Source organism: Paenarthrobacter sp. NCHU4564 (genome assembly GCF_052156435.1).
Taxonomy (GTDB): Bacteria; Actinomycetota; Actinomycetes; order Actinomycetales; family Micrococcaceae; genus Arthrobacter.
The window spans coordinates 1-57671 of record NZ_JBQLIS010000002.1; the positions used below are offsets into that span (position 1 = coordinate 1).

Consider the following 57671-nt stretch of genomic DNA (forward strand, 5'->3'; position numbering starts at 1 on the left):
TGTCCTGGGTGATTCGGCGGCTACGAGTGGTGGTTCTTCAGCCGGTGCGGCTGGTGGTGGTTCCACTGCCGGTTCGGGCACTGATGGGTCTGATGGCGTTGCTTCGGGGACGCAGGTTGTTGCTCCGGTGACGGCTCCGGTGACTGTTGGTTCGACGGCGGTTGGTGTCCTGGGTGATTCGGCGGCTACGAGTGGTGGTTCTTCAGCCGGTGCGGCTGGTGGTGGTTCCACTGCCGGTTCGGATACTGATGGGTCTGATGGCGTTGCTTCGGGGACGCAGGTTGTTGCTCCGGTGACGGCTCCGGTGACTGTCGGTTCGACAGCGGTTGGTGTCCTGGGTGATTCGGCGGCTACGAGTGGTGGTTCTTCAGCCGGGACGGCTGGTGGTGGTTCCACTGCCGGTTCCAGTACTGATGGGTCTGACGGCGTCGCTTCCGGGACGCAGGTTGTTGCTCCAGTGACGGCTCCTGTCACTGTCGGTTCTGTTTCCGCTGGATTGTTAGGTGAATCCGTTGCCACCGCGCCAGGTACTTCGACGGGGACCGGCACCAACGGAACCTCTGCCGGTGGCACCACGACCGGCGAAGGTGGGGTCCTTTCCGGCACTCAACTCATTGTCCCCATCACGGCTCCCGTGACTGTCGGTTCAACCTCTCTGGGTATCGGCGGCGGCTCCGTAGGTACGGTGAACCCGCCGGTCGTGAATCCGCCAGTAGTGAATCCTCCGGTCGTTGAACCGCCAGTGGTGAACCCGCCAGTTGTGAATCCTCCGGTCGTTGAACCGCCAGTGGTCAACCCGCCAGTGGTGAACCCTCCGACCAGCGGCGGACCCAGCACGGGTGGCGTCGATGCCGGGGTCAGTACCCCGGGAATGGGCGCCGGCAACACAGGCATCTCCGCCGGGACAGGAGCGGCTCAGACGGCCTCCATGGACGCAGCCGTCAGCGGCACCCGGGCCGCATCTGCCGCTGGGGCGGGTGCCGCCGTCGGAAGTTCCGCATCCCTGGCCAGTACGGGCCTCAACCAGAGTTTCCCTCTCTGGGCGGCCGCACTGCTCCTGATGGGCGTGGCTCTGGCAGTTGGCAGTCGCCGGGAGGCTGCTGCCACCCGGCAATAACCGGTCGGGCCACTCGTTTGTTGTTGCGGTTCCGGCCTCCGGAACCGCAACAACAAACGAGGTAAACGCGCCGTCAGTCCTAGGATGAAGGGGATGACGCCTCCCAAAACAGTCCAAAACTTCAGCCTTCGCAGCATAGCTATCCCGGCTTTCGGACCGGCGCTCTTGTTCTGTATGGGCGAGGGGGCCGTGCTCCCGGTCATTGCCTTGTCTGCACGTGACCTTGGCGCATCTGTCGCAGTCTCAGCGTTGATTGTGACCCTGATCGGCCTGGGTTCGTGGCTGTTCAACATTCCGGCGTCGATCATCACCATCAGGTTTGGCGAACGATGGGCAATAGTCGGGGCCGGTGCTGCGGGTGCTTTGGCCCTGGGGGCAGCGGCCTTTGCTCCCCGCCTGGATCAAGGGATTTGGTTATTGGCCGCCGCGATGACCGTGGTGGGCATGAGTTCGAGCGTCTTCAACCTGGCCCGGCAGAAGTACCTCACCGAGGCAGTTCCAGTGATGTTCAGGGCCCGTGCCCTCTCAACCTTGGGCGGCGTCACCAGGATCGGTATCTTCATTGGACCGTTCATCGGTGCAGGTGTGATGCAGTTTGCAGGTATCAGCGGCGCCTATTGGGTTGGCTTCGCGGGGATGATGGCTGCTGCGGCGTTGTCCCTCACCATCCCGGACTTGAAGGCACCGGAAAGGTCCGACGGCGGTGCGGTGCCTCCTGCTTCGACGCTCCGGGAGGTGGCTGCCTCCCACGCGGGAGTGTTCCTCTCCGTGGGATTCGGGATCCTGCTGCTCAGCGCTCTTCGGGCATCACGACAAGTGGTGATCCCGCTTTGGGCCGACCATTTGGGGATGGACGCAACGCAGGCTTCCCTGATCTATGGTCTCTCCGGCGGCGTTGACATGTTGGTGTTCTATCCGGCAGGCAAACTGATGGACCGAAAGGGACGGCAGTGGGTGGCCGTGCCATCCACTGTGATCATGAGCCTGGCCTTGGTGGTCATCCCGTTCACCGGTGGTTTCGCGCCCCTGCTCTTGGCAGCACTGCTGATTGGCTTCGGCAACGGCATCAGTTCGGGCCTGATCATGACCTTGGGCGCCGATTTCTCGCCCGACAATGGCCGAAGCCATTTCCTGGGGATTTGGCGCTTCATCGCCGACTCGGGCGCCACCGGGGGACCGGTTCTGCTGTCGGGGTTGACCGCTGCCGTTTCCCTCGCTGCCGGGGTTTGGGCAACGGCTGCGTTGGGGTTCGCGGCCGCACTGGTCTTTGCCATTTCCATTCCGCGGTTGAAGCACCGGCGGAATTACTAGCGGACCCAGAGGTGTCACAGAGTTCGAGAAGGCCTGACAGCCGCGGCTAGACTACCGGGGTGCCAGAAAACCCAACTGCTGAAACCGCCGAGCCTTCAACCTACGCGGATCTTCGTGAGTTCCTGAACGCAGGCAGCATTCCCACGGGGTTGATTGAGATCCAGCACCACGGCCTGCCGCTTGAGATCCTGAACCTTCCCGCTGACTCTGACATCACCTTGGTCTGCTTCCACGGAGCCGCTGAAGCTGACGTTCGGCTCCCGTGGTTCCTGGGGCAGGGTGTAACTGCCGGGTTGCCCGTCAACAGGATTTTCATCTCCGACCCGAGTCTTCGGATCTCGCACGACTTCAACCTGGCGTGGTACGCGGGATCAAGGGTTCAGCCAGACCTGCAGGAGACCTTGGCGGTAGTTGTCAGGCGCATTGTCGAAGAAACCGGAGGGCATAAGGTGATCTTCTTCGGCAGCTCGGCCGGAGGTTATGCCAGCCTTGCGCTGTCCCGTTTCTTTCCGACCTCCCTTGCGCTGGCCGTCAACCCACAAATCTCGATTTCCCGGTTCTACTCTGGCGCGGTGGAACGCTACCTCACCCATGCCTGGGGTGTGGAGGGCAAGGAGATGGACGGACTGCCAGCCAGCGTGACGCATGACCTGGTTCCTGCCTATTCTGCGGGGTTCGACCACACAGTGGCACTGATCCAGAACGCGAAAGACTGGTTCCATATCCAGAATCATCAGCTGCCGTTCGTAGACGCAGTAGGGGAGTCCGACAGTCTGTTCATGCTCATGGACCGCTGGGGTCCCGACTCCGGCGATGGGCACATTCCCCCGCCGAAGGAACTGCTGCGGGCCTGCTTCGAAGTCCTGGCAACCTGCAATGGCGACTGGAGCAAGGCACTGGTTGAGTTCGGCTTCCAAGCTGAAACGACACGACGCCACGTCAAGCAGCGCGTTATGGACACCGCGCCAGCCAAGCAGCCTACGTAACTCCGTCTGACGGCCCCCGCTTGAACATGGGCATTTTTCTGCGCTGGGGGATATAACGACTGGGATATTCTTTTTTCATGGCGTCCCCCTTCTACAGTGAACTCACCTATGCCCGTGGGTATCTTTTTTCCAAAAGCCCGCAGGCCCTACCCCGCGAGGGCTGGCATCAGGTCACATTTGCTGACTGGGTCCTGAGCCATGACCCGGCAGTGCCGGTAGCAACGGAGTTCGAGGGCGCCGACGGTGTTGTCCTGATCGGGAACGCTATCGAACCGGGTCTTTCATATGCCCCGGATAACAAGGCGATCGCGCAGCAGATCCTCGAAGCGGCCCGGACATCCCGGGAGAAGTTCCAGCAAAAGTTGGATCACTTGGTGGGGCGCTTCATTGTGATCACCAAGATCGGCGAATCTTTCACTGTGCAGCAGGATGCCACGAGCCTGCGGGCTGTTTACTACACAGATCATCAGTACGGCCCAGTGATTGGTTCACACGTACATCTGGTTGCCGAGACCGTTGGTGCAAGACGAAATTACTATGGCAACCCGCAGTACCTCAAAGAGAACCACACCAAGGTTTATCCCGGCGTCGCGACCGCATATCTCGGGGTCAACAGGCTCACTCCCAACACCGAACTCAACATCCCGCACAGGGGGGTTGAGCGCGTGTGGCCGGTTAGGCCCTTGGAATCATCCACGGTGCACGACGCAGCCATGACGGTCATCCGTACGGTCGACGCGCAACTCGATGCCTTCAGGAAGCGGGGCACGCCGCTCATGTGCTCTTTGAGCGCAGGCATGGATAGCCGCGTGTCGTTGGCATTGCTCAGGCCCTATGTGGACAGCGTGCTCTTCTTTACCTACGACATTGGTTACAAGGCCGCCGTCAGGGCCAACCGTTGGGACCGTGACGGCGCGCTTGAACTGGTTCGCAAGTACGGGTTGAAACACCAGTTGCTTCATATCCCTGAACAGGTGACCGATAAGGCTTTCTTGAATGTGATGCGGCGGAATTCTGCTCAGACGCATCAGCGCTCCCTGGCGAAGGCGTATCTGGAAAACCTGCCCGGCGACCACTTGCATATCCGCTCAAACGTCTACGAGGTGGGTCGGAACTATTACCGTCAAGCCGGGTTCACCATGGATCGTCTGGACGGCGAAGGCATGCTGAATGTCGTCAGCAATAATAAAAGCCAAGACCTTCCGAGCATTGACAGCTTCGAACACTATCGAAACCTCACTCGCTTTGACGAGGCGGTCGAACGCGGATATGACGCGTTGGATCTTTTCTACTGGGAAAACCGCATGGGCGTTTGGATGGCGCCAATTCTTCACGAGAGCGATATCGCCCACGACACCCACATACTGCTGAACTCGCGCCGAGTTCTTGAGACCCTTCTGGGCGTGGACAGCAGCGAACGCGAAGCGAATGCTGTGTTCCTGGAAATCATCAGAATCCGATGGCCCGAACTCCTTGAGGTCCCGATCAACGGCGTCTCCTACGCCCACCTGGTGGAGCAAGGACGTGCTGCAGACCAGGACCTCCGGACATAGGGCCGGACTTCTGTCAATTAAAGGCAGCGCATTCCGCGGGATGGACGAATCCGAGGGATTCCAACGCTTCGTCCCACGGGCGGGCTGACACAGCGCTGATAGCCTCAGCGAAAAGTTCCTTGGACGGGGGGAAGTGTCCGGGCCCCCAGTCGCCCGGCAAGATAACCAGCGGGTTGTCAGGGTGCAGCGATTGCAGCAACGGTTTCATGTGCCGGGCGATGTGCGACTCGTCATTGATGTTCTGCATGTAGGCAATTCGAGTGCCCAGGGGCTTTGCGTATGTCCCGGTGACGTCCTTGACGATGTGGGCCGGGAGATCCTCAATGCCCTTCCCGTCGCCAAAGCAGATCTCCATGAATCGTTTGACGGCGGTTGCGTTGTAGTTGGCAATGATGGTCTGCGGGTTGGAAACGAGGGCCAGCGAGCCAGGAAAGCGGCTGGCATAGTGCAGCGAGGCGTAGCCACCACCCGCGGAGCCGAAGAAAACAAGGCGCTGATCGCCCCAGGAATTGACGATGTGGCGAAGCGCTTCCTCGATGACCGACTGAAGTTCCGGCTGGTGCTCGTTTCCCAAAAACCATGAGAGGTTCAGTGAACCTGAAAGCGCCAGGCTGGGGTCGGAAACGAAAATCCGGTTTGCCTGTGCAGCCGCTGAGATTCCGCCGCCCGTCATGACAGGGTACGAGTGTTTTGCGGAGATAGCGGCGTGGAAGAAGATGACTGTGGTTTTGTAGCCGCGGTTTTGAACCCGGAGATCGACGGGTAGGCCGTTGTAACCGATGCTGTGGTACCCGTTCCCGGGCTGAGTGCCCAGGAAGTCGATGAGGTCGCCGTGGTCGTATTTGGGAATATCGTCCCCAAGGAATTTACGGGTTCTTGCAGTCTCGGAAGGGCGGGTAGTCACCGCAGAACCCTACCATCGGGCCACTTCTCCCTGGGAATCAATGCAGGAAGCCGCGTGCCTGCCCCGTTCAAGGGGTGACCGGGCTCCGACGCCTGCAGCCCCCGGCCGGCCGGTCCTCCCGGGAGTCGAACCTGAAGTCTCAGTCCAACTCCCGAAAAGGAGCCTGCACCGGCCGGGGCTGTTTTCCGCCTACCCGCGTGAGGGCGTCGGACGCTACCGAACTGCCTGATGACCCTTGAATTCGAGGTTCAGGTTGCCGGAGCCGGAGCCCTTGGCGGTGCCGTTGACTGCGGACTGGGTCATGGCGAACGTCAGCGTGGCGTGGGCTATCGCATCGGCCATCTGTTCAAGGACCGCCGCATCGATGTTGTCGATGTCGTCGCAGGCCTGGTGGTAGCAGGGGTCGTACGCAACGCCGGCCATGCCTCCATAAATGGCTGCCTGCTCAGCGGTCTTGATGTCCTCGGCGCCGGTGAAAAGGCCACCCGCCGGAATGCCGTTCTCAATGAAGCCGAAGTAGTCCGAACGCCCGTCGAATTCCGTAGGCTCCGTGGCCAGGCCCTGCGAAGCGAAGTAGTCCAGGAAGACCTTTTCGATCTGGCCTGAACCGTTGGGGCCGGAGGTGCCCAGTTGCTTGCCGTCGCCGTCGTACACGAAGCGCACGGGGTTAGGGGAGGCCACCATGTCAAAGTTCAGGTTCAGGGCGTGGTTCTTGAGTTCCGACTTGCTCAGTTGGGCCACATAGTAGTCGGAGCCGATCAGGCCGTCCTCCTCGCCGCTCCACCAAGCAAAGCGAACGCGGTTCTCCGGAGTGACACCCAACTCGGCCATTTGCAGTGCTGTCTCCAGGATGGCAGCGGAGCCTGATCCATTGTCATTGATGCCTGGACCTTCGGCCACGGAATCCAGGTGTGCGCCCACCACAACGGTCCTGTCAGCCCGGCCAGCGGTGTCTGCCAAGACATTGAACGTCTCGATGGGCTGCGTGTTGCCCTGGACGTCAATGCGGACAGTGGCCCCCGGGAGTCCTGCGAGTTCTTCGCCTACGGCGAAGCTGGCACCAACGGTAGGAATGGTGACCTCTGGATTGTCGGCGGCAGGAGCACCGAGAGTGCCATCCACCCGGGCAAGCCGGTCATCGCCGTCGCCCTGGTTGAAGATGATGACGCCAACGGCACCGGCGGCCTCGGCGTTGACGGCCTTGGTGTTGAACGGACACGTTCCGCGTTGGATCAAAGCGATGGTACCGGCAGGGAATCCGGTGAAGTCGGTGGCCTCGCAGCCGCTGGTGGAAGCACGGTCTCCCAGGAGGTTTATATCCACGGGGGTCACGGCAGCGGTGACTTCCCCAAACCCGGAATACGTCATGGCCGCAAAATCATCGGCTGTATAGGTGAGCGGCGTCGGCGTGAGGCGTTGGAAAGCTTCACTCTCAAGGTTGAACTTCAGGTACTCAAAATACTGGCGCTCCGGTGTGTAGCCGGCTGCCTTCAGTTGGTTCTCGATGTATACGGCGGAAGCTACGTGGCCGGATGTTCCGGCTGAGCGGGTGCCGCCGTTGGCATCTGCGATCGCCTGAAGTTCCTCGAGGTGGTCAATGATGGCTCCTGCGGTGACAGCGTCGCGCAGTGCTTGCGTGTCCGTCCCCTTGTCGGCGACGGCGGGCGGGGTGAAAGCAAATGCGAGAACAGCCATGGTGGCTACTCCCGCAGCAAGGGCAGAGGTTGGTTTTCCTGATTGCGGTTTGTGCTTGGTATGCATGTGGTGCATCTCCCTGATACGGACCCGGCATCTGGTTGGCCGGGCGCGGTAGCGAGAAATTTACTCCACAGTAGCCTTCCGGAGAAGCCTTGAATTTTGGCGGCCGTTGACCAAGACAACGGCGAGGACCAGCAGAATCAATCCCCAGGTCGCATTCCAGGCGTCCAGTGCAGTCCGCATCACCACGAACGGCGGAATAACTGCCAGTGCTGTAGCCGTCAGGACGCTCCACAGGCCAGGGCGGGATGCGCCGGGTGCCAAAGCTGTGCCGGCGAGTTCCAGACGGACCAGAGGGGTGGATGCCAGCAAGACCAAAGCCCAGGCTGTGACGTAGAACAACGGCCTTGTCAGCCACCATTCGGCGCTCGCCGGTTCCGGGAAAGGCAGGCGCAGGACCAAGGCAATGCCGAACAGCGCAATGATCAGCGGCAGGTGCCACAAATAGATGGTCATGGCGCGGCTGCCCACCACGAACATGACCTTCCGGACCCATTCCAACCTCACAAACCGCTGCAACCAGGGGTAGGCAGCCTTCACCAGCAGGACATGGGCCAGTCCCACCAGCACCAGTGGGAACATGGGTGGGTTCTGGCTGGTCAGCATGTCCACTGGATAGGGCCCTGCATCGGTCAGGGACACCATGAGCAGGTAGCAAGCGACGGCAGCGATCACCAGCTTCCATCGCGCAAACCTGTCGAAGATACCGTCCGCATAAAAGAAGCCCAGCTGCTGCAGGAGTCCCCAAACAAACACCATGTTCAGCAGCCCGATCGGGTTGGAGTCGAAGCCCCACGGATTGCGCTCCAAGCCCAAGCGAAGAACATCGACGACGGCGGCGCCCGCGGCCAGCGCGGCCACAGTCCGGTAAGGAGCTGCTTCGTGGAACCGTGCCATCACGGGCACCATGGTCTGGCAGATCAGGTAAGCGGCAAGGAACCACAGCTGGACTCCGGCGCCGGCAGCGATGACCGACAGCAGGTCGCCCGGGACACCAGCCGCCGTCGCACTCCACAACGCAATCGTGAGGAATGCATAGAGGGCAACCGTGGGCCTGACGAGCCGCAGCACCCTGTTGCGCAGGTAGTCCGCCGCGTTGCCTCCTTTGCGCTGGAGGCTGCGCCACGATGTCAGGGAAGCGAAGCCGCCCACCACAAAGAACAAAGGCATGACTTGACCGAACCACGTGCCTTGGGCGAACCAGGACAGGGAGGTCAAGGGGTTCTCCACGCCTATGCCTCCCGGACCAACGCTGATTCCCATCATGAGCAGGTGAACTGCCACAACGGCGAACATGCAGGCTACCCGGATGAGGTCGACCACCAGGTCACGTGAGTCCGCAGTTCCGGATGTGTTGAACGCAGGACGTACGCGTGAGGTTGAAGGCATGGTCCGCTCCCAAGTTATTTCCAACGAATGGATTAATACTAAGGCTGGCCACTACCAGTACGCCAGCCGTTCTGGCCCCTTGGGGTGACGGAGTCTTCAGGTGGGTGGTCTGAAAGGCCCTGTTGTAGGGTCGAATGCGGTAATAGCCCACTTCCATCCTTCTCTTGAGGAGACCCCAGCCAGTCATGAGACGTGTCCTTGCTGCTTCCCTGATCCTCCTGATGCTTGCTGGCTGCTCCAGCACCGAGCCTTCCTCGAAGCCATCCGCAGCGGAGAGTAAGCCTGCAGTGCCGAAGGTAACCGAAGAGCAGAGCGCAGACCTGATGAAGCGCATTTCGCCTGTGGTGCCAAAATTAACCCAAGAGGAAATCGCGGCTTACTCTCGATATGTTTGCGCAGCGATTCTGCAAGGCGGCAGCGACAAAGCCTTGGTCGCAACTGTGGTGAAGCATTTCAACCGCGCTGACGATCCGATTGCGGACGCTGAAGCCGCCGGCGTCGTGGAAGCAATTCGCGCCAACGGGTTCTGTGTGGAAAAGGATGCCGCGTCCTGACCGTGGTTTGATGAGGCCACGCAGTTCAGCTCCGGTAGTGTGACTTTGGACTTTCCGGCGCAACAATGGGGGATGGCATGGCCGAGGCGGCAGCGTACGTAACCAACGAGCATGAGGTTGGTTTGCCTCCACTGCGCATGGAGCGAAAGTCCGTTTGGGATTACTTCCGGCTGGAGTTCCTGCCGAATGGATATCCCGGCCGACGTACGAACGGGACGCTGTTCGCGCACCCGATTTACGGGCCGTATGTCATCACTGACTACCTGACCCAGTACCGGCGCACGCCGGATCCGGTCCTGCTGGAGGCGGCCGCAAAGGTTGCTGACGCTGCCATCGACCAGATGGAGACCTTCCAGGACTCTTTGGTCTTCATGTATAGCGAGGAAAAAGCAAAGGTCTCCAGTAAGAAGGGAACCTGGTACAGCGGGCTGACCCAGGCCCGATATATCGATGTGTTCATCAAACTCCTCGAAAAGCCAGGCAATGAGAGATTTCGTGAACCTCTGGAGAGAATCCTGCGGAGCCTTACGATTCCCGTCGAAAAGGGTGGCGTAGCGCGCTATACGCCAAACGGGGGCATGATCATCGAAGAGTATCCTGCCTTGTTGCCTGACTGCACCCTTAATGGGTGGACTACTGCGACCTGCATTATCAGGGACCTCGCGGTTGCAACCAACGACGAAAAAGTTTGGGATATCTTCGCCCGGTCCGTTCGCGGCATCGAAAACGTGGTTCCCCTCTATGACGTTCCTGAGTTGGCGACCTCCCGCTACAAGCTTGAGGGGCAAGCGGCATTCCGCATATCGGCCGACGGTGCTGACGTCTCCGTCCTGGATTGCCAGGTGGTCATTCCTGGCAGCGGGACTTTTTCGGCCAGTTACGAGGACGATCCGGCCGGAGAAGTCCTCAAAGCTGGACCCCTCGGCATCCGTGATGGCCGCTCAGTAACTCTGAAAGTTGCACTCAGCAGGTACTCCTGGCCGGCTCCCAACAAGATCCTGATCAAGATCTCCGCCCAGGGGGATGCGCTGGTGGGCGTTTCCATCGGCGACGCCGTATATAACCCGCTGGCGACCATACCCCGCACGGGAGAATACCGACTGCTGCATCAGTCTGGCGTCACCGAAGGCGAAACGGTTCTGGAAGTGGAAGTCCCTTGGACGGAGGCGGAGATGATCGCCCATCCCACAAACTTCGCCAAGAAGATCGCGGGCAGGCAGGTCAACCAGTATCACTTCATCCACATAGATACGCTTGCCAAGATCGCGGATGAAACCGGAAGTGACATCCTCCGCTACTACCACGACAAGTGGAAGCAGTACCCTTCCCGATGGCCCAGCCTCCCGGCCTATCAGGACGAACGGCTCACCCTCGAGAGATTCGATGTCCGCAAGCATAAATAGCTGCCGTACGGGGCGTGCGCGCACTCATGCTTGACCGGAAGACCAAGCCGCCACCCGCCGTCGTGCGTTAGCGCTTCCTTGCCGCCAGCCCGAACAGCCACGTACCGCCCAAGGCGGAGAGGTATCCGGCGATGACTATGAAGGCGGTGCCTGCCCAGAAGTAGTCCACGGTGCTGTCGGTGCTCAGGCCAGGCATGACCTGCAGCACCGAGTAGCCTGCAACTGCCGAGGCGACCAGCAGGGCGAGGACGGTGAGCCACACCCAAAGGCGCGAGGCCGCCCAGTGCTCGCCATAACCGCGCCACACGTTCCAGCCGCCACCGGTCCGGACAATCAGCCATCCGGCCGGCAGCATCACTGCGCCAACTACAAGGAATGCGGCTACGACGTCGGCGGGACGGTGCCACTGGTTGATCAGGGTCGAAATTCCCGTGGCCACCGCGAAGGTGCTGCCCAGGAAGCCGGCCAAGGGGCGCCAGCGGGGGGACACCATCAGGAACACGGCTGCTGCGGCAGAGGCTGCCAGGGTGGTGTGACCGGAGGGGAGCGAGTTCAGTTCCAGGGTCTGCACGCCGCGGTCGGGGCGGTCCGGGATGAGGAACTTGAGGACCTGGGTAGCCAGGTTGGCCGCAACACATGCGGCGATGGCGATGCCGGCGGCCTTCCAGCGGCGCCGCGCGACCGTCACAAAGAGCACCACCACGGTAGCGATTGCCAGGGAAATCATGGGCAATGCATCCAGGAACCTGGTGGAAGCCTTGCCTGCCGTGCCGCTCAGTTCTGTGGCCTCAACCAGCGCTGATTCGTCGATGAACTGGCCCGTGGTGGTGCGGACAAAGAAGTAGTACGTGGCCGCCACCCCCACCAGGCTCGCAATGGTGGCCAGGCAGAAAAGAAGGGCGACGCCTGCGTTTGCAGCGGGCTCCTGTGACGGCCGTTTGCTCGACCTCCCGCTGACGCGGAACTGCTGGGAACTCATTTTCTCTACACTGCCACAATTCGCTGGACGCCTCGTGTGAACACTCCAGACGTCGGAAGCCTGTGGTGAGACCTGCGCAACATTCTTGTGACGCTTGACACGTGTTAGGTGACAGGAATAGGCTTCCTCACACGTGTTAGGGAAGGAAGTCTACATGCCGGGAACCAATGGGGTTTTGCGACAATTCACACGCAGAACCGCCCTCACCGCCCTCGGCGCCGGAATCGTGGGAGCAACAGCGGCGTCGTGGCCGCGGCTCACAGGTGCGGACATTCCGGGCCGGGGAGACAACAGCCTCAGCATCGCCATCATGGGTACGGCAACAGACGCTGCCGCCCGCCAGAAAGTCATCGACGCATTCGTCAAAGTCCACCCGGACATCAAGGTCAAGGTCCAGGCCATCCAGGCTGTGGACTGGAAGGACTTCTTCACCAAGATCCTCACCATGGTGGCTGCCGGGACTCCGCCGGATGTTGTGTACGTGGCTACCGAAGGCGCGCAGCTCTTTGCCGAGAAACTCGCGCACCCTCTGGATGATTACCTGCGCCGCGACGCCGCAGACATGAAGGAGTACTTCCAGGACGTCCACCCCAGCCTGGTGGAAGCCTTCATGTATAAGGGCAGCCTGTTCCAGCTCCCCATCGACTGGAACGCGGCCAACATGTACTACAACACTGCGTCCCTCCGTGCAGCAGGCCTGGACCGTCCTGCTGACGACTGGACGCACACGGACTTCCGGGCCACGCTGGCGGCGATGAAAAAGGCCAAACCCACCGATTTCACCCCCTATTACTGGACCAACAGGCTCTTTGGCGGTGTGGTCCCGTGGCTCTACGCCAACGAGACCAGCTTCCTGAAGGAGACCAAGTCCGGCGGCGGCGAATGGCTGTGGGACAGCTTCTACGCCGATGATCCCTCGCGCGGCCTCCGCTCCGGTGGCTACCAATGGCTGGAGCCCAATGCCGACGATCCCCGCGTCTTTGAGTCCTTCGACTACCTCCGCGGACTCGTGAAGGACGGCTTGGGCGTCCGCCCCGAAGAAGGCGGCGGCAGCTCACTGATCGGCCTCTTCGCCTCCAACCGGATAGGTACGACGCCGGCAGGCGGCTATTGGGTACAAGGCCTCCACGACGCGGGGATGACGGAGGACGGGTTCGACGTCCAGTTCTTCCCCAAATGGCGGTCCCAGCGCCACCAGTTCGGCACGGCCGGCTACGCGATCATGAAAACCGCCAAGGACAAGGACGCCGCCTGGGAATGGGTGAAGTTCAGCGCCAGCCTGGAAGCCATGCAGATCGTGTTCCCCACGCCCAACACCACCCCCGCGCGCCGGTCCATGGTCAACCAACAGCTGTACGCAGGCACCGGTCCGCGGAACTGGAAGGTCTTTTACGACACCCTGGACAGGTTCCCCACCACGGGCCCCATTCCGGCACCTCCCCAGCAGGCCGCCGTCGAGACCGCGCTCATGAAAAACGTATCCCTGGCCGTGAGCGGGGACGAGCGCCAGCTCAAGCAGGCCCTCGAATCCATGCAGCGAGACCTTGAACTGGCCCTGAGGAGGCAGCCATGAGCACCGCAACCAGCGTGCCCGCCGGGACCGGCAGCACCCCGCGCCAGCAACCGGCCCGGAAACACGCAACCCCAAAGCGCGGACTCATTCAGCAACGATGGCTGCCGTGGGCGTTCCTCGCTCCCACCATCGTGGGCATGGGAATCTTCACGCTGCTGCCGATCGTAGCCTCCGTGGCCCTGGCATTCTTCCGGTGGGACATCATTTCTGCGCCGACGTTCGTGGGCTTCGACAACTTCGCCGAGGTAGTCCAGGACCCCACCGTCCGGGTCTCCTTCCTCAACACCATCGTGTTCGTGGTGCTGGCCGTGGCGCTGCAGCTCGGGCTCGCCCTGGGGCTGGCCATCATGGTGCAGGAGAAGCTGCCCGCGTGGCTGCGCGTGTTCTTCCGCTCAGCGTTCTTCTTCCCGCTGATCCTCTCCGCGGCCTCCGTGTCCATCTTCATGCGCTACCTCTTCAACGAACAGTTCGGCGTCGTGAACTGGCTGCTGTCCCTGGTGGGCATCCCCGCGGTCCCGTGGCTGACGACGCCAACCGGGTCTGCCGCCGTCGTGATTCTTGTGTATGTGTGGCAGAACTTCGGGTTCTCGTTCCTGCTGTTCATTGGCGGGCTCGCCTCGATCCCTGTTGAAACCTATGAGGCCGCGTCCATTGACGGAGCTACCGGCTGGCGCAAGCACTGGTACGTCACGCTGCCGCTGCTCAGCCCCACCACTCTGGTTGCCTCGGTCATGGCGATCATCAACGCGCTCCAGGTCTTCGACCAGCCCTATGTCCTCACCCGCGGCGGGCCCGGCGACTCAACGCGAACGGCTGTCATGGTCATCTTCGAGTCAGCCTTCCAACGGCTCGAATTCGGCCAGGCCTCAGCGATCGGCGTGATCCTCACGCTCATCATCATGGGCATCACGGCCCTGCAGTTCCGGCTCAGCAAACGATTCGTCTTCTACCAGTAAGGCCCGCCATGACCACCATTTCAGAACGTGCTGAAACCACGGCACCCGCACGCACGCGGAAGAAGCGGGATTGGTCCGTAGCCTGGCGCGTCGTCGCCCTGCTGATCGCGTCCGTCTTCATCCTGGGCCCCGTTCTCTGGACGCTGTCCACCTCGCTGCGACCGCCGTCGGAATCCTTCAAACTGCCGCCGGCCTTCCTGCCGCTGAACCCGGACTTCGCCTCCTACGAGCAAGTGTTCAAGCAGATCAACATTGTGGGCCTGGTCCTGAACAGTGCGCTGGTGACCGGGCTGATCGCCATAGGGCAGATGATCACCGCTGCGCTCGCCGGGTATGCCTTCGCCCACCTGCGTTTCCGCGGACGCGGCGCGCTGTTCTCCATTGTGCTGGCCACCATGATGGTGCCGGCGCAGGTGACGATCGTGCCCGTGTTCATGCTGATCCGCGGCGTTGGACTCTCCGACACGCTGCTCGCGCTGATCCTCCCGGCCATCCCGACGGCGTTCGGCACCTTCCTGATGCGGCAGTACTTCATGGGGCTCCCGGCTGAGCTCGCTGAAGCGGCCGCGATCGACGGCGCCTCGCCGTGGCGGACCTTCCGCTCCGTGTACGCGCCGCTGGCGATGCCCGGCCTGGCGATCGTGGGCATCCTGGCGTTCAACTTCCACTGGAACGAGTTCTTCAGGCCACTCATCATGACCATCTCCGAGCAGAACTTCACCCTGCCCTTGGGTTTGGTGTCCCTGCAGGGCAACCTGGGGACCGGAAGCATCTCGGTGGTCCTGGCCGGCGTTGTCCTCTCCATGATTCCCGCACTGGTGGTGTTCATGTTCGGCCAGCGTGCGCTGCAGGATGGACTCACCGCCGGCACGGGCAAATAAGCTTCCTACCTTTGAAAGGGTTCCAATGACGGATCTCGCAGTTGTTTCCTCCCTCGCCCGCGCCGCTGTGCACCCGGACCCGGCATTCCCGCGGTTCCACCCACGGCCGGCGCAAGGGTGGATCAACGATCCCAACGGCATCAGCTACATCAACGGCCGTTACCACGTGTTCTTCCAGTACAACCCGTTGTCCGCCCGGCACCACCAGATCCAGTGGGGCCATGTGAGCTCCCCGGACCTGGTCCGCTGGGAAGAACACCCGGTGGCACTCGTTCCCCAGGCAGGCGGGCCGGACTCTGCCGGGTGCTGGACGGGGGTGGTGACGCTGGACGGCGATGTGCCCACGGCCGCCTACTCCGGCGTGCAGGACCACGGCGGCCACTCCCAAGTGGTGATCGCCAGGGGGTCCTCCGACCTCGTGACGTGGGAGCAGAACGGACACGTCGCCGCCTCCATGCCCTCCGATCCTCTGGTTACCGCTGTGCGCGATCCCTTCATCTTCCACTTCAACGGATCCCGCTACGCCATGCAGGGTGCCGGACTGGCCGACGGGCGCGCAGCCTTGCTGCTGTACACGGTGGATTCCCTGGACGATTGGAAGTACCAGGGGATCTGGCTCACCACTGCCGATCCCATTGCGGCCCGGCACACGCCCGCCGAGATCTGGGAATGCCCGCAACTGGTTCAGGTTCCCTCCGGTTCCGGCTCCCAGTGGGTCATAATGTTCTCCCTGTGGCTCTCCGGCGACGACCACGAGCACGCCAATGGTGTGGGCCACCTGATCGGCTCACTATCGGCCGATCCCGAGACCGGGCTGCCGGTGTTTACTCCTGAAAGTGGCGGAAAGTCGGACTTTGGCCGCGACTTCTATGCACCGCAGATGGTGCAGCTCTCCTCCGGGTCTTCACCTTCGGCCTTGCTCTTCGGTTGGGCCAACGAAGGTCCCGGACGTGACGGCCGCCGGGGCCGCACCCAGGCGGAAATCGACGACGCCGGGTGGTCGGGTGTGTTGACGCATCCCCGGGTTCTGTCGGTGGCCGACGGGGCGCTGGTTGTTACTCCTGTGCCGGAGGTCTCCGCGTACCGTGGCGCGTTGGTGGCTTCCGGGGCGTCCGGTTCGGTGGCTGTACCGGAGTTCGCGGAGGTGTTGGTGGCCGGCGCTGCCGGTCCAGTTGAGCTGGTCCTTGGCTCCGGGAGGGACCGTCAGGTGGTCTACAGGGGAGAGCTCGCGGCAGGGGAGGAACTCCGGATCTTCCTGGATGCCTCATTGGTGGAGGTGTACGCGTCCAACTCCGTGGCGACAACCCTCCGTGCCTACCCCGCGCCCGGCGAATCCTGGACTCTTGATGTTCCTCCGGGAGCGACGGCCGATGTGTGGGAGTTGGCCCTGCCTCAGTAGGTGAACTCGTTGCCGGTCCCGCAAGAACCCAACTAGGTCGCAGTAGTGCGCGTTTAGAGAGCTCAAAACGCGCACAACTGCGACCCACTTGGGTAAAGCGCGGGGTTCAGCGCGGTGCTGGACCCGTCGACTCACGCAAGACCAAGCGGCAGGGGACCATCGTCTCCGCGGCGGGTGCCGCCGTCGTACTTGTGCCGTCCTCGATGGAATCCAGCAGCGACGTCATCGCCGCACGGCCAATGTCCCTCAGCGGCAGGGCCATTGTGGTGAGGGCGGGGACCATGGTGTCGGCGATGCGGGCTTCGTCGTCGTAGCCCATCACGGACAGGTCGGCCGGGATGCTCAAGCCCAAGCGCGCGGCGGCAAGTGCCACGCCCACCGCCAGGCGGTCGTTGGCACACATAATGGCCGTTGGACGCTCCGCCGGGGACACGCCGTCGAGCAATTTCATGGCGCCGTGGAAGCCGGCATCGATGTCCCAGCCGGCATTGGTGATCCGGTCCTCCCTGATCAGGACCGAAGCTGCTGTCAGCGCCTCACGGTAGCCCTGCACGCGCAGGGGCGCCGCCGGTGAGTCCGCCGAACCGGCCAAGAGCGCGATGTCCCGGTGTCCAAGCTGTAGCAGGTGCCGGGTTGCCTCACGGCCGCCGCCCACCTCATCCGGAATCACGTGGTGAAGCCGCGGCTGGATGTGGCTGTCGTAGCAGTTGGCCAGGACGGACGGAACCCGCAGCATCCCCTGCGGAACATCCAGCGGCTTCAAGCCCACCGTCACGTACATGAGGCCGTCCACTTGGCGGTCCAGCAGAGTTTCAATGGCGCTCGCGTCCCGGGCGGCGTCGAGTTCGGTATCCATGACCACGGTCACGAACCCCCGACTGCGGGCGATGTCGTCAGCGCCGCCGATGATGTTGCCGTCGAACGGGCTGACCACTACCTCGTCGGATACGATGCCGATCACACGCGAGCGCTGGTTCCGCAGGCTCAGTGCAATCGCGTTGGGCGTGTAGTTCAACTCCTGCGCGGCCTGCCGGATGCGTTCCTGGCTGTCCTTGGCCACATTCCCGTCCCCGCGCCCATTGAGCACCAGCGAGACCGCACTCCTGGAAACGCCCGCCCTCTTGGCGACGTCCAGGGCAGTGGCCTTGCGGTTCATGGGAGCGTCCTTTCAGCGGAATTAGTCAGCAGTCTACCTAACGCGTGTGAGGGTTGTGCGGTTCCAGGCGTTACGCGCTGACCGAGTAACCGATCTGCGAGTAGATCTGCGACATGAAGTTGGTCATCCAGACGCCCGTCACGATGAAGGACACGACCACGACTCCGATCATCGCCCATATGGGCGCAAGTCCCCGGTCCGGGGCCACCTTACGGACAATCACGGTCCGGCCAATGATGTAGACCATGGGGCTCAGGAAACACCAGGCCCAATGGAAGGGACGGATCACCCCTGAACGGGTGAGCCGCTGATGGTCCATATACGCGCACAGGATGCCCACGGCCCACACCAAAAAGCCGGAGATCTGCAAGGCGATGTACCCGCCTGAGTAGATGGATAGCGGGTCCAGGGTGGTGGCGCCCTGCCGCGTGGTGATGAGGCGGAATTCGGGCTGCCACGTCAAAAGCAACAGGACCGGAACCAGTGGCAGCAATGTCAAGGCCCAAATGAAGGGGTTGTACACCGGCGTCTGGTTGCTGATGGGCACACGCGGTACCTGCAGTGACTGTCCCATGAACTGGCCCGCGAACGGTGCCAGGTGCGGAGTCCATTGCACACCGTCCCACCAGCGCAGCTGCTGCGGGAAGGCGGGATCCGGGTACCAGCCCGGAGGTGTGGCGGAGCCGTGTGGTGCGTAAGTCATGATTCCCCTGAATTGAGTCGTGGTTTTGAGAATAGCGCGGATGTTTAGGCGCAGCCCTCCCGGAAGAACCGTGGCGGTGCAAGGATGAATCATGACCTTCTTCGACGACCTCCCCGAGCCTCCCGCCCGGCCGCGTCAGCCACAGCCCATCCGGCCCGGGTGGGCGGGGCCGCCGTCGGACGAGCTCCCCGGGGTTGCCCACATCGGTGAGTTCATCCACTCCAGTCAACGGGCAGTCGTGGCCTTGAAATGCGTGGAGGTCTATTCCACCGGCTGCGTCCTGGAACTGATGGGGGTTGTGCGCCGGGGGCAAGAGACGGACCGCGAGTGGCGCGATGTCATGGAGCAGGTCTTCCAGCGGCCGGTGCCTCTGACGGGGCCGGCTTCCTGATCGGTGTCGCCTACCCGGATGGCCGCAAGGCTGTCGCGTCGCAGCCCGTGCCTCCTATGGTCGAGGATGCTGATATAGCTGGGCCCGTGTTGGTCCCGGTTGGGGGCGGCGGGGCGAACGGCGGCGACGACTCGGTGGAGGTCAAGGCACGGTACTGGCTGTGGCCGCTCCCGGTCGATGGTGACTGCCAGGTGGTGGCCAAATGGGACACCGTGGGTGTGGACGAGAGCTCCGTGGTGCTGGCCAGTGAGGTGCTTGGAAGCGGCCTGGCACGGATCCGGAAGTTCTGGGCGGGGTAGTTGTCCACATAGCCACATTGGCCCGGAAATGAGCTGATTGGCCGCCGGTACAGTTGGGGCTATGGTGCTTGCGCTTCCCCCACTTGAAGACCTGCTGGACTCCGCCCACGTGGTGCGGCTCCCCATGCGGGTGAAGTTCCGCGGCATCATGGAACGCGAAACACTCCTGCTCAAGGGCCCTGTTGGGTGGGGTGAGTTCTGTCCGTTCCCGGAGTACGGCGATGCGGAGGCCTCCCGCTGGTTGGCGTCGGCCGTGGAAGCGGGATGGCAGGGATTCCCGGCCGCCCTTCGTGATGTCATCCCCGTCAACGCCACGGTGCCTGCGGTGACCGCCGATCGCGTCACGGAGGTTCTCTCCCGGTTCGGGCGGGTGGACGCCGTCAAGGTGAAGGTAGCGGAGAAAGGACAGGATCTAGCTGACGATCTCGCCCGCGTCCACGCCGTGCGGCAAGCCTTGCCCGAGGCCGCTGTCCGGGTTGACGCCAACGGAGGCTGGGACGTTCCGCAAGCCGTGCATGCACTGGGAAAGCTCTCCGCCGTGGGCCTGGAATACGCCGAACAGCCCGTTCCGGAGATAGAAGGACTCGCTGAGGTCAGGCGGCGCCTGGCTGCGGCAGGCACCCCGGTGTTGATCGCCGCCGACGAGAGCGTCCGCAAGGAGGACGACCCCCTGCGCGTCGCCAGGGCCGGGGCTGCGGACCTGATCGTGGTCAAAGTCGCGCCCCTCGGGGGAGTGGCACGGGCCCTGGACATCGTCGCCCAAGCCGGCCTTCCCGCCGTCGTGAGTTCCGCACTGGACACGTCCGTCGGCATCAGGGCCGGGCTGGCGCTCGCAGCCGCCCTGCCGGAACTGCCCTACGCCTGCGGTCTGGGCACCGTGTCGCTGTTTGCGTCGGACATCACGCGGGACCCCCTCACAGCGCACGACGGCGGCATCCGGCTCCGTGAGGCCGTTGCCGATCAGGGGCTGCTTGAGCAGTTTGCCGCGCCGGGGGAACGTCGCCGCTGGTGGCTGGAACGCCTTCGCAGGGTCCACACGGTCCTGGCATCTCCCGGGCAAGGTTTGTTCACCAACTCTTAACCAGAGGGCCCTCTCGGATTCGGTTTCCGCTGCAAGGCTCGGCGTGAAACGTTTATACCCCCTGGAAGGTCACCCATGTCTGAAACCACCGGCCGCACGTTCCCGCTGCTGCCCATGCTCGGTCACACCAAGGGCAAGCGCAGCGCCGTCACCTGCGCCCTGAAGTGCGACAACGCCTGCGCTGGAGACGTCTGCAACACCAGCGCCAACGGTTACTTCCGCGACATTGCATCCACCGCCATGTCCCGCCGCGCCGCTTTGGGGCTCGGTGCCGCCGGTGCCTTGGCAATCGTCCTTGGCGGTGCGGTGACCGGATCCGAAACCGCTGTGGCCGACGGCGGCCAGGGCCTCTCCAACGCCGCCAAGACGGGCTTCGCGAAGTCCAAGCTCCAGTTCACGGCCATCAAGCCGGTAGACGCATCCGTGGATGCTTTCACTGTTCCGGAAGGCTTCGACTGGAAGCCGGTGATCCGCTGGGGTGATCCGCTGTTCGCCGACTCACCGGCATTCGACCTGAACAACCAGACCGCCGCCGCACAGGCACGCCAGTTCGGGTACAACAATGACTACACGGATATCCTCCCCATCCCGGGTTCCAAGGACCGTCGTGCAGTGCTCTTCTCCAACCACGAGTACACCAACGAGAACATCATGCTGCCGAAGGACTTCGATGCCGCGGAAGCACGGGCCATCGGACGCGCAGGCCACGGTCTGGCTGTAGTGGAACTCGAGCGCAAGAACAAGAACAAGCCGTGGAGCTACGTCCAGGGAGCACCCCTTAACCGCCGCTTCCTCACGGACACCGTCTACGAGCTGACCGGTCCCGCCGCCGGCAGCAACCTGGTCAAGACCATTGACGATCCTGCCGGCCGCTGGATCAAGGGCACGCTGGGCAACTGCGCCGGCGGCACCACCCCGTGGGGCACCATCCTCTCCGGCGAGGAAAACTTCAACGGCTACTTCACCGCCGCCGGTACCAGCGCCGCCGACAAGCGTTATGGCCTCACGGACAAGGCCACCAGCCGTCAGTGGGAACTGGACGAAGACCGCTTCAACACCCGCAACTCCGGCTACGCCAACGAGGCCAACCGGTTCGGCTGGATCGTGGAAGTGGATCCCTTCGACCCCACGTCCACTCCCAAGAAGCACTCCGCCATGGGCCGTTTCAAGCACGAAGGTGCCAACGTGATCGTCGCTCCGAACGGCCGCGTTGTGGCCTACATGGGCGACGACGAGCGCTTCGACTACCTCTACAAGTTCGTCTCCAAGGGCACGTACCAGCCGGGTGACTCGGCGGAAGCCCGCAAGAACAACATGAACCTGCTCTCCGAGGGCGATCTCTACGTGGCACGCTTTACCGGCGACTCCCCGCAGGCCGAGATCGATGGCACCGGCAAACTGCCCGCCGACGGCGCTTTCGACGGCACTGGCGAATGGCTGCCGCTGGTAGTGAACGGCGAGTCTGCTGTTTCCGGTATGTCCGTGGCTGATGTGCTGGTCTACACCCGCCTCGCTGCCGACCAGGTCGGCCCCACCAAGATGGACCGTTGCGAAGACGTTGAGCCGAACCCGCACACCGGCAAGGTCTATGTTGCCTGCACCAACAACTCGGACCGTGGCAAGACCGGCAAGGAAGGCGCCACGGAGGTCAACCCCCGCACGCTCAACCGCGACGGACACATCGTGGAGATCACCGAGGGACCGGACCAGGTGGGGACCAAGTTCAACTGGACCCTCCTGCTGGTGGCCGGTGATCCCGCCAAGAACACCTCCACCTACTTCTCCGGGTTCCCCGCCGACAAGGTTTCCCCGATTTCCTGCCCGGACAACGTCGCTTTCGACTCCGTGGGCAACCTGTGGATCTCCACCGACGGCGCACCCTCCTCCATCGGATACGCCGACGGCCTCTTCAAGGTCACCCTCGACGGCCCCGAGCGCGGCAAGGTGGAGCAGTTCCTGGCGGTTCCGCGCGATGCCGAAACCTGTGGGCCGATCATCCACGACGAAGAGCGCACTGTATTTGTGGCAGTCCAGCACCCGGGGGAGGACGGCTCCTTCGCTGCCCAGAACTCCTACTTCCCGGACTACGTGCTGCCCGGCCAGACCGCGGCCCCGGGAACAGCCAGTGCACCGCGTCCTTCGGTGGTCCAGGTGTTCCGCAAGTAGATTTGTCCCGAAACGCTCTTCCTTTCCCCGGGGGTGGAAGAGCGTTTCGCTTTAAGGGGCCTTAGGTGAGAGAGGGACGGGCGCTCTCTCACCTATGACCCTCTTCACGCGGACGCTCTCTCACCTTTTGCGGCCCTTCGGCGCCAATAGACTGGGACGGTGACTTCCCAGGACTCTTTGACATCTATCGGCGCCGCCCGGGTAGCGGTCGCAGCCCTCCTCGATGGGGGTGTCCGGCATGTGGTGGTCGCGCCAGGTTCCCGGTCCGCGCCCCTGGCCTACGCACTGGCGGAAGCCGAAGCCGCCGGCAAGGTCCTCCTCCACGTCCGGATCGACGAACGCGATGCAGGATTCACCGCGTTGGGCCTTGCCTTGGCGACCGAAGCGCCGGCAGCGGTCGTGACCACCTCGGGTACCGCCGTCGGGAACCTGCTGCCCGCCGTGATGGAAGCCAATCATGCCGCTGTGCCGCTGATCGTCGTGTCGGCTGACCGGCCGGAGGAGCTTCACGGAACCGGCGCCAACCAAACCACCACCCAACTGGACCTTTTCGGCGAGCACGTGCGGTTCGCCGTCGATGTCGCCGCCGGTGACAGTCCCCAGCGGGCCACCGCTACCGCACTGTACGCGGCAACCGGTGCCCTGGAGGACACCCCGCCAGGGCCTGTCCAGGTGAACCTCGCCTTCCGCGACCCGCTGGTGCCCGAACACGGGGACACGCTTCCCGCCGCTTCCGGCCACAGCGTTTTCCATTACGACGCCGGACCCCAGGCACTGGATCTGGCTCCGGCGCCGACCAGCCTCCCGGAGCGCCGCACGGTAGTTTTGGCAGGGCACGACGCCGGTCCCGTGGCCGAAGCTTTCGCCCGGGCGCATGGGCTGCCGCTGCTCGCTGAACCGTCCTCCAACGCACGGTTCGGGCCCAACGCGGTGGGCCCGTACCGCATTTTGCTGGAGCACTTTGGTCCGGAATCGGCCACCCCCGTCGAGCGCGTGGTGCTGTTTGGCCGACCCACATTGTCACGCCCCGTTTCGGCGCTCCTGGCCCGCGAAACAGTGGAAACCGCCATCTACGAGCCCGTGCCTGTGGCGTGGTACCAGGCAGGCCGGCGCCGCGAGCAACCCGTGGACACCCTGCCCGGGCTGGCCGCTTTTTCAGGGCGTGGTTCCTCCGAATGGCTGGACTCCTGGCTGCTGGCGGGGGCCGCCGCGCAACACGCACTGGATGGAATCCTGGCCGGGGAGCCGGCCGTGGGTCCGTCTGTTGGAGCGACGGTGTGGGAGCACGCGCGCGGCAAGCTGGTGCTGGGTTCTTCGAACGGTATCCGCGACGTGGACCTCGCCGGCCAGCCGCACCCGGATCCCATCGCCACCGTCTATGCAAACCGCGGCCTGGCAGGAATCGACGGCACCCTCGCCACGGCCACGGGAATCGCCCTCGGCAGCGGACGCGAAACCACCGTTCTGGTGGGAGACGTGACCTTCCTCCATGACGCCGGCGGGCTCCTGCTCGGCCACGGCGAACCCGTTCCGGACCTGCGGATCGTGGTGCTCAATGACTCAGGAGGGGCGATCTTCGGCCTTCTCGAACACGGCGCTGTCCACGAATCGGGGGCCTACGGCACCGCCGTCGAGCGCCTCTTCGGTACCCCGCACTCTGTGGACCTTTCGGCACTCGCGGCGGCTTACGGCGTCGGGCACCAGGTGGTAAGTACGACGGCGGAACTTGCCGCCGCGCTGAAGGCACCGCTCAAGGGGCGCACCATCGTGGAGGTGCGCGTGGACCGCGTGGGCCTGCGCGGACTGCACGCCCGGATCAGGGCTGCCGTCTCCGCCGCGGTCGGCCAGGTGCTCACGGCCTGAAACGCCACGAACGCGTCGGGATGTGGGAGAGCATCCGGGGAGCGGATGCCCTCCCACATCACGTCAGTCCTCTACGACGTCGATGTGGGTCGGATCCAGGACACGGCGCAGGAACTCCTTGGTGCGCGGCTGGGTGGGCGCACTGATGACCTGCTCGGCCGCGCCCTCCTCCACTACCACGCCGCCATCCATGAAGACCACGCGATCGGCGACCTCGCGGGCAAAGCCCATCTCGTGCGTGACCACAAGCATGGTCATGCCCTCCTGGGCCAGCTTGCGCATGACAGCCAGCACGTCACCCACGGTCTCAGGGTCCAGCGCGGACGTGGGCTCGTCGAACAGCATGAGCTGGGGATCCATGGACAGCGCACGGGCGATCGCCACGCGCTGCTGCTGCCCACCGGAAAGCTGGTCCGGGTAGCGCTCGGCCAGATGGCCCAGACCCACGCGTTCCAGGTTGCGGCGGGCAACATCGGAGGCCTCGGCCTTGGAACGCTTGAGGACCTTCACCTGGGAAATGGTGCAGTTGTCCAGCACGCTCAAATGCGGGAACAGGTTGAAGTGCTGGAACACCATCCCCACGCTCTGGCGCATGCGGTTGAGGTCAACGTCGGGATCGGTGGCCTCGAAGTTGCCCACCTTGATGACGCCCGCGTTGGGCTGCTCCAGGAGGTTCACGCAGCGCAGGAGCGTGGACTTGCCGGAACCGGAAGGACCGATCAGGCACACCACCTGGCCGGGTTCCACCGACAGGGAGATGCCCTTGAGGACCTCGTTGCTGCCGTAGGACTTGCGGAGGTCCTTGATGTCCACGCCCGCGGCGTGGACCGTAGCCGAGTTGTTCATGACAGTCCTGCCTATCGCTTGGTCCGCGCGGAGCGGCTTTCGAACTTCCGTGCCAAAAGGCTCAACGGGATGGTGATGATCAGGTAGAAGGCACCTGCCACCAGGAGCGGGGTCAACCCGGCGCCCAGGCTGGAGATGCCATCGCGGCCGAACTTGGTGAGTTCGTACTGCGAGGCGGTGAGGCCCAGGACGTAGATCAGCGAGGAATCCTTTGTCAGCAGGATGATTTCGTTGGTCAGCGGCGGGAGGACGATCTTGAAAGCCTGCGGGATCACGATCGAGATCATGGCCCGCCAATGCGGCATGCCCAGGGACCGGGCGGCTTCCATCTGGCCCTTGGGCACGGCCTGCAGGCCGGCGCGGAGGGTTTCAGCGATGTAGGCGGCGGCCACCATGCCCAGGGAAACCATCACGATCACGATGACGTCCCACTGGATCCCGAAGGCCAGCGGCACGCCGTAGCCGAACGCGATGAAGACCAGCAGCGCGGGAACGCCGCGGAAGAACTCGATGTAGCCCGTGGCAATCCACCGGTACAAGGGGAAAGACGAGAGTTTCATCAGGGCGAGCAGCAGGCCGCCGGACAGTCCCACGATGAAACCGAGGGCGGTATAGATGAGGGTGTTCTTGAGGCCGACCAGGAAGATACCCGGGAACATGGGCCCGATCTTGGCGAAGTTGAAGACGCTGTTCCCTACGGTCGTCCAATCCACGGCGAGGATTACGGCGGCCAGGGCCACAACGAAGATCCCGGCCTGGACGTACAGACTGACTTTGGCGCGTTGACGTGCAGTCATTGCCATGGTGTTCTCACATTCATGTTGCGCAGTTGGGGCCCCGTACGAACTGTCCATCAGAACATATCGTTACGGGGCCCCTCCTGCGTGGATCTTGGGAGCCGGGCTCCGGGCTACTTGGCGGCCTCGCCGAACCAGGTGGTCTTGAACTTCTCCAGGGTGCCGTCGTCCGTGATGCGCTTCAGCGTGGCGTTCACCGAGTCGGCCATGGCGGTGTTGCCCTTCTTGATGGCGATGCCCAGCTTCTCACCGGTGGCGTAGTCTTCCACGCGCTTGAGGTTGGAGTCGTCCTTGATGGCGTAGCCCAGGACGGAGCCGTTGCCGACAGCGGCGTCGATGGTACCGGCCTTGAGGGCCTGGACCAGGAGACCGGAGTCTTCGAACTGCTGCGCTTCGATGCCCTTGTCCTTGGCGTACTGGGCACCGGTGGTGGCCTGCTGGACACCCACCTTCTTGCCCTTGGCACCGTCCAGGTTGCTGATGCCGGAAGAGGACGTGGCAACGAGGGTCAGGTCGTCATCCATGTAGGGGGTGGAGAAGTCCATGACGTTCTTGCGCACGTCCGTGATGGAGATCGAGGAGATGGAGACGTCGCAGCCGGTCAGTGCCGTGCCGGTCTCGATTGCTTCGAAGGAGCTGTCCACCACGTTGAGCTCGGCCTTGAGGTCCTTGGCGACCTCGGCTGCGATGTCCATGTCGAAGCCGACGTTCTTGCCATCCTTCTGGAACTCGAACGGCTCGTAAGGGATGTCCGAGCACACGGTCAGCTTGCCGGCGTTGATGAGCTGCGGGCCCGAACCCGAGGACGCTGCCGGGGTGGAGGAGCCACCACAGGCGGTCAGGGCGAGGGCGCCGGCGGCGAGCACGGCGGCCATCTTGGTACCGGACAGAACCGAACGGGAGATCTGCATGTTTTTTACCTTTTGTTGCAGTGGATGCTGAACTGAGTCGGTTTTAGTGTAGCGCCGAACGTGAGATGTGCATCACAGGAAACGAAGTTTCACTATTGGATAACTACTGTACCGAACATGCAAGGGCCCTTACGGAGTCTCTGTCTGGGATCCCGGATTCAGCGCCGGATGCCCAGGGCCTCCAACATCGGCCGGAATTTGGCCCACGTTTCCGCGAGCTCCGCCTCCGGCTGCGAGCCCTCCACGATCCCGCAGCCCGCATAAAGCCGAACCGTGTTGGCGTCCTCGATCACCGCGCCGCGCAGGGCTATGCCCCACTCGCCATTGCCGGCGGCATCCAGCCAACCGACCGGTCCGGCATAGGGCCCGCGGTCCAGGTGCTCCAGTTTCCGGATCAGGGCCCCCGCCACCAAGGTCGGGGTTCCGCACACGGCGGCGGTAGGGTGCAGCGCATTGATCAGGGCAAGGCACGTGGGTACGTGGCCCTCGATATCAGCCAGCTCGGCCTTGACGTCCGAGGCCAGGTGCCACACGTTGGGCAACTCCAGGATGAACGGTTCGCTGTGCGAGTTCATGGCCTCGGAGAACGGGGCCAGCTGCCGGGTCAGCGAGTCGATCGCGATCTCGTGCTCATGACGCTGCTTCTCCGATCCCGCCAAGACCCGTTCGGCGTACTCCATGGGGGAGCCGTCCACGCCCTCGGCATCGCGCCGGTCCAGCGTCCCGGCCAGCACCCGCGCCTGTGCGGTGCGGCCCTCAACCTGTATCAGCATCTCCGGCGTGGCACCCACCAGCCCGTCCACCCCGTAGGTCCAGCATTCCCGGTACCGGGCGGCGAGCTGCCGCAGGACCTCGGCCGCGTTGACGCCCTCAGGGAGGGTAGCCACCACATCCCGGGCGAGCACCAGTTTTTCCAGCTTCCCGGCCCGGATCTCCTCCACGCCGTTGGCAACAGCTTCCATCCACGCGGCCTCGCTCAGCGAGCCGCTGCTGAGGTGACCGGCGGAACCGTCAAGCGCGGCAACCCCAGGTGACATCCCGACGTCGGGACCTCCTGCCGCCTGCTCCCCACCGTCCGCCTCGCCGGGCTTTAGCCAGTGCCCGACGGCGGCCAGGACGCCTTCTTCGGTGAGGTCGCCGTCGTCGAAGGTCAACCGGGTAGCCCAGGCGCGGCCGTCCCGGATGCCGATGACCAGCTCCGGCAGGATCAGCCGCGAAATGTGCGGGGAGGTCTTGGAAAAGGCGAACGAGCCGAAGGCGACGGGGCCCGTGCCGGGAAGTTCGACGTGGTCCGTGATGTCAGCCTCGAGAATCAGGTGCCGCCACCAGATATCGGCTTCCAGGAACCGCTCCGGACCCGTGGCGCTGAACCGGGTCAACTCCCCGTAACCCACCAGGCCGGCCTCGCGGCGGGACCAGCAGAGAACGTCGTCACGGACCAGAAACGACGGCAGCCCCCCGGAGGATGAATCAACATCGAGGGGGACTGTCAAGGTGCGGAGCGTGCTGGTCATGATGCAACTACAGTACTCCCGGTGCCGCCGGAACCCGCCCCGACTTCTACAGGGAAGCAAACTCGGGGGAATGTCTGAGACAATTGCAGGGTGAACCGAGCATCCTTGGAAAAGCGTCCTGACGAAGTTGCGACGATGTTTGACGATGTCGCCCCGAAATACGACGTCGTGAACGATGTCCTCTCCATGGGGCAGACGCGCCGCTGGCGCCGGATCGTGGTCGATGCCATGGATGTGAAGCCGGGTCAGCGCGTGCTGGACCTCGCTGCCGGAACGGGCACCTCCAGCGAACCCTACGCGGACGCCGGTGTGGATGTTGTGGCATGCGACTTCTCGCTCGGCATGCTCAAGGTGGGCAAGCGCCGCCGTCCGGACATCGACTTCATTGCCGGCGACGCCACCAACCTGCCCTTCGCGGACAACAGCTTTGACGCGAGCACCATATCCTTCGGGCTGCGCAACGTCAACGAACCCCGCAAGGCCCTCGAGGAGATGCTCCGTGTCACCAAGCCGGGCGGCCGCCTGGTCATTGCCGAATTCTCCCAGCCCGTGGTTCCGCTGTGGCGCACCATGTACACCGAGTACCTGATGCGTGCCTTGCCCGCCATCGCCACCAAGGTCTCCTCCAACCCGGATGCCTACGTCTACCTGGCCGAGTCCATCCGTGCCTGGCCGGACCAGGACCACCTGGCCCAGTGGCTGACCGATGCCGGCTGGACAGACGTCACCTACCGCAACCTGAGCGGCGGCATCGTGGCCGTCCACCGTGCGCAGAAGCCTGCCGAGCACCGCGAAAGTGTTCCCGTGGCCAAACTGCGCCGCCAGATCAAGCCGCGCCGGACGGGCGCGCAGTCAGGCTGACTTAGGACACCGTGAAAGTACTGATAGTTGGCGCGGGCCCGGCGGGGTCCACTGCTGCGTATTACCTCGCCCAGGCCGGTATCGATGTGACGGTGCTGGAGAAGACGTCGTTCCCGCGCGAGAAAGTGTGCGGTGACGGGCTCACTCCCCGGGCCGTCCGTGAAATCCAGAAGCTGGGCCTGCCGCATTCCCGGGATGAGGGCTGGCGACGGAACAAGGGACTCCGACTGATTGCCGGTGGCCGCACCATCGAACTGCCATGGCCGGAAGTCTCCGACTTTCCCACGTACGGACTGATCCGCACCCGCCTCGGTTTCGACGAATCGTTGGCCCGCCACGCGGAGGCAGCGGGCGCCGTCGTGCTTGAACGCCACAGTGTCACCAGCGCCCTGCAGGACGACGACGGCCGCGTTATCGGCGCACGCGCCGCCATCCTGGACGAGTCCGGACGCAAGACGGGCGAACAGCGCGACTTCCATGCCGACGTCGTACTGGCTGCGGACGGCAATTCGACGCGGACTGCCGTATCACTGGGGATGCACAAGCGCGACGACCGCCCGCTGGGTGTTGCCGTGCGCACCTACTTCACCTCGCCGCGGCATGACGACGACTGGATGGAAGGCTGGCTCGAACTGCCCGGCAAGTCCGGCAAGCCGCTGCCCGGTTACGGCTGGGTGTTCGGCGTCGGCGACGGCACGTCCAACGTGGGCCTCGGCATCCTGAACTCCTCCAAGGAATTTGGCAAGCTCGACTACAAGCAGGTCCTGCGCGAATGGACCGCCGGCATGCCCGCCGATTGGGGCTTCACGCCGGAGAACCAGGTGGGGGAGATCCGTGGAGCCGCGCTGCCGATGGGCTTCAACCGCACACCGCACTACTCGCCTGGGCTGCTGCTTCTCGGTGACGCCGGCGGCATGGTCTCCCCGTTCAACGGTGAGGGCATTTCCTACGCCATGGAATCGGCCCGGTTTGCTGCGGAGTTTATTGTCGATGCTGCCTCCCGTTCAGCTTCGGCCGGTTGGGCCACGCACGACGCCGATGCCCACCTTGCGCGGTACGCGGACTACGTGCGGGACCAGTGGGGTTCGCATTTCACGCTCGGCAGGGCGTTTGCCTTCCTGATCGGCAAGCCCGCCGTGATGAAGCTGGCGCTGCGCACGGGTATGCCCATTCCTGTGCTGATGCGCTTTGTGGTCCGCATGCTGGCAAACCTCACGGACTCCTCCGCCAAGGGTTTTGAAGACCGCGTGATCAGGGTCCTTGAAATGCTTGTCCCTCCCACGTCAAATACTTCCTCTGCCCGCTCTGTGACGGCGGCAGGGGCCGAGACCGCGGTTTCCGCACCAACTAGTTAGGGTTAACCCGTGACGAACTCTGCCGAACACAGCTGGACCCACGCCGGTCACGGCTTGCCGGACTCCAACGAGCCCGCCCCCAACACCACCGCAATCGCGACGGGCCTCCAGCTGCCCGCCGGCTTTGCCGCAATTGCCGGCGATCCCGAGCTCGGCCCAGCCATCACCACCAACCTTGCACGGGTGGAAAAGAAGCTTCGCGAGGCCATCTCCAACTCCGACCCTTTGGCTGACGCTACGTCCCGTCACTTGGTGGAAGCCGGTGGCAAGCGTATCCGTCCCCTTCTGACGCTGCTGTGCGCGCACCTTGGTGATGCTTCACGTCCCGAGGTTGTCCAGGCCGCTGTTGTCGTGGAGCTGACCCACCTCGCCACGCTGTACCACGACGACGTCATGGACTCCGCACCCTTCCGCCGTGGTGCTCCTACAGCCCATGAGGTCTGGGGTAACTCCGTGGCCATCCTGACCGGTGACCTCATCTTCGCCCGTGCATCCATCCTGGTGTCCGAGCTCGGTTCGCGTGCCCTGGGGATCCAGGCCCGGACCTTCGAGCGCTTGTGCCTCGGGCAGCTCCACGAAACCGTGGGTCCCCGCGAAGACGAAGACGCCGTGGAGCATTACCTCTCTGTCATCGCTGATAAGACCGGATCCCTGGTTGCAGCATCCGGGCAGCTCGGTGCAATCTTTGCCGGCGCTGCTCCGGAGTTCGAAGACGTGCTCGTGGAGTACGGCGAAAAGGTTGGCGTGGCCTTCCAGCTGGCCGACGACGTCATCGATGTCACCGGCGTGAAGGTCAAGTCCGGCAAGTCTCCTGGCACCGACCTCCGTGAAGGCGTGCCCACCTTGCCCGTGCTCCTGCTCCGCCGTGACGCTGCCGCAGGGGATGCCTCGGCTGCTTCGTTGCTTGAACTGGTGGATGGCGACCTGTCCTCCGACTCCGCCCTGGCTGAGGCTGTCGCGGGCCTGCGCGAGCACCCCGTCACGGCGGAGTCCTGGAAGATCGCCCGCGACTGGTCGGACCAGGCCATAGCAGCGCTCGCCCCGCTGCCGGAGGGTGTTGTGAAGGCGTCCCTGACCAACTTCGCCCACGCAGTGGTGGACCGCAGCAGCTAGTTTCCCTTTGCTCCAGGCAGGCACTCGACCTTGAGGGTTGGGTGCCTGCTTTTTTGTGGCCTTGGGTTGCTGCTTTTGTGCTCCGGGTGTGCCGCTGCCACCAACTTTGGGCATGGACAGGGGCGGGAAGCCCGGTTTTTGCGGCGTGTTCCCACTTGGTGGCTTCAAAGTGGGTGGTGGCGGCACGTGGGCTACCGTGCACTGGGCTTGTCATGGGTGCTTAAAAGGAATGGCCCCGGCTCGCTGCAACGTTACGAGTCATACGCTGCACCGAACCGGGACCACAATCTCCGTTCGCATCAGATCCACCGGAGGCATTTAGTGGATCCGTGAATAGCTTATGACAACCCTGTCACATTTGCAACATTGACCGTCAATGGCTTTTTCCCTGGTGTGCAGCGATTTACAGATTTGGCGCTGTGCCGCATCCACCCACTTTGCCCCGCCGGATCGGGCGACACGCCGAAAAAGGGGTCTGAAGTCATGGTCGCCCCCCTCAAAGTGGGTGGTGGGGGCCGAGGAAGTTTTCCACATAACCCATTTGGTGTGACCGGCCGGGCCTTCCGGGGCCAACATGATGTCGGAATGAGCATCAACAACTTCCTTCGCAGCCGCCACGGAGCAGCCACCACCACATCCCTCTACGCCGCAGGGTTCAGTCGGCGGAGCCTGGCCAAAGCCGTCAGGTCCGGCCGGATCAGTCGACTCCATCGTGGTGTGTACGTGTCCAAGGCAGCCGATCCGGATATCGTGGCCGCGTTCAGAGCCAACGGGAAGCTGACGTGCGTTTCGGCAGCGCGCTTCTATGGGCTCTGGACCCTTCACGATGTCAAGGACCTGCACCTCAGTTGCACCACGGGGTTGGCCCGGCGTCGGATCGTCCACCACGGCCAGTGCATCCACCCGGATCATCCCTACCTTCCGGTGGCTGGAGTTGCTGACGTTCTGCTCCATGCCATGAGATGCCTCCCCGAGTTGGAAGCATTGGTCATGGTGCAAAGTGCCGTTAGCCAGGCATTGCTGACCACCAAGTTCCTGGAAAGCAAGATGAAGGGCAACCGGAACGGAAAGCTTCGCGCCCTAGTGGATTTGGTCCTGCCAAGGGCCGACTCGCTCTTGGAAGTTTTGGCGCACACCCACTTCCGCCGGGCAGGCCTGCGGGTCCAGATGCACGCGGATGTCCCCGGGGTGGGGGAGGTGGACATACTGATCGAGGACTGGCTGATTGTGGAACTCGACGGCAGTACCCACTTTGAGCCAAAGCAGGTGAAAAAGGACCATTACCGGAACAACGCTTCCATCCGGGGCGGACGCCTGAGCCTGCACTACTACTACGCGGATGTCGTGTACCACCCGCAGCGGATGGTGGACGAGGTCCTGCAGGTCCTGGAAAACAGGGAGGCTGGTCTCTTCGGCGCCTACCGCTACATAGCCGGCCCGCCGCCGTCGTAATTTTTCGCGAAGCCTGTACCGCCACCACCAACTTTGAGAGCAAAAGGTGGCCGGGAGGCCCGTAGAACGGCGTGTCCGGCCCACATCCCATTCAAAGTGGGTGGTGGCGGCACGCTTGCACCAGAATCAGCGCCCGCTAACAAAACAGCCCCCGCCAACCCAAGGGCTGCGCGGGGGCTGTGAACCAGGAAAACCTAGTCTTCGTCGTTGAACGCCCAGTCGAACATGTCGAAGACGAACTCGGAGAACGTTCCTTCCTCGCTCTTCCACTGGCCGCGGGCGTTGTTGCGGCGGTAGACGATGGGATCCGGGATGCTGAGGTCGGCTACACGGAAGCCCCAGGTGAACTGCTCGTCCTCGTCCTCGAGGAACATGAGGAAGCCTTCGTCATCGACTTCGAGTTCCTCGGGGTCCCAGAAGTAGTGGTAGGCCTCCATGAGGTCTTCGCATCCACCGAGTGCGAGGTAAAACTCGCGGAGCACCAGGGGGATGGTGAAGGAGTGCTCGGACAGGGCGTCATCGAGTTCCTCCGGCGTCAGGCCGTCTTCTTCCTGCCATTCATCCTCGAGATACTTTGGGACCAGCGCGCGGAACTTCTCGAGGAACATGTCAGTCATGCTCCCATCCTAGCTAATCGCGGACCCCCGGATTCGCCCCGGCGCGGTGCCATCCACGCACTGCCAGGGGGACGTACCAACCGCGCCGCCACGCCGTGACGCGGAAAGCAAAGACCACCCCTGCGATCAGGCAGGCGGTCAGCCCGCTGAAGAGCCCCAGGTCCCATAAAAGCGTGGTCAGCCCGGCCCCGACAAAGGCGGGCAGGGCGTAGATGTCACGGTTGTTGAAGAGGGTGGGAATCTCGTTGGCGGTGATGTCCCTCAGGAGACCGCCACCCACGGCCGTGGTGACACCCAACAGGATGCAGGTGACAGGGTTCATCCCCGCGGTCAGGGCTTTCAGGGTCCCGGTGATACAGAACAAAGCCAGCCCGCCGGCGTCGAACAGTGTCAAAAGCGAGGTAAAGCGCTGGACCGATGAAAACAGGTAGTAGACCAGCATGGCGGCCAGCAATGGTGGGGCCAGGTAGGCGGGGTTGGTGAAGGCCACGGGGGGAGCGGTATTGAGGATGATGTCGCGGATGACGCCGCCGCCCAAGGCCGCGATTGAGGCGAGCAGGATGGAACCGAGCACGTCGAACTGTTTCCGGGCAGCCAACAGGGAGCCGGAGACGGCGAAGAAGAACACGCCGATGAGGTCGAGCCACAAAAGAACGATGTCAAGGGAAATCAAGTGGACGGTTCTTTCTTTACGTGCTTCTCAACTGGTGCTGGCTCAACGTTACGCTAGCTCCCATGAACAGCCCCGTCTTGATCGCCTGTGCCCACGGAACCCGCAACACCGAGGGCCAGGCTGCCATCCGCCAGGTCATGGCCGACATCGAGGAACTGCGGCCCGGGCTACAGGTCCTTGAGGCCTACGTCGACGTCCAGGAACCCGAGTTGTCCGGTGTGGTGGAGGGCCTGCCGCAGGGGACCCCGGCCGTGGTGGTGCCGCTCCTGCTCAGCACCGGTTTCCACATCAAGGTGGACGTGCCCAAGGCGATCAAGAGCCGGCCCGAGGTAGTCGCCGCCAAACCGATCGGCCCCGACCCGCGCCTGGCAGAGCTGCTCGCCGCGCGCCTGCGGGCCGCCGGCCTGCAGGATCACGACGGCGTGCTGCTGGCTGCCGCGGGTTCGTCACTTCCGGACGGGTCCGTGGACTCCGAAGAGCAGGCGCGCCTGCTCGCCGAACTGCTGCCGAACACGGTCCGGGTCGCCTATGGTGCCAGCGCCCAGCCGAACGTGCCCGACGGCGTCGCCTCCTTGCGTGCCGAACTCGGCGCGGAGGGTGGCCGGGTTTTCGTGGCGTCCTACCTGCTGGCCACCGGGTATTTCCACGACCAGCTGTTCAAGGCCGGAGCCGACGTTGTGAGCGATCCGCTGCTGCCGTCGAAGGTCCTGGCAGCGATTGCACTGGAGAGATATGACGCAATCAAGGGCAGCCTTTCCTAAGCCATATTTCGCCGAAATGACGCGGATTCGGACTGCATAGAAACCGGGCGGGAACAAGGCCGGCGTGCTGTTCGTGACGAAATGTTTCCCTAGGTGACTCAACATTTCCGGACCTTTGCTGGCTAAATCTGGCCCCACCTACCCTCGATGTATGACAGATACAGCTGTAGCCGGTGCGCCCGCGGACACCGAAGTCTCCAAGCGTCCCGCACGCACCCGCCCGGCCGCCAAGCCCCACGGTCAGTGGAAGGTTGACGGCACCACACCCCTCAACGCCAACGAAACCTGGAAACAGGAAGACAACGGGCTGAACGTCCGTGAGCGTATTGAGTCTGTCTACTCAAAAGAAGGTTTCGACTCGATCGACGGAACGGACCTGCACGGCCGTTTCCGTTGGTGGGGCCTCTACACGCAGCGCAAGCCCGGGATCGACGGCGGCAAGACGGCGACGTTGGAACCGCACGAGCTCGAAGACAAGTACTTCATGCTGCGCGTGCGCATCGACGGCGGTGCGCTGACCACCGAGCAGCTTCGCGTGATCGGCCAGATCTCCGTGGATTTCGCCCGCGGTTCGGCTGACCTCACGGACCGCCAGAACATCCAGCTCCACTGGATCCGCGTGGAAGACGTCCCGGAAATCTGGCGCCGCCTGGAGGCTGTGGACCTGTCCACCACAGAGGCCTGCGGTGACGTACCCCGCGTCATCCTCGGTTCGCCGGTGGCAGGAATCGCCAAGGACGAGATCATCGATCCCACGCCGTTGATCCACGAACTTTCCGAACGCTTCATCGGCGACCCGGAACTGGCCAACCTGCCGCGCAAGTACAAGACGGCGATCACGGGCCACCCCTCACAGGACGTCGTCCACGAGATCAACGACTTCGCCCTGGTAGGCGTGGTCCACCCCGAACTCGGCGCCGGTTACGACCTCTGGGTCGGCGGCGGCCTTTCCACCAACCCGCGCCTTGCCGAGCGCCTCGGCGTGTTCGTCTCCGCCGACGTCGCTGCCGAAGTGTGGCTGGGCGTCACCAGCATCTTCCGTGACTACGGCTACCGCCGCATGCGTACCAAGGCCCGCCTGAAGTTCCTCATGAACGACTGGGGTCCGGCCAAGTTCCGCCAGATCCTGGAAGACGAATACCTCGGGTTCAAGCTTCCGGACGGTCCTGCTGCCCCCAAGCCCAACGCTCCCGGCGACCACATCGGCGTGCACGAGCAGAAGGACGGCAAGTTCTTCATCGGTGTTGCCCCCACGGTCGGCCGTACCTCGGGCGAGGCCCTGGTGAAGCTTGCGGACACCCTGGAGCAGCACGGCACGTACCGCCTGCGCACCACTCCCCACCAGAAGCTCGTCATCCTGGACGTTGCCAAGGAGCAGGTTGAACCGCTGATCGCCGAACTGGACACGCTGGGCCTGTCCGCCCGCCCGTCCGTGTTCCGCCGCGGAACCATCGCCTGCACGGGCATCGAGTTCTGCAAGCTCGCGATCGTCGAAACCAAGGTCACCGCCGCCACGGCCATCGCCGAGCTGGAACGCCGCCTGGCCGATCTCGTGGAAACCAAGCAGCTGCCGCAGGCACTGTCCCTGCACATCAACGGCTGCCCGAACTCCTGCGCCCGCATCCAGACCGCTGACATCGGCCTGAAGGGCATGATGCTGCCAACGCCCGACGGCGACCCCACCCCGGGTTTCCAGGTCCACCTTGGTGGCGGGCTGGCCAACAACGAGCGCGAGGAAGCCGGTTTGGGACGTACCGTCCGCGGCCTCAAGGTCACGGTCGAAGACCTGCCTGACTACGTGGAACGTGTGGTCCGCAAGTTCGTCGAAGTTGGCGCCGAGGGCCAGACCTTTGCCGAGTGGGCACACTCCGCAGATGAAGGAGACCTCCAGTGACACTAGCCCTCAAGCGGTCCAACGAAGAGCTCAAGGCACTGGCAGAGGCCGGCGCCGCCGAGCTCGGCTGGAACGCCTCCGCCACCGACGTGATCGCCTGGGTTGCCCGCAACTTCGAGCTGCCCGCCATCACCGTGGCCTGCTCCATGGCCGACGCCGTCCTGCCGGCCCTGGTCGCGGACCAGATTCCCGGCGTCGACGTCTTGTTCCTGGAAACCGGGTACCACTTCAAGGAGACCTACCAGACCCGCGATGAGGTCGCGGCCAACCTGCGGGTCAACGTGGTGGACGTCCTTCCGGAACACACGGTGGAGCAGCAGGACAGCCTGCTGGGCAAGGACCTGTTTGCCCGCGACCCCGGCCAGTGCTGCGCCCTGCGCAAAGTGGCCCCCCTCCGCCGCTCCCTTGCCGGCTACGAGGTGTGGTTCACCGGTGTCCGCCGCGACGAGGGCCCCACCCGGACCAATACTCCCGTGGTCACCTGGGATGAGAGCTTCGGCCTGGTCAAGGTGAACCCCATGGTGGACTGGTCCTTTGACCAGTTGGTGGAGTACTCCGAGGACAACATCCTTCCCGTCAACCCCCTCCTGAGCCAGGGCTACCCCTCCATCGGTTGCCAGCCCTGCACTCGCAAAGTGGCCCCGGGCGAAGACCCTCGGGCCGGTCGCTGGGCAGGATCCGACAAGACAGAATGCGGGTTACACACATGAGCACTTCTACAACCAGCGAGGACCTTGAGTTGAACCAGTTGCAGAGCGAGACCGAGGAATCCGCCGCGGCGTGGCGGGCATCGCGAAGCGGGCACGGCGGATCCTCGGTCGAGCGTCTCAGCAGCTTGGACACCCTCGAGTCCGAAGCCATCCACATCATCCGCGAAGTGGTCGCCGAGTTCGAGAAGCCTGCGCTGCTGTTCTCCGGCGGCAAGGACTCTGTGGTGATGCTGCACCTGGCAACCAAGGCTTTCTGGCCGGGCAAGGTTCCGTTCCCGGTGTTGCACGTGGACACGGGCCACAACTTTCCCGAGGTCCTGGACTTCCGTGACCGCACGGTCGAGCGCCTTGGCCTGAAGCTGGTTGTCGGCTCGGTGCAGGAATTCATTGACCGCGGCGAACTCGCCGAGCGTGCCGATGGAACCCGCAACCCGCTGCAGACCGTACCGCTGCTGGATGCGATCCAGAAGAACAAGTTCGACGCCGTGTTCGGCGGCGGCCGCCGGGACGAAGACAAGGCCCGGGCCAAGGAACGCATCCTGAGCCTGCGCGACGAGTTCGGCCAGTGGGATCCGCGCAACCAGCGCCCCGAATTGTGGAACCTGTACAACGGCCGCCACACCGTGGGCCAGCACGTCCGTGCCTTCCCCATCAGCAACTGGACCGAGCTGGACATCTGGCGCTACATCGAGCGCGAGAACATCGAGCTGCCCAGCCTGTACTACGCCCACGAGCGCGAGGTCTTCGCCCGCGACGGCATGTGGCGCGCAGTGGGCGAGGTCTCCCAGCCGCTCCCGCATGAGGACGTCATCACCAAGACGGTCCGCTACCGCACAGTGGGCGACATGTCCTGCACCGGGGCCGTCGAATCCGACGCGTTCACCGTGGCCGACGTCGTTGTTGAAGTCGCTGCCTCCACCCTGACCGAACGTGGCGCCACCCGCGCAGATGACCGCATCTCCGAGGCAGCCATGGAAGACCGCAAGAAGGACGGCTACTTCTAAATGAGCACCGACACCGCATCCCTCATCGCCGGCACTGACGGCCTGGACTCCGCTCCGCTGCCATCCACGCTGTTCCGTTTCGCTACTGCCGGATCGGTCGACGACGGCAAGTCCACTTTGGTGGGCCGCCTCCTTCACGACTCCAAGGCGATCCTCGCCGACCAGCTCGACGCTGTTGCCCGGACCTCCGCGGACCGCGGCTTCGGCGGCGACAAGGGCGGCATCGACCTGGCCCTCCTCACGGACGGCCTGCGGGCCGAGCGCGAACAGGGCATCACCATCGACGTGGCCTACCGCTACTTCGCCACGGACCGCCGCAGCTTCATCCTGGCGGACTGCCCCGGCCACGTTCAGTACACCAAGAACACGGTGACCGGCGCGTCCACTGCGGATGCCGTCGTCGTGCTCATTGATGCCCGAAAGGGTGTGCTGGAGCAGACGCGCCGCCACCTGTCCGTGCTGCAGTTGCTGCGCGTGGCCCACGTGATTGTGGCCGTGAACAAGATCGACCTGGTGGACTTCAGCGAGCAGGTGTTCCGCGACATCGAGGCGGACGTCCGCAAGGTGGCGCAGGAGCTTGGCCTGGGTTCCGATGGTGTTTCCGATCTGCTGGTGGTGCCGGTTTCGGCGCTTGACGGCGACAACGTGGTGGACCGCTCCGAGCGCACCCCCTGGTACACGGGCCCGGCACTGCTGGAGGTCCTGGAGACCCTCCCGGCGGCAGACGAGCTGGAAGCCGGGCTGGAGAGTTTCCGGTTCCCCGTGCAGCTGGTCATCCGACCACAGGGCGCGCTGGCTCCGGATGCCGTTGCCGGCGGCCTGGACGTGGAGGCATACCGTGACTACCGCGCCTATGCCGGCCAGGTCACCGAAGGGTCAGTGAAGCTCGGTGACGAGGTCACCGTCCTCAGCCCGGGCCACGAACCGCGCATCACCACGGTGGTGGGCATCGACTTCGCCGGACGCTCCCTGGAAGAGGCCGCAGCTCCGCAGTCCGTGGCCATCCGCCTGGCTGACGAGATCGACATCGCCCGCGGTGACACCATCGCAGCGGCCGGCACGGTCCGGGAAAGCTCCGCCGACCTCTATGCCTCCTTGTGCTGGCTGTCACCCAAGCCGCTCCGCGAAGGCCAGAAGGTCCTGGTGAAGCACGGCACGCGTACCGTCCAGGCGCTGGTCCGCAACGTCAACGGCAAGCTGGATCTCGCCACGTTCAAGGTGGAGCCGTCGTCCACACTGGAGCTCAACGACATCGGGCACGCCCAGTTGCGCCTGGCCGCACCGTTGCCGTTGGAGAACTACCTGCACCACCGCCGCACCGGCGCTTTCCTGGTGATCGACCCGATCGACGGCAATACCCTTGCTGCCGGTCTGGTCAAGGACCACCCGGGCGACCACGAAGACGAACGTTACGTCATCTGAGGTCACAGACAGACACAAAAGACCGCAGCTTGTTCGATCATCCCCACGCTGCACGGCGGGAATGTCGAACAGGCTGCGGTCTTTCTGCAGAACGGACACCATGCCCCGGAATAACTCCCTCAGTACGCTCCTGCACGCCGGCCACACCCTGGTGCTGGATGGTGCCCTGGCCACGGAACTCGAAGCCCATGGCTGCGACCTTGAAGATCCCTTGTGGTCCGCCAAGGTCCTTATGGAGCAACCGCACCTGATCAAGCAGGTCCACAGGGACTATTACGACGCCGGTGCATCCGTGGCGATCACCGCCAGCTACCAGGCCACTCCGCAGGGCTTTGCCCGGCGCGGGTTGTCCCTGGAGGAGTCGCTTGAGCTGGTCGCGCGCAGCGTCCGGCTGGCCGACGATGCACGGAAGGAACACGCGGCGGCCACCCCGGATTCCGGGCCCCTGTTGATCGCCGGGTCCGTGGGTCCCTACGGCGCGTATCTGGCTGACGGTTCCGAATACCGCGGCGATTACACGCTTTCTGCCGCGGAATTCCGGGACTTCCACCGCCCGCGTATTGCCGCACTGGTGGACGCCGGAGCCGATTTCCTGGCCTGCGAGACGCTGCCTTCCTACGCCGAAGCGGCCGCGCTGGTAGAGCTCGTGGCGGAGTTCGACGTCGAATCCTGGTTCACGTTCACGCTTCGGGACGGCAGCCACATCAGTGACGGAACGCCCCTTGCGGACGTGGCTGCGCTGCTTCGCGTGGAACCGCGCGTGACCGCCGTCGGGGTTAATTGTGTGCCGCTGGAACTGGTGTCGCCCGCCCTTGGTGAACTCCAGGCCGCGGGCGATGTTCCGCTGGTTGCCTACCCGAATTCGGGGGAGACCTACGACGCCGTGACCAAGACCTGGGGGCCTGCCGGCGGGGTTGCGGACTCGGGCACGCTGGCCGGAAATGTTGCCGACTGGCTCGCCTTGGGGGCACGGCTGGTGGGTGGCTGCTGCCGGACGACCCCTCGGGACATTGAAGGCCTCGCGGGGAATGTGACGCCAAGTGACCCTTCATGAACCTTGGTTTCTGCGGGATTGAAGCCGAAATATGACAGTCCCTACTGTGAACTCATGACCTCTCCGGAATGGTCCTTCCTTGCCCAACCAGGGCGATGTTGCGGGGCCTGATCTTCGCCCCAGCTCGCATCCCACTTCCATAAGGACCCCCCATGGCAAACAACTCCGAGTCACAAAAACCCGAGTCAGGAACCACCCGCATCGTTGCTGGTGAGTCGACCAAGCCCAAGCGCCGCCGCACGGTGGAAATCGCCGTGGCAGTCGGCCTTGTCCTGCTGATCGGTGCCGGCGCAGCAGTAGCTTCGGTGGTTTCCAACAGCAACAACCAGGCCGCCCCGGCACCCACCACGTCGCCCGCGGCCGAACTCAAGCTCGGCTACTTCAGCAACGTCACGCACGGCCCCGCGCTGGTTGGCACCAGCCAGGGCATCATCGCCAAGGAACTTGGCAGCACCAAGCTCAGCACGCAGATCTTCAACGCCGGCCCCGCCGCGATCGAGGCCCTCAACGCCGGTGCGATCGACGCCACCTACATCGGCCCGAACCCGGCCATCAACTCCTTCGTCAAGAGCAACGGCGAGTCCATCAGCATCATCGCCGGTGCAGCAGCAGGCGGCGCGCAGTTGGTGGTCAAGCCGGAGATCAACTCCGCGGCGGACCTCAAGGGCAAGGTCCTCAGCTCCCCGCAGCTCGGTGGCACGCAGGACGTCGCACTCCGGGCGTGGCTCGGCGACCAGGGCTACAAGACCAACGTGGACGGCAGCGGTGATGTGAACATCAACCCCACCGAAAACGCGCAGTCCCTGAAGCTCTTCACAGACGGAAAGCTCGACGGCGCGTGGTTGCCTGAGCCGTGGGCCTCCCGTTTGGTCCTCGAAGCAGGCGCCAAGGTCCTGGTTGACGAGAAGGACCTGTGGGAGAACGGTGAATTCACCACCACCATCCTGATCGTGAACAAGAAGTTCGCCGCAGAACACCCCGAGACCGTCCAGGCGCTCCTCAAGGGCCACGTGGAGTCGGTCAACTGGCTGAACAACGCCTCACCCGCGGACAAGGCGAGCACCATCAACGCCGTCCTCAAGGACACCGCCGGCAAGCCGCTTCCCGCCAACGTGATCGAGCGTGCACTGCAGAACATCAAATTCACCACCGACCCGCTGGCCGGAACGTACAAGAAGCTCCTGGAAGACGGCGTCAAGGCCGGCACCACCAAGGAAGCTGACATCAACGGCATCTTCGACCTCCGCGCCCTGAACGAGGTTGAAGGCAAGAAGACCTCGGCTGCAGGACTCGGCCAGGACTAACACCACCGGCCGGCCCGCTTCATCACCGGAGCGGGCCGGCTTTGGGCGTATCAACAGCAAGACCAATCAACACGAAGGACGGGACCATGCCAGTCGTACTCGAGAACCTGGGGAAGCGCTTCGGCGACGGCGCCCCGGTGCTGGACGACGTCAACGCCACCATCGCACAAGGCGAGTTTGTCGCCCTCCTTGGTGCGTCCGGCTGCGGCAAGTCCACCCTGCTGAACATCATCGCGGGACTGGAGCATCCGACGTCGGGCGCTTTGGAGGTGCCCAGCGACGGCGCGGCCTTCATGTTCCAGGATGCGTCCCTGTTCCCGTGGTTGACCGCCCGCGGCAACATCGAACTGGCCCTGCAGCTGGCTGACAAGTCCGGCACCAAGGCAAGCCGCCGGGCCCGCGCCACCGAACTCCTTGAGCTGGTGCACCTGGGCGGGGCGGGGGACAAGCGTCCGCATGAGCTGTCCGGCGGCATGCGGCAGCGCGTGGCACTCGCGCGGTCTTTGGCCCAGGACCGGCAGGTGTTGCTCATGGACGAGCCGTTCGCTGCGCTCGACGCCATCACCCGCGACCTTCTGCACGATGAACTTGAGCGCATCTGGAAGGAAACCGGCCGCACCATCATCTTCGTGACGCACAACGTGCGTGAGGCGGTGCGTTTGGGCCAGCGTGTGCTGCTGTTGTCCTCGCGTCCCGGCCGGGTAGTGGCCGAATGGAACGTTACCGAGGAACACCGCACCGACGCCGGCCGTGCAGGGGAGCTCACCGGCGTCATTACCCGACGACTTCGCGAGGAGATCCGCCGCCATGCCAAGTAACCAGACCACTGAAGAGCGGACCCTCCCCGTGACTGATTCCCACCACATCACCTCACCGTCGCTGAAAGGCAACGCTTCCGAGCTCCGGGACCTGGAAGCCGGCCTGGACAACCTCCAGCTGGACACTGGCCGCAAGGGCGGTATCGAGTGGAAGCGCGTGCTGTTGCCCGTGCTGGCATTGGTTGTCCTCATCCTCGCCTGGCAGTTCTATGTCTCGCTGGAGCTCAAACGGCGTGACCTCGTCCCCGGGCCTGTTGATGTCTTCAAGCAGTTCCTCACGCTGTGGGGCGAGGGCAAGCTCCAGGAGGCAGTGTGGACCTCGTTGCAGCGTGGCGTGGTTGGCTTCCTTATTTCCGTTGTGATTGCCACGCCGATCGGGCTGATCCTGGCCCAGGTCGCTCCGCTGCGCCGCGCCTTTGGCCCGCTCATTTCCGGCTTGCAGGTCCTGCCGTCGGTGGCCTGGGTTCCGGCTGCCATCATCTGGTTCGGCCTCACTGACGCCACCGTCTACTTTGTGGTGTTCATGGGTGCTATTCCGTCCATCATCAACGGCCTGATCTCCGGCGTGGACCAGATACCGCCGCAGTACCGCAGCGTTGGTACGGTGCTTGGCGCGAACCGGCTCCAAATGGCCCTGCAGATCGTCCTGCCCGCAGCTCTGCCCGGGTATATCGGTGGTTTGAAGCAAGGGTGGGCATTCTCCTGGCGCTCCCTCATGGCTGCTGAAATCATCGCCGTTGGTGGCACCATTGGTTTCGGGCTGGGATCGTTGCTGGACCAAGGCCGTCTGTTGTCCGACATGACAATCGTGATGTCCGCGATCCTGCTGATCCTGTTCGTGGGCATTCTGATTGAGCTCCTGGTGTTCGGCCCTATCGAGAAGCGGCTCCTGCAGCGCCGCGGCCTGTTGGCGGGCAGCAGCCGCTAGCCCGGATCTGACGCAACGCAAAAGCCCGACGCAACGCAAAAGCCCGACGGTGACCACCCGCCGTCGGGCTTTCGCGCACGGACGCTCTCTCACCGAACACCCCTTTCCCGAGGACCCTCTCTCACCGAACGCCCCTTTCCCACGGACGCTCTCTCACCGAACGCCCCTTTCCCACGGACGCTCTCTCACCGAACACCCCTTTCCCGAGGACGCTCTCTCACCGGACCCCCCTTTTTCAAGGACGCTCTCTCACCGAACACCCCTTTCCCAAGGACGCTCTCTCACGTCCCGCCGGGAGGGCGCGCGCCCTTTTGCACCGAATGCACCTCTTCTTCGTGAGCTGCGCAGTCTTTCCGCCTGGCGCACCCTAAACTACGGGTGCGGATGGCGGAAAGGGTTGCGGCTCCAGCGGCGAACCCACCGCGGGATGCGTTCAGCCGCCGTCGTGCGTAAACCCTAAGCAGCCCGACGGTAGTGCACGGAAACAACTCCGTTGCTGAGGGGTGACGTCGAGATCAGTTCGAGGCGGCGGGTGCTGGGGAGCCCGCCCTGGAAGAGGGTCGGGCCGTGGCCGGTGATCACAGGGTGGACCAGGAACTTGTACTCGTCGATCAAGTCCAAGCGGTCGAGCTCCGTGGCGAGTTTGCGAGCGCAGGCGGCGCTTCCACCTCGCCCCGTGCGACCGCGGGCCAATAGGCCTCCATCATTTTCGTACGTGGTTCGGCCCCAGAGCATGGCCCCGTTCTCCTCCAAGAGCCGGGTGTAGTAGGCATGCGTTTCGTCATCCGCGATGCCCTCCCGGTGGTCGACACAGCCGTCCAAGGTGACATTGATGCTGAAGGTCAGGAGCCCCATTGGCTGATTCTAGCCCCGACCAATGCCGACCCACTGGCACATACGGACCCTGGATGTGGTCCGCACCATAGAAGGGGCCCGGGCGGAATGACCGGCGGCGGATCTGCGTTGTGACGGGCATGCACAAGAAACGGATCGGCTTCCTGTCCTTCGGCCACTGGGCCCGCGTTCCCGGTTCACTGGTTCCCACGGCCGGTGAGGCCCTCAAGCAGGGGATCGAACTCGCTGTCGCGGCCGAGGAACTTGGTATTGATGGTGCCTTTTTCCGCGTGCACCACTTTGCCCGTCAGCAGGCCTCGCCCTTTCCCCTGCTGAGCGCCATTGCGGCCAGAACCAGCCGCATTGAAATGGGTACCGGCGTGATCGACATGCGGTACGAGAACCCCCTCTATATGGCCGAGGAAGCAGCAGCCACTGACCTGATCAGCGATGGAAGGCTGCAGCTCGGTGTGAGCCGTGGTTCACCCGAGCCCGCCCTGAACGGTGCCGCCAACTTTGGCTATGTTCCGGCGGAGGGCGAGGACGGCGGTGACATGGCCCGCCGTCATACTGCCCTGTTCCGCAAGGCGATCGCGGGCCACGGGGTAGCCCAGGCCGATCCGCATTACGCCGGAGGGGCCACCGGGCTTCTCCCGATCCAACCTCTCTCGAAAGACCTGCCCAATCGGATCTGGTGGGGCGCCGGAACCCGCAAGACGGCTGTGTGGGCAGCTGAGCAGGGCATGAACCTCATGAGCTCCACCCTGCTGACCGAAGACACCGGCGTACCCTTCGACCAGCTCCAAGCCGAGCAGATCCAGATGTTCCGCGACGCCTGGGCTGCCGCTGGGCACGACTTCGAGCCCCGGGTTTCGGTGAGCCGCAGCATCATCCCGATCGTCGACGCCGAGGACAACCACTACTTTGGCCTTCGCGCCCAAGCCGACAGCCAAGACCAGGTAGGGATCCTCGACGGCGCCCTGTCGCGTTTCGGGAAGAGCTACATCGGCTCGCCCGAGCAACTCGCCGAGGAACTCTCGCGCGATGCTGCGGTCCAGTCCGCAGATACCGTGCTGCTCACGGTTCCGAACCAGCTCGGCGTCGAGTACAACGCGAAGCTGCTGGGGAACGTGGCAAAGCACGTCGCGCCTGCCTTCGGTTGGGAGGCTGCCCGGGCGGGCTAGGTCGGCGGGTTTCCGGGGACGGGCGCCGGGCATCGAGTAGTGTTTTTGGCTGTGCGCATGCACCAAAGACACTGAAACACGTGCCCGGCCTCCCTTCAAAGACGAAGGGTGACCCGGCTGAGACAGAGGCCGACCCATGGATATCCAAAACCTGCTCGAAGATATAACAGGAGCTGTTCAACCCCAGATAGGCCAAGGACAAGTGGCCGGTTACATTCCACAGCTCGGTGCTGTTGACCCCCACCAGTTCGGGATATCCCTGGTCACCAAGGACGGTGAGGTGTTCTCAGCCGGTGATGCGCACGTGGAGTTCTCCATCCAGAGCATCTCCAAGGTCTTCGCCTTGGCGTTGGTGCTCTCCAGCGATGGCGACGGAATCTGGAAGCGGGTGTTCCGCGAACCTTCGGGCAACCCGTTCAATTCGCTCGTCCAGCTGGAAAGCGAAGACGGGATACCCCGGAACCCCTTCATCAACGCCGGGGCGATCGTCGTAACGGACAGGTTGTTGAGCCTGACCGGCGATGCTGCCGGAGCCGTACGGGAGCTGATGAGGCGCGAGTCCGGAAACGACCAAGTGGACACGGACCATCGGGTGGCCACCTCGGAACTGGAGAGCGGGCACCGCAATGCCTCGCTGGCGCACTTCCTGGCCAGCTGCGGCAACCTGGAGAATCCCGTGGATGAGGTCCTGGAGTCCTACGCGCAGCAGTGCGCCTTGGCCATGACGTGCCAGGACCTTGCCCTGGCCGCCCGGTTCCTCGCATCCAATGGGCTGGGAGCCGAGGGGGAGTTGGTGCTCTCGCCCGCCCAGACAAAGCGGATCAACGCGGTCATGCTGACGTGCGGTACGTACGATGCCGCGGGTGAGTTCGCTTACAGGGTGGGCCTCCCCGGGAAGAGCGGCGTCGGAGGCGGAATTGTTGCCGTCGTTCCCGGCAAATGCGCCATCAGCGTCTGGAGCCCCGGTTTGGGGCGTTCCGGCAACTCGGTGGCGGGTGTGGCTGCCTTGGATGAGTTCACCACCAGGACTGGCTGGTCGGTCTTTTAGCAAGCCTGCGGATTTGAAACTGTTTGTGACGCTGCATTACCCAGCATTACCGGGTGTGTCCGGGCCTTTGAAGCATATTACGGCCCCGCCCTACAGTTTTTTCATGGCAATACAGGACATTTACCCCACCGCGCTGCGGCTTCTTGGCCGCCCGGTGCTGGTGGTGGGCGGCGGCCCCGTCGCGGCACGCCGCGCCAAAGGGCTGCTCGACGCCGGCGCGAAAGTTACGGTGGTCGCTCCCGTTGCCTCTGACAAACTTCGCGCTTTGGTCGATTTGGGCCTGCTCGCTTGGGAGCCCCGCGAATACCGGGCGGAAGACCTCGACGGCGTCTGGTTCGTCCAGACGGCAACCGGCGCTGCCGCCGTGGACACCCAGGTGGCGGCCGACGCCGAAGCGCAGCGCATCTGGTGCGTCAATGCCTCCGACCATGAAGCATCGGCTGCCTGGACCCCCGCGGTGGCCGAGGTGGACGATGTCAAGATCGCCATCAATGCCGGGGGAGACCCGCGCCGCGCCATGGCTCTGCGTGACGCCGTGGCTACGGCGCTCGAATCCGGCGATCTTCCCCTTCGCCGCCACCGCAAGGCATCGGCCGCCGGTCATGGAAGCATCGGATCCGTGGCACTCGTTGGCGGTGGGCCGGGGGATACCGGCCTGATCACTGTGCGCGGCCGCCGCCTGCTGGGCCAGGCCGACGTCGTAGTTGCTGACCGTCTTGGACCGCGCGGTTTGCTCCAGGAGCTGGCCCCTGACGTGCGCGTCATCGAGGTCGGCAAGACACCTGGCCATCACCCGGTTCCGCAATTGGAGATCAACCGCATCCTTGTCGAGGAAGCCCTGAAGGGCAACCGTGTGGTCCGCCTCAAAGGCGGCGACCCCTATGTCCTGGGGCGCGGTGGCGAGGAAGCAGAATTCTGCCGGCAGAACGGCGTCGAGGTTGAAGTGGTGTCCGGCGTGACCTCCGCGATCTCCGTTCCTGCCGCCGCCGGCATCCCCGTAACACACCGTGGGCTGGCCAAGGGTTTCAGCGTGGTGACCGGCCACGAAGAGCTTTCGGAAGTCCCCGCACGCCCCGACCACACTGTGGTGTTGCTCATGGGAGTGGCCCAATTGCGCGAGTCTGCGGCTGCCCTGGCCGCCTCGGGTCTGCCTTTGGACACTCCAGTAGGTATCGTAGAAAACGGGTATTTGCCGGAGCAGCGCGTCACGATCGGCACGTTGGAGACCATCGCGGACCAGGCGGAAGCCGTCGGCGTGGCCAACCCAGCAGTCATTGTGATCGGCGATGTTGTCCGCGTCAGCCCCTTTGCACCCCAGCACTTCAAGACCGCTGACTACAGCACCATTACCCCCAACCGTCCCCGCGTCCGCACCAACTAGCCCCCGGCCCAACTAAGTAGCAGCAGAGCACGTTTTGAGCCCTCAAAACGCGCACAACTGCGACTCAGTTGGGAGGCCCGAAAAGAAGAAGGAACACAGCCGTGTCAACTAGCACCACCGTAGGTTCTGCGGACCGTCCGCTTCGCGTCGCCGTCATCGGCTCCGGCCCGGCCGGCGTGTACGCAGCCGACATCCTGACCAAGAGCGAAGCCGTCAAGAGCGGCGAACTCAACGTCAGCATCGACCTGTTCGACCGCTACCCGGCACCTTACGGCCTGATCCGTTACGGCGTCGCTCCGGACCACCCCCGCATCAAGGGCATCGTGAACGCCCTCCACAAGGTCCTGGACCGCGGCGACATCCGTTTCTTCGGCAACGTGGACTACGGCACGGACCTGTCCATCGAGGACCTCCGCAAGCACTACGACGCCGTGATCTTCGCCACCGGCGCCATCAAGGATGCCGACCTGAACATCCCCGGCATCGAGCTGGAGGGCTCCTTCGGCGGCGCCGACTTCGTCTCCTGGTACGACGGACACCCGGACGTTCCGCGCGAATGGCCGCTGGACGCCAAGGAAATCGCCGTGCTTGGCAACGGCAACGTGGCGCTGGACGTCGCCCGCGTCCTGTCCAAGCACGCTGATGACCTCCTGGTCACCGAAATCCCGGACAACGTCTACGCCGGCCTGAAGAACTCCCCGGTCACCGACGTTCACGTGTTCGGCCGCCGCGGCCCTGCACAGGTGAAGTTCACGCCGCTGGAACTGCGCGAACTCTCGCACTCCAAGGACGTGGACATCATCCTCTACGCCGAGGACTTCGAGTTCGACGAAGAGTCCGACCGCCAGGTCCAGACCAACAACCAGACCAAGACCATGGTCGGCACACTCACCAACTGGATTGCCGAGCAGCCGGAGGACCTCTCCGAGCTCAAGGCTTCCCGCCGCCTGCACCTGCACTTCCTGCACAGCCCGGTGGAGATCGTCGATTCTCCGGAGACCCCGGGCAAGGTTGCCGGCATCAAGTTCGAGCGCACCGAACTGGACGGCACGGGCAACGCCCGCGGCACCGGCGAGTTCATCGACTACCCCGTCCAGGCCGTGTACCGCGCCATCGGCTACTTCGGTTCTGCCCTGCCGGACGTCGAGTTCGACCACAAGAAGGGCGTTGTGACCAACGACGGCGGCCGCGTCCTGGACGCCGACGGCCAGCACGTTCCCGGCCTCTACGCAACGGGTTGGATCAAGCGTGGTCCGGTTGGCCTCATCGGCCACACCAAGGGCGACGCCCTGGAGACCGTCACCTACCTGCTTGAGGACCGCGAAAACCTGCCGTTCGCCGAGGTTCCTTCGGCTGATGCAGTGGTGGAACTCCTCGACAGCCGCGGCGTGCAGTTCACCAGCTGGGAAGGCTGGCTGGCGCTGGACGCCCACGAACTCGCCCTTGGCGCAGCGGCAACCGAGGCCGGCGGCTCGCACGGTGTTGAGGTCACCCGTGAGCGCATCAAGGTGGTTCCGCGCGAGGACATGGTCAACATCTCCCGCGACGGTGTAGCCGCGCAGGTCTAGTTCTTCATTTTTCATCAACGCGGGGCCACTGCTGGTGGCCCCGCGTTGTTTTAATCTGGGGTATGGACGTCGTGGTGATCGAGACACCCCAGCTGGGGGACCGCAGCTACCTGGTCCATGACGGTTCAGTGGCGCTGGTGATCGATCCGCAGCGGGACATTGACCGGGTGGAATCAGCGGCTCTTGCTGCGGGCGTCCGCATCACGCACGTGGCCGAAACCCACCTGCACAACGACTACGTCACCGGGGGCTTGATCCTTGCGGAGAAACACGGCGCCGCCTATCTGGTGAACGGGGCAGATCCCGTCTCCTTTGCACGGACCGCCGTGGCGGACGGGGATGTCTTCTCCGTGGGCAAACTGTCCGTGCGGGTGGTCGCCACGCCAGGCCACACCCACACCCACCTCGCGTATGTGGTGCGTGAGGTAACGGACGACGGCGGCACGGAAGCTGTGTTTTCCGGCGGCAGCTTGCTCTACGGCTCGGTGGGGCGGACGGACCTGGTGTCACCCGGGCAGACCGCGGCGTTGGCCCACGCGCAGTATTCTTCTGTCCGTCGACTGGCGGACTCGGCGCACCCGGAGGCCGCGCTCTATCCCACCCACGGTTTTGGATCCTTCTGCTCCATTGGCCCGGCGAGCCACCAGGATTCGTCTACGTTGGCCGAGCAGGCAGCACACAACCACGCCCTCACCGATCCGAGTGAAGAGCACTTCGTGGCCGAACTCCTGTCGAACATCACGGCCTATCCCGCCTACTACGCGCACATGAGCCCGCTCAATGCAGCCGGTCCGGCACCGGCGGACCTGGGCATTCCGGACTCCGTTGAACCCGGGGAGCTGCGACGCCGGCTCTTGGCCGGAGAGTGGGTGGTTGACCTGCGGCACCGGGTGGCGTTCGCGGAGGATCACCTGGAAGGCAGTGTAGCTTTCGAGTACGGCAACGGCTCGAACTTCACCAGCTACCTCGGCTGGGTGATCCCGTGGGACCAGCCGCTCACGCTCCTGGGCTCACACGAGGACGTGGGGAAGGCGATCCGCGACCTGGCGAGGATCGGCATCGACAGTCCGGATGCCGCCGTCGGACCTTCCGGCGGAGCTGCCTTGGCAGTCCTGGCGCCGGGCACACCGCGGTCCGGCTACCCCCACGGTGACTGGAGCCTGCTGCTGAAGGAGCGCGCTCAGGATGATGTGGTCCTGGATGTCCGGCGTCCCGAGGAGTTCGCAGCCTCGCATGTGCAGGATGCCGTGAATGTACCCGTGTATGAACTCCTTGCCCGGATGACCGAACTGCCGGAAGCCAGGGTGTGGGTGCACTGCGCCACGGGGTACCGGGCGAGCGTGGCAGCGAGTTTGCTGGACAGGGCTGGCCGGGACGTGGTGCTCATCAACGCCCGGTTCAAGGACGCGGCCGGCGCGGGGATCCGGCTGGTGCCCTAGGACGTCAGAACTTGACGGGGGTCTTGTCGGCGCAGAAGTCCAGGTTCCGGTAGACGCTGGAGACGGCGGCCTCGGGGTCGTGGGCTTCGAGGGCATCCACCAGCTCGTCATGGCCCTCGCGGGGGATTCCGTTGAAGCCGTCCGTGCGCTGCTGGCGGAGGAGGTCGTTGTGGAACACCCCGCCAAAGGACACGTAGAGCTGGTGCAGCAGGGGATTGCCGGATGCCAGCGCAACCCGTTCGTGGAACTCCCAATCGGCGGAGGCCCAGGTGGGGTAGTCCTCGGCGAGCCAGGCATCGTGCCGGAGGGACAGCAGGCGGCGCATCTCGGCGATGTCCTCAACCGTGGCGTGCTTGGTGGCCAGCCGGGCAGCTTGGGTATCGAGCCCGAGGCGGACCTCCACAATGTGTTCCTGGGTGTGCTCCTGGTACATGCGCTGGGCTGCTCCGGAGATCTCGCTGTTGGCCCGCACGTACGTGCCGTCGCCGCGGCGCACTTCCAGCATCCCTGAGTGCGCCAACGCCTTGATGGCCTCGCGGAGGGTGCCCCGCGAAACCCCCAGCGTTGCCATGAGCTCAGGCTCTGCAGGAATGCGCTCCTGCAGCGGCCACTCGCCGGTCTTGATCATGTCCCGCAGCTTGGCCGTGATCTCCTCGGCGAGGGCCGGGCGGTGCGAAGGGGTCAGGGTCATGCTGTCCTCGGTTGGGTCTTGGATTCAGTGCGCTTGCTGGTGAGAAGGTGGCACGTGACCATGAGCGCCACGGCCACGATGGACAGCAGGCTCAGCGGCAACACCCAGCCCCCGGTGGCGCTGTGGAGCAGCCCCATGCCAAAGGGGCCGATGGCCGCAATCAAGTATCCCAGCGATTGGGCGATGGTGGAGAGTGCGGTGGTTTCCGCCGTCGACTTTCCGCTGCGGCTGATGATCACCAGGACCAGCGGGAAGATGCCCAGGCCGAAGCCAAACAGGACGGCGGGAATGACAGCCAACGAGGTGGGGAGCCACAGCATGGTGCCGATGGCCGCCAGGGTGGAGCTGCTCGCCAGATACAAAGCCGGGCGCAGCATGCCGGGACGGGAGCCGACGGCGAGCAGGACCATGCCTGCGGCAACGGAGACCAGCTGCATGACGCCGAACTGCAGGCCGCTTTCCGAGGCGCTCAGGCCCTGCGAGGTGAGGATGTAGGCGAACCAGCTCATCACGGCGTAGGCCAGGAACGCCTGGAAGGTGAAGATCGCTGTGATGAGGATGCCGAGGCGGGTGCGGAGCAGCGGCCACATGGAGACGGTGGGGCGCTGGCCCTTGGGAGTGTTGCGGTGGGTGTGCAGGACCACGGGCAGGAACCCCAGGAGCGCGGCAACACCCAGGAGCCCCCACGCGGCCAGGCCCATGGACGGCGAACCCAACTGTTGCGCCAGCGGAACGCTCACGGCCGCGGCGAAGGTGGCCCCGCCAGACATGGTGAACGTGTAAAGGCCGGTCATCATGGACATCCGGTCTGCATGGTGCTCCCGGATGAAGGACGGCATGGCCACGTTGCACACAGCAAGCCCGGACATGGCCAGGACGGTGCCGGCCAGGAGGGCTCCGGTGGCGGGAACCGCACGGACCAGCAGACCACCCGCCAGCAGGGCCATGGCGATGAAGATCGCCTTCTCGACGCCCACCCGGCGCGTCAGCCAGGAGGTCGCAAGGCCGGCAACGGCGAAGCACAGCAGCGGAATCGAGGGCAGGATGGAGGCCACGAGCGCGCCGTAGCCCAGCACCTGCTGCAGGTCATGGAACAGTGCCGCGGCGCTGGTGATCCCGGCGCGAAGGTTCAGCCCGATGAGCACCACGGCCACCACACCGACGACGGCGACCGTCCGCGTTTTGGGGGCGCGGGTGGTTGCTGCTCCTGCTGGAGAGATCGTGGGGATGTTTCCTGTGGTGGGTTCTACTGAAGTCGCGGCCATGGTTTAAAGGTTAGACGTTTGACGTCTAATGTCTACACTTCTGTGGCGAATCTCTCCGGCCGGGCAGGCACTTACGTGAGTCCCGCCGTCGAGCGCTTACCGCGGGTTGCGGGAGCCCAGCCGCTGGACCGCCAAAGCCAGCCACAGTTGCACACGGTCCTGCGTCTGCGAAGGGTCGTACCCCGTGAGTTCGGTGATCTGGGCCAGCCGGTAGCGGACGGTGTTGCGGTGCAGGGTCAAGGCCTCGGCCACCGCAGCCACGGAGCCGTTGTGGTTCAGGTAACTTTCCAGGGTGGTGACGAGTTCGGCGCCATGGGCTGCGTCGAACTTCCGCAGCGGGGTGAGGGATTCACTGGCCATGTCCGCCAGCGGCACGTCCTCGCTCGCCAGGAGCAGGGAGGTCAGGCTGAGCCGCTCGGGTTCGTTCACCGGCAAGCCATGCGCCACGGCGTCGCGGGCCTCGAAGTAGCTCCACCGGAGCCCGTTGGGCTTGGTATAGGCGCCGCCGATTCCGATGACCGCGTGGATGCCCGCCTCCTGCAGGTGATCGCTGAGGTTTTTTGCGAGGGCGGTTGCGGAACTGCCGTCGTCGGCGACCGCCACCACCAGGTCCTTCCCGACGACGGCGCTGACGCCGGCCTCCAGCGACTGCGGCAAGGAGATGCTGACCAACTGCTTGTGGTGCGCCGTGGATTCCGCCACGAGGACCACGTTCTTGCGGGTGCTGTTGATGCCCACGCCCGCCAGGCGCCGGGCCGCCTCAATGGTCTCCAGGGTTCCGTGGATGACGTCGTCCAGCACCTGCCCGGCCATGGCGCGCTGGGCCTGCCGCTGTTTGACCATGTTGTTCAGCTCCACGCTGATGAGGTTCTGTGCGTAGCTGACGATGCCGGAGTCCACGAAAGGCTGCCGCAACCACAGTGTGCAGGCGTCCCTGCGGCCGGTAGGGATCGGGTACGAAGCCCAGCCATCCGCCGTCGGGGCCGGTTTGCCGGGGACGCTGTTGTACAACTGCGCGCTGAACTGGGTGAGCACCACGTCGGTACGCAGCATGCTGCCCAGTTGCTTGAGGAGCTCGGACAGGCCGCCGCCGGTGAGGAGTGCGCGGGCCAGGATCTGGTGTCCGGCCAGGAGCCGTTCGAGGTTGGAGTAGTGATCCGCCGAATGGGATTCGGCCACCAGCTTGCCGATGGCGATGAACGGGATCTCGTACGGGACTTCCACCAGCGGCAGTCCCCAGCGGTTGGCCTCGGCGGTCAGGGCATCCGGGACCGACTCGTGCGTGAGCCCGATACCGAAACCAATGCCGACGGCGCCTGCGCGCTGGACCTGCCGGACAAAGCGTCGCTGGTCGGCGGCGCTCTTGAGGCGCAGGCCGGTGGTGAGGACCAACTCTCCGCCGCTGAGGAACCGCTGCGGATCCTCCAGTTCCGTCACCGCAACCCAACTGATGTCCTGGTTCCAGGTGGTCTCGGCGAGGCCGGTTTTCCGGAGCTTCAGGGAGGGGACAGCGACGAGCGAAGCGAGGGACATTGCCATGCTTCCAAGCTTAACCTGCCACTGGGCAAGCGCACTAAGCGCAGTGTTCTTGTGTGTGCAGCTGACTATTCCTTGCGTCACGTTGCTGGCATAGGCTCTGAAAAGCTAAACCCATGCCCAGACACCGAAAGAGGGTTGCACACCGTGGTTCAAACCTTGCAGAACTTCATCAACGGCGAGTTCGTTACGCCGTCAGGTACGGGTCTCCTGGATGTGGTGAATCCCACCAACGGGGAGATCGTGGCCAAGTCGCCCATTTCGGTGCAGGCGGACGTCGATGCTGCCATGGCCGCCGCGAGCGAGGCTTTCAAGACCTGGAAGCACGTCACGCCGGGCCAGCGCCAGCTCATGCTGCTCAAGCTCGCCGATGCGGTGGAAGCCAACAGCGACGAACTCGTTGAAGCCCAGCACCGCAACACCGGCCAGGTCCGTTCCCTGATCGCCTCCGAGGAAGTTGCCGCCGGCGCCGACCAGCTCCGCTTCTTCGCAGGAGCCGCTCGTCTGCTCGAAGGCAAGTCCGCCGGCGAGTACTTCGAGGGCCACACCTCCTACGTGCGCCGCGAACCGATCGGCGTCGTGGCCCAGGTCGCTCCGTGGAACTACCCGTTCCTCATGGCCATCTGGAAGATCGGCCCCGCCCTGGCTGCCGGCAACACCGTGGTGCTCAAGCCCTCGGACACCACCCCTGAATCCACCCTGGTACTGGCACGCCTGGCAGGCGAGATCTTCCCGGCCGGTGTCCTCAACGTGGTCCTGGGTACCGGCGAGACCGGATCGCTCATGGTCGAACACAAGGTTCCCGGCCTGGTGTCCATCACCGGTTCCGTCCGCGCAGGCATCGCCGTTGCCAGCGGCGCAGCCAAGGGCCTCAAGCGTGCCCACCTGGAACTCGGTGGCAAGGCTCCCGCGATCGTGTTCAAGGACGCCGATATCAAGAAGAGCGCCGCGGCCATCGCCGAGTTCGCTTTCTTCAACGCAGGCCAGGACTGCACCGCGATCACCCGCGTGCTTATCGAGGACTCTGTGCACGATGACGTTGTGGCCGCAATGGTGGAGCACACCAAGACCCTGCAGACCGGTTCGCAGAATGACGAAGACAACTACTTCGGCCCGCTGAACAACGTCAACCACTTCAACGCAGTGACCTCCGTGGTGGAGAGCCTGCCGGCGAACTGCAAGATCGTCACTGGTGGTCACCGTGCGGGCGAGAAGGGTTTCTTCTTCGAGCCCACCATCATCACCGGCGCCAAGCAGAGCGACGACGTCGTCCAGAAGGAAACGTTCGGACCCGTCATCACCGTCCAGAAGTTCAGCACCGAGGCCGAAGCGCTCGAGCTGGCCAACGACGTCGAGTACGCCCTGGCGTCCAGCGTCTGGACCACGGACCACGGTACGGCCATGCGCATGAGCCGCGACCTGGACTTCGGCGCCGTCTGGATCAACACCCACATCCTGCTGACCGCAGAGATGCCCCACGGTGGCTTCAAGCAGTCCGGCTACGGCAAGGACCTCTCCATGTACGGCGTCGAGGACTACACGCGCATCAAGCACGTGATGTCCGCACTGGATGCATAGCGCTGTCGCGTAAGAATTTCCCCGTTTTTAGAAAGGCAACCCCCTCATGACCACCACCGCGAACGAGCTCTCGTACCGCATCGAGCAGAAGCGCAACATCAACGGCGCTTTCCCCGGCCCCAAGTCGCAGGCACTGGCTGAGCGCCGCTCCTCCGTCGTTGCTGCCGGTGTCGCCTCCGGCGTCCCTGTCTACGTCGAAGACGCCGACGGCGGCATCATCCGTGACGTCGACGGCAACTCCTTCATCGACCTCGGCTCCGGAATCGCAGTGACCAGCGTCGGCGCATCGGATCCGGCCGTCGTCGCCGCCGTCCAGGAAGCCGCCGCGCACTTCACCCACACCTGCTTCATGGTGACCCCGTACGAGGGCTACGTCGCCGTGGCCGAGCAGCTCAACCGCCTCACCCCGGGCGACCACGCCAAGCGCACGGTGCTGTTCAACTCCGGCGCCGAAGCCGTGGAAAACGCCGTCAAGGTTGCCCGCCTGGCCACCGGCCGCGACGCCGTCGTAGCTTTCGACCACGCCTACCACGGCCGCACCAACCTGACTATGGCACTGACCGCCAAGGCCATGCCGTACAAGACCAACTTCGGCCCGTTCGCGCCCGAGGTCTACCGCATGCCCATGAGCTACCCGTTCCGCGAAGAGAACCCGGAAATCACCGGTGCCGAGGCTGCCAAGCGTGCCATC

At 64.1% G+C, this 57671-nt stretch carries 50 protein-coding genes and 1 pseudogene (1 of these 51 running past the window's edge); 35 read left to right on the top strand and 16 right to left on the bottom strand.

Features of this window, described 5'->3' with window-relative positions; all coding sequences use genetic code 11:
• The 4 genes and pseudogenes from ACSVIE_RS02470 to ACSVIE_RS02485 all read left to right on the top strand — a co-directional run.
• Positions 1-1117: pseudogene (locus ACSVIE_RS02470) on the top strand (cell wall anchor protein); the annotation flags it as partial.
• A 93-nt stretch (positions 1118-1210) separates the two neighbouring features.
• On the top strand, positions 1211-2428 hold the full coding sequence (locus tag ACSVIE_RS02475) for an MFS transporter (protein WP_442422906.1): 1218 nt from the start codon (positions 1211-1213) through the stop codon (positions 2426-2428).
• Between the two features lie 59 nt (positions 2429-2487).
• Entirely contained in the window at positions 2488-3414 is a 927-nt protein-coding gene (locus ACSVIE_RS02480) for a YqiA/YcfP family alpha/beta fold hydrolase (RefSeq protein ID WP_442422907.1), read from the top strand.
• Between the two features lie 77 nt (positions 3415-3491).
• Complete coding sequence (locus ACSVIE_RS02485) at positions 3492-4967, top strand: hypothetical protein (protein WP_442422908.1); 1476 nt, start codon at positions 3492-3494, stop codon at positions 4965-4967.
• A 13-nt stretch (positions 4968-4980) separates the two neighbouring features.
• Here the strand turns inward: ACSVIE_RS02485 and ACSVIE_RS02490 are convergent, their stop codons facing one another.
• From ACSVIE_RS02490 to ACSVIE_RS02500, 3 genes are all read right to left on the bottom strand, one after another.
• Positions 4981-5871, bottom strand: coding sequence for a hypothetical protein (locus ACSVIE_RS02490; RefSeq protein WP_442422909.1), 891 nt, complete (start codon positions 5869-5871; stop codon positions 4981-4983).
• 213 nt (positions 5872-6084) lie between these two features.
• Positions 6085-7566 carry a M28 family peptidase gene (locus ACSVIE_RS02495; RefSeq protein ID WP_442422910.1) on the bottom strand — a complete coding sequence of 494 codons (1482 nt, stop codon included), beginning with the start codon at positions 7564-7566 and terminating at the stop codon, positions 6085-6087.
• Between the two features lie 126 nt (positions 7567-7692).
• On the bottom strand, positions 7693-9018 hold the full coding sequence (locus ACSVIE_RS02500; RefSeq protein WP_442422911.1) for an acyltransferase family protein: 1326 nt from the start codon (positions 9016-9018) through the stop codon (positions 7693-7695).
• Positions 9019-9305: 287 nt separating this feature from the next.
• On the opposite strand from ACSVIE_RS02500, the gene ACSVIE_RS02505 reads away from it, so the two are divergent.
• Positions 9306-9572 (top strand): hypothetical protein, encoded by a 267-nt coding sequence (locus tag ACSVIE_RS02505; RefSeq protein WP_442422912.1) that lies wholly within the window; start codon positions 9306-9308, stop codon positions 9570-9572.
• 77 nt (positions 9573-9649) lie between these two features.
• The gene (locus ACSVIE_RS02510; RefSeq protein ID WP_442422913.1) at positions 9650-10975 is read left to right on the top strand and encodes a D-glucuronyl C5-epimerase family protein; all 1326 of its coding nucleotides are present in this window, start codon (positions 9650-9652) and stop codon (positions 10973-10975) included.
• 67 nt (positions 10976-11042) lie between these two features.
• Here the strand turns inward: ACSVIE_RS02510 and ACSVIE_RS02515 are convergent, their stop codons facing one another.
• Positions 11043-11954: a phosphatase PAP2 family protein gene (locus ACSVIE_RS02515; protein ID WP_442422914.1), complete on the bottom strand. Its 912-nt coding sequence runs from the start codon at positions 11952-11954 to the stop codon at positions 11043-11045.
• 154 nt (positions 11955-12108) lie between these two features.
• Here ACSVIE_RS02515 and ACSVIE_RS02520 point away from each other — a divergent pair, with 154 nt between their 5' ends.
• The 4 genes from ACSVIE_RS02520 to ACSVIE_RS02535 are packed head-to-tail and all read left to right on the top strand — an operon-like array spanning position 12109 to position 16763.
• The gene (locus ACSVIE_RS02520) at positions 12109-13527 is read left to right on the top strand and encodes an extracellular solute-binding protein (protein WP_442422915.1); all 1419 of its coding nucleotides are present in this window, start codon (positions 12109-12111) and stop codon (positions 13525-13527) included.
• On the top strand, positions 13524-14483 hold the full coding sequence (locus tag ACSVIE_RS02525) for a carbohydrate ABC transporter permease (RefSeq protein WP_426003796.1): 960 nt from the start codon (positions 13524-13526) through the stop codon (positions 14481-14483). Before ACSVIE_RS02520 ends, ACSVIE_RS02525 begins: the two co-directional genes overlap by 4 nt.
• Positions 14484-14491: 8 nt before the next feature.
• A complete protein-coding gene (locus tag ACSVIE_RS02530) occupies positions 14492-15364 on the top strand; it encodes a carbohydrate ABC transporter permease (protein ID WP_442422916.1) in 873 nt (290 codons plus the stop codon).
• 25 nt (positions 15365-15389) lie between these two features.
• Positions 15390-16763, top strand: coding sequence for a glycoside hydrolase family 32 protein (locus ACSVIE_RS02535; protein WP_442422917.1), 1374 nt, complete (start codon positions 15390-15392; stop codon positions 16761-16763).
• 106 nt (positions 16764-16869) lie between these two features.
• On the opposite strand, the gene ACSVIE_RS02540 is transcribed toward ACSVIE_RS02535, so the two are convergent.
• Positions 16870-17919 (bottom strand): LacI family DNA-binding transcriptional regulator, encoded by a 1050-nt coding sequence (locus ACSVIE_RS02540; protein WP_442422918.1) that lies wholly within the window; start codon positions 17917-17919, stop codon positions 16870-16872.
• Positions 17920-17989: 70 nt separating this feature from the next.
• Positions 17990-18622: a DUF2510 domain-containing protein gene (locus tag ACSVIE_RS02545; protein WP_442422919.1), complete on the bottom strand. Its 633-nt coding sequence runs from the start codon at positions 18620-18622 to the stop codon at positions 17990-17992.
• A 91-nt stretch (positions 18623-18713) separates the two neighbouring features.
• Here ACSVIE_RS02545 and ACSVIE_RS02550 point away from each other — a divergent pair, with 91 nt between their 5' ends.
• The 5 genes from ACSVIE_RS02550 to menD all read left to right on the top strand — a co-directional run bounded on the left by ACSVIE_RS02550 (position 18714) and on the right by menD (position 24422).
• Positions 18714-19013, top strand: a complete 300-nt coding sequence (locus ACSVIE_RS02550) for a hypothetical protein (RefSeq protein WP_442422920.1) — start codon at positions 18714-18716, stop codon at positions 19011-19013.
• Positions 19014-19099: 86 nt separating this feature from the next.
• Positions 19100-19312: a hypothetical protein gene (locus ACSVIE_RS02555; RefSeq protein ID WP_442422921.1), complete on the top strand. Its 213-nt coding sequence runs from the start codon at positions 19100-19102 to the stop codon at positions 19310-19312.
• A 61-nt stretch (positions 19313-19373) separates the two neighbouring features.
• A complete protein-coding gene (locus ACSVIE_RS02560; RefSeq protein WP_442422922.1) occupies positions 19374-20393 on the top strand; it encodes an o-succinylbenzoate synthase in 1020 nt (339 codons plus the stop codon).
• A gap of 75 nt (positions 20394-20468) precedes the next feature.
• On the top strand, positions 20469-22559 hold the full coding sequence (locus tag ACSVIE_RS02565) for a PhoX family protein (RefSeq protein WP_442422923.1): 2091 nt from the start codon (positions 20469-20471) through the stop codon (positions 22557-22559).
• 159 nt (positions 22560-22718) lie between these two features.
• Complete coding sequence (menD, locus tag ACSVIE_RS02570) at positions 22719-24422, top strand: 2-succinyl-5-enolpyruvyl-6-hydroxy-3-cyclohexene-1-carboxylic-acid synthase (protein ID WP_442422924.1); 1704 nt, start codon at positions 22719-22721, stop codon at positions 24420-24422.
• 63 nt (positions 24423-24485) lie between these two features.
• On the opposite strand, the gene ACSVIE_RS02575 is transcribed toward menD, so the two are convergent.
• The 4 genes from ACSVIE_RS02575 to ACSVIE_RS02590 form a co-directional block, all read right to left on the bottom strand.
• Positions 24486-25268 (bottom strand): amino acid ABC transporter ATP-binding protein, encoded by a 783-nt coding sequence (locus ACSVIE_RS02575; RefSeq protein WP_426003787.1) that lies wholly within the window; start codon positions 25266-25268, stop codon positions 24486-24488.
• A gap of 11 nt (positions 25269-25279) precedes the next feature.
• Entirely contained in the window at positions 25280-26071 is a 792-nt protein-coding gene (locus ACSVIE_RS02580; RefSeq protein WP_442422925.1) for an amino acid ABC transporter permease, read from the bottom strand.
• A gap of 107 nt (positions 26072-26178) precedes the next feature.
• A complete protein-coding gene (locus ACSVIE_RS02585; protein WP_426003785.1) occupies positions 26179-26976 on the bottom strand; it encodes an ABC transporter substrate-binding protein in 798 nt (265 codons plus the stop codon).
• A gap of 158 nt (positions 26977-27134) precedes the next feature.
• Positions 27135-28490 carry an isochorismate synthase gene (locus ACSVIE_RS02590; RefSeq protein ID WP_442422926.1) on the bottom strand — a complete coding sequence of 452 codons (1356 nt, stop codon included), beginning with the start codon at positions 28488-28490 and terminating at the stop codon, positions 27135-27137.
• A 90-nt stretch (positions 28491-28580) separates the two neighbouring features.
• On the opposite strand from ACSVIE_RS02590, the gene ACSVIE_RS02595 reads away from it, so the two are divergent.
• The 4 genes from ACSVIE_RS02595 to ACSVIE_RS02610 all read left to right on the top strand — a co-directional run bounded on the left by ACSVIE_RS02595 (position 28581) and on the right by ACSVIE_RS02610 (position 33271).
• Positions 28581-29351 carry a demethylmenaquinone methyltransferase gene (locus tag ACSVIE_RS02595; protein ID WP_442422927.1) on the top strand — a complete coding sequence of 257 codons (771 nt, stop codon included), beginning with the start codon at positions 28581-28583 and terminating at the stop codon, positions 29349-29351.
• Positions 29352-29362: 11 nt separating this feature from the next.
• Positions 29363-30706, top strand: coding sequence for a geranylgeranyl reductase family protein (locus tag ACSVIE_RS02600; RefSeq protein ID WP_442422928.1), 1344 nt, complete (start codon positions 29363-29365; stop codon positions 30704-30706).
• A gap of 9 nt (positions 30707-30715) precedes the next feature.
• A complete protein-coding gene (locus tag ACSVIE_RS02605) occupies positions 30716-31819 on the top strand; it encodes a polyprenyl synthetase family protein (protein WP_426003781.1) in 1104 nt (367 codons plus the stop codon).
• A gap of 585 nt (positions 31820-32404) precedes the next feature.
• Positions 32405-33271, top strand: coding sequence for a type IV toxin-antitoxin system AbiEi family antitoxin domain-containing protein (locus ACSVIE_RS02610; RefSeq protein ID WP_442422929.1), 867 nt, complete (start codon positions 32405-32407; stop codon positions 33269-33271).
• 194 nt (positions 33272-33465) lie between these two features.
• Here ACSVIE_RS02610 and ACSVIE_RS02615 read toward each other — a convergent pair whose 3' ends face one another.
• Together ACSVIE_RS02615 and ACSVIE_RS02620 are read right to left on the bottom strand one after the other, a co-directional pair.
• Positions 33466-33888, bottom strand: a complete 423-nt coding sequence (locus ACSVIE_RS02615; RefSeq protein ID WP_426003779.1) for a hypothetical protein — start codon at positions 33886-33888, stop codon at positions 33466-33468.
• 13 nt (positions 33889-33901) lie between these two features.
• A complete protein-coding gene (locus ACSVIE_RS02620; RefSeq protein ID WP_442422930.1) occupies positions 33902-34561 on the bottom strand; it encodes a trimeric intracellular cation channel family protein in 660 nt (219 codons plus the stop codon).
• Positions 34562-34623: 62 nt separating this feature from the next.
• On the opposite strand from ACSVIE_RS02620, the gene ACSVIE_RS02625 reads away from it, so the two are divergent.
• The 9 genes from ACSVIE_RS02625 to ACSVIE_RS02665 all read left to right on the top strand — a co-directional run bounded on the left by ACSVIE_RS02625 (position 34624) and on the right by ACSVIE_RS02665 (position 44456).
• Positions 34624-35322, top strand: coding sequence for a sirohydrochlorin chelatase (locus ACSVIE_RS02625; RefSeq protein WP_442422931.1), 699 nt, complete (start codon positions 34624-34626; stop codon positions 35320-35322).
• 151 nt (positions 35323-35473) lie between these two features.
• A complete protein-coding gene (locus ACSVIE_RS02630) occupies positions 35474-37216 on the top strand; it encodes a nitrite/sulfite reductase (protein WP_442422932.1) in 1743 nt (580 codons plus the stop codon).
• Positions 37213-37926 (top strand): phosphoadenylyl-sulfate reductase, encoded by a 714-nt coding sequence (locus ACSVIE_RS02635; RefSeq protein WP_442422933.1) that lies wholly within the window; start codon positions 37213-37215, stop codon positions 37924-37926. The genes ACSVIE_RS02630 and ACSVIE_RS02635 overlap by 4 nt, the downstream gene beginning before the upstream one ends.
• Positions 37923-38930 carry a sulfate adenylyltransferase subunit CysD gene (cysD, locus tag ACSVIE_RS02640; RefSeq protein ID WP_442422934.1) on the top strand — a complete coding sequence of 336 codons (1008 nt, stop codon included), beginning with the start codon at positions 37923-37925 and terminating at the stop codon, positions 38928-38930. The genes ACSVIE_RS02635 and cysD overlap by 4 nt, the downstream gene beginning before the upstream one ends.
• Entirely contained in the window at positions 38931-40352 is a 1422-nt protein-coding gene (locus ACSVIE_RS02645; protein ID WP_426003773.1) for a sulfate adenylyltransferase subunit 1, read from the top strand.
• A 100-nt stretch (positions 40353-40452) separates the two neighbouring features.
• Positions 40453-41406, top strand: coding sequence for a homocysteine S-methyltransferase (mmuM, locus tag ACSVIE_RS02650; RefSeq protein WP_442422935.1), 954 nt, complete (start codon positions 40453-40455; stop codon positions 41404-41406).
• A gap of 152 nt (positions 41407-41558) precedes the next feature.
• Positions 41559-42710 (top strand): aliphatic sulfonate ABC transporter substrate-binding protein, encoded by a 1152-nt coding sequence (locus ACSVIE_RS02655; protein ID WP_426003772.1) that lies wholly within the window; start codon positions 41559-41561, stop codon positions 42708-42710.
• A gap of 86 nt (positions 42711-42796) precedes the next feature.
• On the top strand, positions 42797-43528 hold the full coding sequence (locus ACSVIE_RS02660) for an ABC transporter ATP-binding protein (protein WP_426003771.1): 732 nt from the start codon (positions 42797-42799) through the stop codon (positions 43526-43528).
• Complete coding sequence (locus ACSVIE_RS02665) at positions 43518-44456, top strand: ABC transporter permease (RefSeq protein ID WP_426003770.1); 939 nt, start codon at positions 43518-43520, stop codon at positions 44454-44456. Before ACSVIE_RS02660 ends, ACSVIE_RS02665 begins: the two co-directional genes overlap by 11 nt.
• A gap of 456 nt (positions 44457-44912) precedes the next feature.
• On the opposite strand, the gene ACSVIE_RS02670 is transcribed toward ACSVIE_RS02665, so the two are convergent.
• Positions 44913-45311 (bottom strand): dihydrofolate reductase family protein, encoded by a 399-nt coding sequence (locus tag ACSVIE_RS02670; protein ID WP_442422936.1) that lies wholly within the window; start codon positions 45309-45311, stop codon positions 44913-44915.
• A gap of 119 nt (positions 45312-45430) precedes the next feature.
• On the opposite strand from ACSVIE_RS02670, the gene ACSVIE_RS02675 reads away from it, so the two are divergent.
• The 5 genes from ACSVIE_RS02675 to ACSVIE_RS02695 all read left to right on the top strand — a co-directional run bounded on the left by ACSVIE_RS02675 (position 45431) and on the right by ACSVIE_RS02695 (position 51910).
• Positions 45431-46474, top strand: coding sequence for an LLM class flavin-dependent oxidoreductase (locus ACSVIE_RS02675; protein WP_442423068.1), 1044 nt, complete (start codon positions 45431-45433; stop codon positions 46472-46474).
• A 136-nt stretch (positions 46475-46610) separates the two neighbouring features.
• Positions 46611-47522 carry a glutaminase gene (locus ACSVIE_RS02680; RefSeq protein ID WP_442422937.1) on the top strand — a complete coding sequence of 304 codons (912 nt, stop codon included), beginning with the start codon at positions 46611-46613 and terminating at the stop codon, positions 47520-47522.
• Between the two features lie 103 nt (positions 47523-47625).
• Positions 47626-48903 carry a uroporphyrinogen-III C-methyltransferase gene (gene cobA, locus ACSVIE_RS02685; RefSeq protein ID WP_442422938.1) on the top strand — a complete coding sequence of 426 codons (1278 nt, stop codon included), beginning with the start codon at positions 47626-47628 and terminating at the stop codon, positions 48901-48903.
• Between the two features lie 101 nt (positions 48904-49004).
• On the top strand, positions 49005-50471 hold the full coding sequence (locus ACSVIE_RS02690) for an FAD-dependent oxidoreductase (protein WP_426003766.1): 1467 nt from the start codon (positions 49005-49007) through the stop codon (positions 50469-50471).
• A gap of 62 nt (positions 50472-50533) precedes the next feature.
• A complete protein-coding gene (locus ACSVIE_RS02695) occupies positions 50534-51910 on the top strand; it encodes an MBL fold metallo-hydrolase (RefSeq protein WP_442422939.1) in 1377 nt (458 codons plus the stop codon).
• Between the two features lie 4 nt (positions 51911-51914).
• Here the strand turns inward: ACSVIE_RS02695 and ACSVIE_RS02700 are convergent, their stop codons facing one another.
• The 3 genes from ACSVIE_RS02700 to ACSVIE_RS02710 form a co-directional block, all read right to left on the bottom strand.
• Complete coding sequence (locus ACSVIE_RS02700; protein ID WP_442422940.1) at positions 51915-52601, bottom strand: FadR/GntR family transcriptional regulator; 687 nt, start codon at positions 52599-52601, stop codon at positions 51915-51917.
• Complete coding sequence (locus tag ACSVIE_RS02705) at positions 52598-53866, bottom strand: MFS transporter (protein ID WP_442422941.1); 1269 nt, start codon at positions 53864-53866, stop codon at positions 52598-52600. The genes ACSVIE_RS02700 and ACSVIE_RS02705 overlap by 4 nt, the downstream gene beginning before the upstream one ends.
• Positions 53867-53962: 96 nt before the next feature.
• Positions 53963-55405, bottom strand: coding sequence for a PucR family transcriptional regulator (locus ACSVIE_RS02710; RefSeq protein WP_426003762.1), 1443 nt, complete (start codon positions 55403-55405; stop codon positions 53963-53965).
• 144 nt (positions 55406-55549) lie between these two features.
• Between ACSVIE_RS02710 and ACSVIE_RS02715 the strand changes: the two genes are divergently transcribed.
• Both ACSVIE_RS02715 and gabT read left to right on the top strand, forming a co-directional pair.
• Positions 55550-56980, top strand: coding sequence for an aminobutyraldehyde dehydrogenase (locus ACSVIE_RS02715; RefSeq protein WP_426003761.1), 1431 nt, complete (start codon positions 55550-55552; stop codon positions 56978-56980).
• 46 nt (positions 56981-57026) lie between these two features.
• A protein-coding gene (gene gabT / locus ACSVIE_RS02720) for a 4-aminobutyrate--2-oxoglutarate transaminase (protein WP_442422942.1) crosses the window boundary here: on the top strand, positions 57027-57671 show its 5' end (the start). 711 nt of this gene lie beyond the right edge of the window; the window shows 645 of its 1356 coding nt (coding positions 1-645); the start codon lies at positions 57027-57029; the stop codon falls past the right edge of the window.

Excerpts from the sequence above, each read along its gene's own strand:
- ACSVIE_RS02610 (WP_442422929.1), top strand. The coding sequence starts at position 32,405 with ATGAGCATCAACAACTTCCTTCGCAGCCGCCACGGAGCAGCCACCACC.
- ACSVIE_RS02550 (WP_442422920.1), top strand. The coding sequence starts at position 18,714 with ATGACCTTCTTCGACGACCTCCCCGAGCCTCCCGCCCGGCCGCGTCAG.
- mmuM (WP_442422935.1), top strand. The coding sequence starts at position 40,453 with ATGCCCCGGAATAACTCCCTCAGTACGCTCCTGCACGCCGGCCACACC.
- ACSVIE_RS02680 (WP_442422937.1), top strand. The coding sequence starts at position 46,611 with ATGGATATCCAAAACCTGCTCGAAGATATAACAGGAGCTGTTCAACCC.
- ACSVIE_RS02630 (WP_442422932.1), top strand. The coding sequence starts at position 35,474 with ATGACAGATACAGCTGTAGCCGGTGCGCCCGCGGACACCGAAGTCTCC.
- ACSVIE_RS02700 (WP_442422940.1), bottom strand. The coding sequence starts at position 52,601 with ATGACCCTGACCCCTTCGCACCGCCCGGCCCTCGCCGAGGAGATCACG.
- ACSVIE_RS02625 (WP_442422931.1), top strand. The coding sequence starts at position 34,624 with ATGAACAGCCCCGTCTTGATCGCCTGTGCCCACGGAACCCGCAACACC.
- ACSVIE_RS02495 (WP_442422910.1), bottom strand. The coding sequence starts at position 7,566 with ATGGCTGTTCTCGCATTTGCTTTCACCCCGCCCGCCGTCGCCGACAAG.
- ACSVIE_RS02515 (WP_442422914.1), bottom strand. The coding sequence starts at position 11,954 with ATGAGTTCCCAGCAGTTCCGCGTCAGCGGGAGGTCGAGCAAACGGCCG.
- ACSVIE_RS02665 (WP_426003770.1), top strand. The coding sequence starts at position 43,518 with ATGCCAAGTAACCAGACCACTGAAGAGCGGACCCTCCCCGTGACTGAT.
- ACSVIE_RS02535 (WP_442422917.1), top strand. The coding sequence starts at position 15,390 with ATGACGGATCTCGCAGTTGTTTCCTCCCTCGCCCGCGCCGCTGTGCAC.
- ACSVIE_RS02670 (WP_442422936.1), bottom strand. The coding sequence starts at position 45,311 with ATGGGGCTCCTGACCTTCAGCATCAATGTCACCTTGGACGGCTGTGTC.
- ACSVIE_RS02540 (WP_442422918.1), bottom strand. The coding sequence starts at position 17,919 with ATGAACCGCAAGGCCACTGCCCTGGACGTCGCCAAGAGGGCGGGCGTT.
- ACSVIE_RS02575 (WP_426003787.1), bottom strand. The coding sequence starts at position 25,268 with ATGAACAACTCGGCTACGGTCCACGCCGCGGGCGTGGACATCAAGGAC.
- ACSVIE_RS02520 (WP_442422915.1), top strand. The coding sequence starts at position 12,109 with ATGCCGGGAACCAATGGGGTTTTGCGACAATTCACACGCAGAACCGCC.
- ACSVIE_RS02530 (WP_442422916.1), top strand. The coding sequence starts at position 14,492 with ATGACCACCATTTCAGAACGTGCTGAAACCACGGCACCCGCACGCACG.
- ACSVIE_RS02545 (WP_442422919.1), bottom strand. The coding sequence starts at position 18,622 with ATGACTTACGCACCACACGGCTCCGCCACACCTCCGGGCTGGTACCCG.
- ACSVIE_RS02615 (WP_426003779.1), bottom strand. The coding sequence starts at position 33,888 with ATGACTGACATGTTCCTCGAGAAGTTCCGCGCGCTGGTCCCAAAGTAT.
- ACSVIE_RS02510 (WP_442422913.1), top strand. The coding sequence starts at position 9,650 with ATGGCCGAGGCGGCAGCGTACGTAACCAACGAGCATGAGGTTGGTTTG.
- ACSVIE_RS02580 (WP_442422925.1), bottom strand. The coding sequence starts at position 26,071 with ATGGCAATGACTGCACGTCAACGCGCCAAAGTCAGTCTGTACGTCCAG.
- ACSVIE_RS02585 (WP_426003785.1), bottom strand. The coding sequence starts at position 26,976 with ATGCAGATCTCCCGTTCGGTTCTGTCCGGTACCAAGATGGCCGCCGTG.
- ACSVIE_RS02475 (WP_442422906.1), top strand. The coding sequence starts at position 1,211 with ATGACGCCTCCCAAAACAGTCCAAAACTTCAGCCTTCGCAGCATAGCT.
- cysD (WP_442422934.1), top strand. The coding sequence starts at position 37,923 with ATGAGCACTTCTACAACCAGCGAGGACCTTGAGTTGAACCAGTTGCAG.
- ACSVIE_RS02485 (WP_442422908.1), top strand. The coding sequence starts at position 3,492 with ATGGCGTCCCCCTTCTACAGTGAACTCACCTATGCCCGTGGGTATCTT.
- ACSVIE_RS02560 (WP_442422922.1), top strand. The coding sequence starts at position 19,374 with ATGGTGCTTGCGCTTCCCCCACTTGAAGACCTGCTGGACTCCGCCCAC.
- ACSVIE_RS02525 (WP_426003796.1), top strand. The coding sequence starts at position 13,524 with ATGAGCACCGCAACCAGCGTGCCCGCCGGGACCGGCAGCACCCCGCGC.
- ACSVIE_RS02590 (WP_442422926.1), bottom strand. The coding sequence starts at position 28,490 with ATGACCAGCACGCTCCGCACCTTGACAGTCCCCCTCGATGTTGATTCA.
- ACSVIE_RS02675 (WP_442423068.1), top strand. The coding sequence starts at position 45,431 with ATGCACAAGAAACGGATCGGCTTCCTGTCCTTCGGCCACTGGGCCCGC.
- ACSVIE_RS02660 (WP_426003771.1), top strand. The coding sequence starts at position 42,797 with ATGCCAGTCGTACTCGAGAACCTGGGGAAGCGCTTCGGCGACGGCGCC.
- ACSVIE_RS02500 (WP_442422911.1), bottom strand. The coding sequence starts at position 9,018 with ATGCCTTCAACCTCACGCGTACGTCCTGCGTTCAACACATCCGGAACT.
- ACSVIE_RS02645 (WP_426003773.1), top strand. The coding sequence starts at position 38,931 with ATGAGCACCGACACCGCATCCCTCATCGCCGGCACTGACGGCCTGGAC.
- ACSVIE_RS02705 (WP_442422941.1), bottom strand. The coding sequence starts at position 53,866 with ATGGCCGCGACTTCAGTAGAACCCACCACAGGAAACATCCCCACGATC.
- ACSVIE_RS02565 (WP_442422923.1), top strand. The coding sequence starts at position 20,469 with ATGTCTGAAACCACCGGCCGCACGTTCCCGCTGCTGCCCATGCTCGGT.
- cobA (WP_442422938.1), top strand. The coding sequence starts at position 47,626 with ATGGCAATACAGGACATTTACCCCACCGCGCTGCGGCTTCTTGGCCGC.
- ACSVIE_RS02655 (WP_426003772.1), top strand. The coding sequence starts at position 41,559 with ATGGCAAACAACTCCGAGTCACAAAAACCCGAGTCAGGAACCACCCGC.
- ACSVIE_RS02695 (WP_442422939.1), top strand. The coding sequence starts at position 50,534 with ATGGACGTCGTGGTGATCGAGACACCCCAGCTGGGGGACCGCAGCTAC.
- ACSVIE_RS02710 (WP_426003762.1), bottom strand. The coding sequence starts at position 55,405 with ATGGCAATGTCCCTCGCTTCGCTCGTCGCTGTCCCCTCCCTGAAGCTC.